The sequence below is a fragment of the Lysinibacillus fusiformis genome (genome assembly GCF_002845985.1).
In the GTDB taxonomy this organism is placed as follows: Bacteria; Bacillota; Bacilli; order Bacillales_A; family Planococcaceae; genus Lysinibacillus; species Lysinibacillus fusiformis_D.
In genome coordinates this window covers 57,672-108,705 of record NZ_PDFK01000010.1, presented here as the reverse complement: position 1 = coordinate 108,705, position 51,034 = coordinate 57,672, and the positions used below count along the sequence as shown (strand labels likewise).

At 36.0% G+C, this 51,034-nt stretch carries 45 protein-coding genes, 5 pseudogenes and 1 riboswitch (1 of these 51 running past the window's edge); of the genes and pseudogenes, 45 read left to right on the top strand and 5 right to left on the bottom strand.

Translation table 11 applies throughout. The features are described 5' to 3' along the window. The coding region (locus CRI88_RS23145; RefSeq protein ID WP_180957834.1) for an RHS repeat-associated core domain-containing protein at positions 1–724 on the top strand (724 nt) is incomplete at its 5' end. A 13-nt stretch (positions 725–737) separates the two neighbouring features. Beyond that, positions 738–1,412: a hypothetical protein gene (locus CRI88_RS21065; RefSeq protein WP_058844150.1), complete on the top strand. Its 675-nt coding sequence runs from the start codon at positions 738–740 to the stop codon at positions 1,410–1,412. 437 nt (positions 1,413–1,849) lie between these two features. Here the strand turns inward: CRI88_RS21065 and CRI88_RS23065 are convergent. After that, a pseudogene (locus tag CRI88_RS23065) lies at positions 1,850–2,067 on the bottom strand (IS3 family transposase); the annotation flags it as partial. 152 nt (positions 2,068–2,219) lie between these two features. Here CRI88_RS23065 and CRI88_RS21060 point away from each other — a divergent pair. The 6 genes and pseudogenes from CRI88_RS21060 to CRI88_RS21030 all read left to right on the top strand — a co-directional run bounded on the left by CRI88_RS21060 (position 2,220) and on the right by CRI88_RS21030 (position 6,700). Then, positions 2,220–2,645, top strand: coding sequence for a hypothetical protein (locus CRI88_RS21060; protein ID WP_058844151.1), 426 nt, complete (start codon positions 2,220–2,222; stop codon positions 2,643–2,645). Between the two features lie 643 nt (positions 2,646–3,288). After that, positions 3,289–3,867: an Imm43 family immunity protein gene (locus CRI88_RS21050; RefSeq protein WP_058844153.1), complete on the top strand. Its 579-nt coding sequence runs from the start codon at positions 3,289–3,291 to the stop codon at positions 3,865–3,867. A 235-nt stretch (positions 3,868–4,102) separates the two neighbouring features. Beyond that, positions 4,103–4,404: pseudogene (locus CRI88_RS21045) on the top strand (contact-dependent growth inhibition system immunity protein). 408 nt (positions 4,405–4,812) lie between these two features. Then, positions 4,813–5,163, top strand: coding sequence for a hypothetical protein (locus CRI88_RS21040; protein WP_058844001.1), 351 nt, complete (start codon positions 4,813–4,815; stop codon positions 5,161–5,163). Between the two features lie 468 nt (positions 5,164–5,631). Continuing rightward, positions 5,632–5,940 (top strand): hypothetical protein, encoded by a 309-nt coding sequence (locus CRI88_RS21035; protein WP_058844002.1) that lies wholly within the window; start codon positions 5,632–5,634, stop codon positions 5,938–5,940. Positions 5,941–6,292: 352 nt separating this feature from the next. Beyond that, entirely contained in the window at positions 6,293–6,700 is a 408-nt protein-coding gene (locus tag CRI88_RS21030; RefSeq protein ID WP_231745023.1) for an SMI1/KNR4 family protein, read from the top strand. A gap of 461 nt (positions 6,701–7,161) precedes the next feature. Here CRI88_RS21030 and CRI88_RS22615 read toward each other — a convergent pair whose 3' ends face one another. Beyond that, complete coding sequence (locus tag CRI88_RS22615; protein ID WP_180957833.1) at positions 7,162–7,320, bottom strand: hypothetical protein; 159 nt, start codon at positions 7,318–7,320, stop codon at positions 7,162–7,164. A gap of 74 nt (positions 7,321–7,394) precedes the next feature. Between CRI88_RS22615 and CRI88_RS21020 the strand changes: the two genes are divergently transcribed. The 13 genes from CRI88_RS21020 (at position 7,395) to CRI88_RS20955 (ending at position 26,586) form a co-directional block, all read left to right on the top strand. Then, entirely contained in the window at positions 7,395–8,201 is an 807-nt protein-coding gene (locus CRI88_RS21020; protein WP_058844005.1) for an SMI1/KNR4 family protein, read from the top strand. Positions 8,202–8,683: 482 nt separating this feature from the next. Continuing rightward, complete coding sequence (locus tag CRI88_RS21015; protein ID WP_058844006.1) at positions 8,684–9,169, top strand: CdiA family toxin C-terminal domain-containing protein; 486 nt, start codon at positions 8,684–8,686, stop codon at positions 9,167–9,169. A gap of 25 nt (positions 9,170–9,194) precedes the next feature. Further along, positions 9,195–9,587: a ribonuclease toxin immunity protein CdiI gene (gene cdiI, locus CRI88_RS21010; RefSeq protein WP_058844007.1), complete on the top strand. Its 393-nt coding sequence runs from the start codon at positions 9,195–9,197 to the stop codon at positions 9,585–9,587. A gap of 1,041 nt (positions 9,588–10,628) precedes the next feature. Beyond that, on the top strand, positions 10,629–11,570 hold the full coding sequence (locus CRI88_RS21000) for an ADP-ribosylglycohydrolase family protein (protein ID WP_058844009.1): 942 nt from the start codon (positions 10,629–10,631) through the stop codon (positions 11,568–11,570). Positions 11,571–11,605: 35 nt separating this feature from the next. Continuing rightward, positions 11,606–11,998 carry an SMI1/KNR4 family protein gene (locus CRI88_RS20995; RefSeq protein ID WP_058844010.1) on the top strand — a complete coding sequence of 131 codons (393 nt, stop codon included), beginning with the start codon at positions 11,606–11,608 and terminating at the stop codon, positions 11,996–11,998. Positions 11,999–12,276: 278 nt separating this feature from the next. Further along, positions 12,277–12,435: a competence pheromone ComX gene (gene comX / locus CRI88_RS20990; RefSeq protein WP_058844011.1), complete on the top strand. Its 159-nt coding sequence runs from the start codon at positions 12,277–12,279 to the stop codon at positions 12,433–12,435. Then, entirely contained in the window at positions 12,419–14,761 is a 2,343-nt protein-coding gene (locus CRI88_RS20985; protein ID WP_058844012.1) for an ATP-binding protein, read from the top strand. The genes comX and CRI88_RS20985 overlap by 17 nt, the downstream gene beginning before the upstream one ends. 216 nt (positions 14,762–14,977) lie before the next feature. Next, complete coding sequence (locus CRI88_RS20980; protein ID WP_058844013.1) at positions 14,978–18,037, top strand: hypothetical protein; 3,060 nt, start codon at positions 14,978–14,980, stop codon at positions 18,035–18,037. 180 nt (positions 18,038–18,217) lie between these two features. After that, entirely contained in the window at positions 18,218–21,085 is a 2,868-nt protein-coding gene (locus CRI88_RS20975) for a hypothetical protein (protein ID WP_058844014.1), read from the top strand. 162 nt (positions 21,086–21,247) lie between these two features. Continuing rightward, on the top strand, positions 21,248–22,549 hold the full coding sequence (locus CRI88_RS20970) for a hypothetical protein (protein ID WP_036122937.1): 1,302 nt from the start codon (positions 21,248–21,250) through the stop codon (positions 22,547–22,549). A gap of 333 nt (positions 22,550–22,882) precedes the next feature. Beyond that, entirely contained in the window at positions 22,883–24,103 is a 1,221-nt protein-coding gene (locus CRI88_RS20965) for an MFS transporter (RefSeq protein ID WP_058844015.1), read from the top strand. Positions 24,104–24,120: 17 nt separating this feature from the next. After that, on the top strand, positions 24,121–25,536 hold the full coding sequence (locus CRI88_RS20960; RefSeq protein ID WP_058844016.1) for a M20 family metallopeptidase: 1,416 nt from the start codon (positions 24,121–24,123) through the stop codon (positions 25,534–25,536). Between the two features lie 84 nt (positions 25,537–25,620). Next, a complete protein-coding gene (locus tag CRI88_RS20955) occupies positions 25,621–26,586 on the top strand; it encodes a glutaminase (RefSeq protein ID WP_058844017.1) in 966 nt (321 codons plus the stop codon). A 33-nt stretch (positions 26,587–26,619) separates the two neighbouring features. Here the strand turns inward: CRI88_RS20955 and CRI88_RS20950 are convergent, their stop codons facing one another. Both CRI88_RS20950 and CRI88_RS20945 read right to left on the bottom strand, forming a co-directional pair. Next, complete coding sequence (locus CRI88_RS20950) at positions 26,620–27,957, bottom strand: amino acid permease (protein WP_101967014.1); 1,338 nt, start codon at positions 27,955–27,957, stop codon at positions 26,620–26,622. A gap of 164 nt (positions 27,958–28,121) precedes the next feature. Further along, positions 28,122–28,198: riboswitch (glycine riboswitch) on the bottom strand. 544 nt (positions 28,199–28,742) lie between these two features. Then, on the bottom strand, positions 28,743–29,129 hold the full coding sequence (locus CRI88_RS20945; protein ID WP_036122960.1) for a rhodanese-like domain-containing protein: 387 nt from the start codon (positions 29,127–29,129) through the stop codon (positions 28,743–28,745). A 212-nt stretch (positions 29,130–29,341) separates the two neighbouring features. On the opposite strand from CRI88_RS20945, the gene CRI88_RS20940 reads away from it, so the two are divergent. From CRI88_RS20940 to CRI88_RS20890, 11 genes and pseudogenes are all read left to right on the top strand, one after another. Then, the gene (locus CRI88_RS20940; protein ID WP_036122964.1) at positions 29,342–30,172 is read left to right on the top strand and encodes a lipoate--protein ligase family protein; all 831 of its coding nucleotides are present in this window, start codon (positions 29,342–29,344) and stop codon (positions 30,170–30,172) included. 198 nt (positions 30,173–30,370) lie between these two features. Next, positions 30,371–31,168 (top strand): annotated as a pseudogene (locus CRI88_RS20935) (ribonucleotide reductase N-terminal alpha domain-containing protein); the annotation flags it as partial. A 93-nt stretch (positions 31,169–31,261) separates the two neighbouring features. Continuing rightward, the gene (locus CRI88_RS20930; RefSeq protein WP_101967013.1) at positions 31,262–32,143 is read left to right on the top strand and encodes an endonuclease domain-containing protein; all 882 of its coding nucleotides are present in this window, start codon (positions 31,262–31,264) and stop codon (positions 32,141–32,143) included. 207 nt (positions 32,144–32,350) lie between these two features. Further along, positions 32,351–33,025, top strand: a pseudogene (locus tag CRI88_RS20925) (ribonucleoside-diphosphate reductase); the annotation flags it as partial. Between the two features lie 359 nt (positions 33,026–33,384). Beyond that, positions 33,385–34,512 (top strand): annotated as a pseudogene (locus CRI88_RS20920) (vitamin B12-dependent ribonucleotide reductase); the annotation flags it as partial. A gap of 301 nt (positions 34,513–34,813) precedes the next feature. Beyond that, on the top strand, positions 34,814–35,155 hold the full coding sequence (locus tag CRI88_RS20915) for a hypothetical protein (protein ID WP_058844020.1): 342 nt from the start codon (positions 34,814–34,816) through the stop codon (positions 35,153–35,155). A gap of 303 nt (positions 35,156–35,458) precedes the next feature. Continuing rightward, on the top strand, positions 35,459–36,406 hold the full coding sequence (trhO, locus tag CRI88_RS20910) for an oxygen-dependent tRNA uridine(34) hydroxylase TrhO (RefSeq protein WP_101967011.1): 948 nt from the start codon (positions 35,459–35,461) through the stop codon (positions 36,404–36,406). Between the two features lie 664 nt (positions 36,407–37,070). After that, on the top strand, positions 37,071–38,627 hold the full coding sequence (locus CRI88_RS20905; RefSeq protein WP_231745024.1) for an esterase/lipase family protein: 1,557 nt from the start codon (positions 37,071–37,073) through the stop codon (positions 38,625–38,627). Positions 38,628–38,956: 329 nt separating this feature from the next. Beyond that, positions 38,957–39,895 (top strand): alpha/beta hydrolase fold domain-containing protein, encoded by a 939-nt coding sequence (locus tag CRI88_RS20900; RefSeq protein WP_058844022.1) that lies wholly within the window; start codon positions 38,957–38,959, stop codon positions 39,893–39,895. A gap of 361 nt (positions 39,896–40,256) precedes the next feature. After that, positions 40,257–40,463, top strand: coding sequence for a helix-turn-helix transcriptional regulator (locus tag CRI88_RS20895; protein WP_036116800.1), 207 nt, complete (start codon positions 40,257–40,259; stop codon positions 40,461–40,463). Then, entirely contained in the window at positions 40,463–40,933 is a 471-nt protein-coding gene (locus CRI88_RS20890) for a hypothetical protein (protein ID WP_036116802.1), read from the top strand. Before CRI88_RS20895 ends, CRI88_RS20890 begins: the two co-directional genes overlap by 1 nt. 61 nt (positions 40,934–40,994) lie before the next feature. Here the strand turns inward: CRI88_RS20890 and CRI88_RS20885 are convergent, their stop codons facing one another. After that, positions 40,995–41,966, bottom strand: coding sequence for a DUF1385 domain-containing protein (locus CRI88_RS20885; RefSeq protein ID WP_051891552.1), 972 nt, complete (start codon positions 41,964–41,966; stop codon positions 40,995–40,997). 108 nt (positions 41,967–42,074) lie between these two features. Here CRI88_RS20885 and CRI88_RS20880 point away from each other — a divergent pair, with 108 nt between their 5' ends. The 13 genes from CRI88_RS20880 to CRI88_RS20820 all read left to right on the top strand — a co-directional run. Further along, positions 42,075–42,503 carry a hypothetical protein gene (locus tag CRI88_RS20880; protein WP_230593729.1) on the top strand — a complete coding sequence of 143 codons (429 nt, stop codon included), beginning with the start codon at positions 42,075–42,077 and terminating at the stop codon, positions 42,501–42,503. Between the two features lie 122 nt (positions 42,504–42,625). Next, positions 42,626–43,060 carry a type II 3-dehydroquinate dehydratase gene (aroQ, locus tag CRI88_RS20875; RefSeq protein ID WP_036116808.1) on the top strand — a complete coding sequence of 145 codons (435 nt, stop codon included), beginning with the start codon at positions 42,626–42,628 and terminating at the stop codon, positions 43,058–43,060. A 2-nt stretch (positions 43,061–43,062) separates the two neighbouring features. Next, positions 43,063–44,124 (top strand): M24 family metallopeptidase, encoded by a 1,062-nt coding sequence (locus CRI88_RS20870; RefSeq protein ID WP_036116810.1) that lies wholly within the window; start codon positions 43,063–43,065, stop codon positions 44,122–44,124. A 17-nt stretch (positions 44,125–44,141) separates the two neighbouring features. Beyond that, complete coding sequence (gene efp / locus CRI88_RS20865) at positions 44,142–44,699, top strand: elongation factor P (protein WP_036116812.1); 558 nt, start codon at positions 44,142–44,144, stop codon at positions 44,697–44,699. A 203-nt stretch (positions 44,700–44,902) separates the two neighbouring features. Further along, complete coding sequence (locus CRI88_RS20860; protein ID WP_036116814.1) at positions 44,903–45,907, top strand: NAD(P)H-dependent flavin oxidoreductase; 1,005 nt, start codon at positions 44,903–44,905, stop codon at positions 45,905–45,907. Between the two features lie 89 nt (positions 45,908–45,996). Continuing rightward, positions 45,997–46,206 carry a hypothetical protein gene (locus CRI88_RS20855; RefSeq protein WP_012295089.1) on the top strand — a complete coding sequence of 70 codons (210 nt, stop codon included), beginning with the start codon at positions 45,997–45,999 and terminating at the stop codon, positions 46,204–46,206. 5 nt (positions 46,207–46,211) lie between these two features. Then, positions 46,212–46,589: a hypothetical protein gene (locus CRI88_RS20850; protein WP_036116820.1), complete on the top strand. Its 378-nt coding sequence runs from the start codon at positions 46,212–46,214 to the stop codon at positions 46,587–46,589. A 12-nt stretch (positions 46,590–46,601) separates the two neighbouring features. Further along, a complete protein-coding gene (locus tag CRI88_RS20845) occupies positions 46,602–47,513 on the top strand; it encodes a stage III sporulation protein AE (protein ID WP_036116822.1) in 912 nt (303 codons plus the stop codon). A gap of 240 nt (positions 47,514–47,753) precedes the next feature. After that, positions 47,754–48,140: a hypothetical protein gene (locus tag CRI88_RS20840; protein ID WP_231745026.1), complete on the top strand. Its 387-nt coding sequence runs from the start codon at positions 47,754–47,756 to the stop codon at positions 48,138–48,140. After that, entirely contained in the window at positions 48,141–48,695 is a 555-nt protein-coding gene (locus CRI88_RS20835; RefSeq protein ID WP_036116826.1) for a SpoIIIAH-like family protein, read from the top strand. 200 nt (positions 48,696–48,895) lie between these two features. Next, the gene (accB, locus tag CRI88_RS20830; protein ID WP_036116828.1) at positions 48,896–49,399 is read left to right on the top strand and encodes an acetyl-CoA carboxylase biotin carboxyl carrier protein; all 504 of its coding nucleotides are present in this window, start codon (positions 48,896–48,898) and stop codon (positions 49,397–49,399) included. 14 nt (positions 49,400–49,413) lie between these two features. Further along, positions 49,414–50,781 carry an acetyl-CoA carboxylase biotin carboxylase subunit gene (accC, locus tag CRI88_RS20825; RefSeq protein ID WP_089934541.1) on the top strand — a complete coding sequence of 456 codons (1,368 nt, stop codon included), beginning with the start codon at positions 49,414–49,416 and terminating at the stop codon, positions 50,779–50,781. A gap of 52 nt (positions 50,782–50,833) precedes the next feature. Beyond that, positions 50,834–51,034, top strand: the 5' portion of a protein-coding gene (locus CRI88_RS20820) for a hypothetical protein (protein ID WP_058844024.1). It continues 192 nt past the right edge of the window; the window shows 201 of its 393 coding nt (coding positions 1–201); the start codon lies at positions 50,834–50,836; its stop codon lies off the right edge, out of view.

The following is a 51,034-nucleotide window of genomic DNA, read 5'->3' as shown; positions in this document are numbered from 1 at the left end:
GGGTCATTACAGTATTATTAGTGATTATCTTGGAACACCTGTTGAAGCCTATGATGAGCAAGGTCATAAGGTTTGGTCGGCTGAGTTTGATGTTTATGGACGAATGAAAGAATTTACAGGTGAGAAAGATTTCATTCCATTCCGTTATCAAGGGCAGTATGAAGATGTAGAAATTGGATTGTATTATAATCGATTCCGATACTACGATCCGGTGCAAGGGAATTATACCCAAATTGACCCGATTGGACTTGCAGGTGGGAATCCTACCTTGTATGCGTATGTGAGTGATCCGAGTATATGGATAGACCCGCTAGGTTTAAGTTGTAAAAGACCAGGCGGATACAAAACTAATGACGTTGATGCACATAAAAATCTCTCTCCTCAGAAAAATAGAGCCCCAGGGCATGCTAACAAATCGGCTGATAGTTTGGTTCAATCACATCATTTTATCCAGCAGGAATGGGTAAGACAAAATTTAAAAGGTGCTAGTAAAATAAATAGAAATTCACCAGCAATATTAGTAAGGTCATCGAGTGGACAACCACACGCACAAATTAGTAGATTGCAAAATCTAAGGAGAGCTAATTCAGGGTATAATAATTCATTAAAATCAGAATTTAATATTGCTTATAGAGAAATGGTACAAGCGGGTGTATCCAAAAAGCATATTCAAAGGCTTGCAAAAGAAGCTTATAAATACTTTAATGGACTAGGTCACATTTAATTGGAGGAAATCAATGATTTTAAATTTTAAGTCGTTACCTTTAATCGTTAGAACAGAGAGAAACATTGATGCAAATGAAATCAATATCAGTTTTCAAACTAATATACCTTCGAGAATGATTGAATTTTGGAAATATTTCGAGGAAGTTACATTTGAAAACGGAATTAATATTTATGGTTTTGACATTGCAGTGGAAAGGAACAGGTTGTATGAAGTAAGTGTTTACGCACCTGATTATATTTTGATAGGGGATGACGGTGGGGGACAAGGAGTGTTTTTAAAAAAGAATAGCGACCAACTAAACGTATTCTATCAAGATTTGGGTGCATTGTCGTCGTCTTTTTATTCTTTAGATATTGAATTATTTAGTTGGCTTGAAAATAATCCAGTTATAGATGAAGAAGATTTTCCCTCAGACGAACTGGATTTGATAGATGAGGTAAAAGTGTATGTTGTCAGAATACCAAATGATGCAAACAAGTTTATTATGGAAATAAGAAAATGTTTTAATTTAAAACTTTCTATTATCGATATTAGAGAAAAGCTGAATAGTTTACCTTTTTTGGTTATACAAGATATCACACTTATGAAGTATGGCAAAGTAATTGAAAGTTTAAATCAAAAATACAATTGTTTAGAGGTTCTCAATTCAAAGAATGTAATTTTAATTAGTCCAGTAAAAAATTAGGTAAATATCTAAATACCCTTCCTAAAGTTTTTGAGTTATGTTCAGGGAGCCGACGTAATAAAAAGATTAAGAAGTAGTTAATCAAAAAATTATGTTATTAAAATTAATACTTTAATTTAGTAAATTTATTGCAAAATATATGTAAGGAACGAACGATAAGCCCCTTCCTTCAATAAAATATCCAGCTTGTAAACGATTGGGGCAATTTTATAAAATATTTTATGTTAGTCAATGATGGGCAAATTTCCCCGTCTATTTAGCAATGTTTTATTATTTCGATTCGAAAATTGAAATTATTGATGTAAACAAGCTTTAAAACGGTCTGTATTATATTGAATTAGTCGATAGTGGTTTTTAGTTGAGTAAGCAAAGCAAAAGAATAGTAAATAGCCTCTTGGTAATGAAGTGACCTCGAAATGTTAGACAGAGTTATTTCATTAGGCAGAGGTTTGGGCATGAGTTCGATATTGTATCGGACTCATGTCTTTTAACGTCGGCCTTAACTCGTTTTGTATTCTAATACGTTATGTATTTTTATAATTCAATTTTAAAATGCGTTATACTTTTAAAAGTATAGAAATTATAACTTTAAAATGCCGAAGAAATTCTCCATAAAGAAATTGTCGTAACAAATCCCTTTACGAGACATACTTTGTTAAATAACTCTCGATTGAAGCGGATGGGTGAATTCCATTTGGGCGACTAAAGAAAATTTAGGGAATATTAATTTAAATAAACGATTTAGCACTAAAACAGCCGGTAGGACAATTGAAATTCGTTGCCCTTAGGTAAAGAAATGGAGGCATTATGAAAACCAAATTTATAGATACAACAATTGGTGTAATAGATGCTAGAGATGCGTTGATTTTAAAAAAGTTCAATATGGATCGATTTCCAAGCCAAGTTGAAATTTCATTAAATTTAGCAACAGAGTTGGCATCAAATATTTCGACAGAAGAACGATACATTGATATTTCTTTCATTTTTAAAAATGTAGTCAAATTTGGACTTTGTGCTCTTGATTATTTTAATGAAAATATATTGGATACTTGTTTTTGTGAAGTGATTGATTCCGACTTTTTGAATCAGCAAGAGTCACTGGTTGAAAAGGGATATAAGCATTATTTTCTTGAATGTTATGATGAAGTTTTTGAAATTGTTGCTCAAGAATACAATCTTATTTTGCTAGATGGACTTAGAATAGCTGATGGAAAAATGAACAAAAGCAATTGAAGAGAGGTTGAATATAAGGATTTATAGGATTGTACTATAATCGATCCGATACTACGACCCAGAACAAGGGAATTATACTCAAGTTAATCCGATTGGAATTGCAGGTGGGAATCCGACTCTTTATGGGTATGTGCACGATTCAAATATGGAAATTGATTCATTCGGTTTAGCGAGAGCACCTAGTCAAGTCTTGCTGGAAACAGAAAAAGGGCAGGAGATAAACTATCAAGATTTCAAGCTCACCATGTTATTACAACTAATACATAGAAAACACATCAATCCTTCTTTGACTCTATCGGTATGGGGGGATTAAGAGATGAAGCATTTAATGGTATTATGATGCCTAGCAACCCTACCACATTAAAAGGAAGTTCTTTTAGTATGATTCATGATACTAGTCATCTTATGTATAGTGATTTTGTCATGAGTAGGGTGATAGATATTTCCAATAAATATTCTCTTGGTCTAATAAATGAAAAAGAGACTAGGACAGATATTCGCAAATTGCAAAGAATTAAAAAACAAAATACAGAAAGGACATTTTGATACTGTGCAATTTAGGAAAAATCCTAAGTGTCAAAGATTAGGGTGATATAATGAGTTACTATATGATTGTTAAGGATAATATAAAGTCTCCTATTTTTTGGAAGGTTTTATTCACGAATCTTTTGACGAAACAAAATATAATGAGGGAATGGGATACGAATGGAACAAGATTTTTTTCGTAAAACAAGATATGCCAAAAGATTTATGGTTAATTACTAATAATAAAATTGAATTCGACTATTATGAGAGTTTTAATGGTCACATCGTCAGTTGTGATTTTCTTACTTTGATGAATCAAGTAAATACTTTGCAAAAGTATGTTATATCGAATCTCCAAGTAGTTAGTTCTAAAGGGAAATCTAAGGTAAAAAAACCTTATTATTTTATTAAGTACTATAATAGAGAGGATTTTGTTGATTACGAGAAGTCGGAATTTACAAAAAGGAGAGTTCCTGAAAATAAGATTCCTGACTTAAATTATTTGGTTGAAAAATATCAAAAAATTGTATTAAAAGAAAATGATAGAGACGTGTTTTGTTTGAATTACTTAAAATTAGCAAGATATCTATTTTGTTCAGAAAGGTTTAAGCAACTTTGTGAGGAAAGGCATATGAAAGGAATTCGATTTATCGAATTGGAAGATATTCCACATTACTTTTCTTCATATGATCGTTAATATACGGCGTTCCTGATTTTTATTAGAAAATTTTTAAATAGCATGAGTCAAAACCTCCGTACAAATCCTACTTCCAAGGACAATACTAATTATGAGTTCAAAAGGATTTTGTATAGGTTCAGAAGTAATGAGCATTTGGAGTAGGGATAAAAGCGCTTTTTATACTAAAAAAAGATAAAGGAAGTAGTTTTATTCTTACAGGATACCCAGAAAAATAAGAAAGCAGGGAATTTAAATGGGTGAGAGTTATGATTTTATAGAGGAATTAGAAGATTTTTTAGGTGGGACATTCCACCAAGATATCAATTCTCCTGAACAAGCATTAAATGAGTTTATAAAAGAAGCTAGTAAAGTATGTTTGCTGTTTACAATAAAATATTGTGAAGATTTTTTAAATAGTCAATTAACACAACAAGAAAAGGAAAAAATCATTCAAAATAATGTAGAAATTTATTTGCTCTACTAATTGAACTAACGCCACTACAGTGGTTAATTCAATTAGTAGAGCAAATAAAAGAAGTGGTGAAAACAAAATAGAATTATGTGAATAGAAAACCTTGGTTGCCTTAATACGTTTGTATTGTAATCCATTACATACTTTTCTTATTCTTTTTTAATGCTCCACACTCTCAAATTCTTTTAAGATATAGAAACTCTGATTCTGTGATGCTAATTATTCAATTCAGGAGCATATTGATGATGAGAAATTGAATACCCAATATATATCAACTATGAAAAAGCAACATACTGCTGAGTTTTATGCATGGCCAAATCTTAAAAGAGGAAAGATGACTTCAAGTACACTAATTGCTATTATACTGATATGTTAGATTCTAAAAGGGCTTTGATGTATCTAATGGGATTGATCCTGTTTTAGAGATCCAGCGTATAAGTTTGCTACGAAAGATGCTGAGGTACTTATACTATAAAGGATGGTGTCTTTAAATGATGAAAATAGATTATCGAAGTGAAATTGACAAAATTAGAAGTTCTTTAAAGAACTACTACAATAAGCAATTCAAAAGTGAAGAGGAAGGTTACATTGAAAACAAAAAGATCAAAGAACAAATAAAAAAATTAATAATTCAAGTTTATAATGATCGTACTCTGTCTAAAACAGATAGAGGGTATTTAGTAAAAGAAGGGGTAGAACTTCTGGCAAACAATACAGGTTGTGCAGAAGACGTAGAGATTGCTGAAGATATTCTCGATAGTCTTTTTTATGATATGAAAATACTAAGTCAGGAAGATATTGATAATTTTTACGAGCAATATTTATGCAAAAGATGGGAGTAAGGACTGGATCATTCTCAAAAAAGTAGACACCAGTTTAGAAAAGTAAAAACGAGGCCTAGGTACAAAAAGAGAATAAACTCGTTATGATATGAAAAGTCATGGTGAGTCTTTCCTATAAAACAGCATGACAAATAGAAGGTTCGGACCAGCCCGCATTGGAACTAGAAATAATATGGCTCAGACCTCTTTCTCATAAAGCAACGAATTTCGCTCCGTGTATAGTTGATATTATTCACACGGATTTCTACCTAACAATACTTATTTTGAGAAATATGTTGATTGTTTTTGGTTTATAGACATGTAAGATATCTGCACCAAACTTGTGATCAATCTGGTCTTCTGTTATCTAGGAGTTATGATTAATCTACCACGGGTTATTATGTTCCGTATACTTTTTCAGCTAAGAATTTCTAGTGGAGGGCATGTTCCTTCTACAGCAATTAAGCCATGTCGTTAAAGGAGAACGTTATGAATAAGAATGAAGCTTTAAATTGTGTTTATGAAAATATTCTAGGAGAACATCCAATTTTAATACAATTAAGAAATGGTGAAGGATTGAACGAAGATAAATATAGTGAATTAATTACAGCAATGAAAAGATTAATAGTCGAATATAAAAGTTTAGAAGTCACTCCTAAAAAACTTGCATTATCTTTTGTTGATATTAGTAATTATTTCTATTTAAATGAAGATAAATATTCTTTAGATAAACAAAACAGAATTGAAGACGCAGTTCAAGAAATTTCTCAATTGGCTAATGAATTATTTGACTGTTAAAAGAAGTTTAAATAAAGAATTCAATAGAAATCGTTTAACTAGCACATGTTTCACTTATCATTACAATGTTTAGAGTCAGGAAACAGCACAGATTAAAACAAAAACACAGTATTATAGCCCTTTCTATGGGAACTAGTTTTAAATAGACAAACTTTAATTAATGGATTGTTTTATATCTACAACAAGTGCTTTTTAGGCAAGATGACATTTTACATACAGGAATGGATTAGTGACTAAATAATCGATAATGACACGCTTGTGGCGATAAACATATGATAGTACAAATAGTAGATGTAGGATAAGGAGGAGATTTTGTATAAACTATTTTAAAAGTAGTAATATAGAGGATTTCTTGACATCCTTAGAGCAGGACTCTTATCCAATGAAACCCTGCAGTAAGGATGATATATTAAAATTAGTAAAATTCTCTCCTACTCGAACACTTCCTAAAACTTATTTGGATTTTATGAATAAAGCTGGGAATGGAATTGAATTTTTAGGTGGTACGGATTATTCCATGAAGTATATTTTTGATTTAAAAGAGTGGGCTATTGAACTTTTGGAGGAAAACAACTACACAAAAAAGCTTACAGATAATCAGTTTATATTTATGATGCATCAAGGATATATGTTCTGGTTTTTTGATTTAAATGATGGGGACGAGCCAGCGGTATATTGTTATGATGAAAGTGTAGAATTAGATGATTTTAACAAGGTCAGTGATACTTTATCAGATTTTTTATTTTCCCTATATAATTGATAGAAGAGTCTAGATAACATAATGATTTTAACTTAACTTTTATATGATAATTTCAGAAAAGCTTATTTCTACTTGAATGCTAAAAAGGAATAAGCTTTTTGTATTTCTGTTATAACTGCTGCAGTTGATATGAAAATGGGAAAGAATCTATAATGGTGTCGGCTCAGAGTTTTGCTTTAATTCGAATAAATAACTCTTGTGATTTAGTTGAGAATATTATTTTCGGTAGGAATAACCTATTGATAAAATATATAGAAAAATTCAATTTACCTATTCAAAGAGTTTAAGCGCAATCAATTTTAGATTTATTTAAGAATTATTCACAATTTTAAATTTGAATTATAGAGCCTGGAGCTCCCGTCTTCATACCCATCAAGAGCTTTAGAGGTTGCTGCAAAAGCATGAAAGGTGATAGGTGAGCTTCATATTAGGGGATGGTAAAAAAGCCTAAAAACCAGTCGTTACTGTAATAACGTACAAAAATAGAATAGAACGGTTTCAGTTGGGTTTTTAGATGAAATAAGTTCTTGAGCAGAAGCAAAAGTGGTAAATGCTGTACATGATAATTCAAGTAAAATAACAGGTATCGATACTGTTTGGCGCTCAGCAAAAATATCCATATGTAGAAAATTCAAAGCAAATGAATCCATGTTTAACATGTAGTGATATAAAAATATAGAGGAGTACATGAAATATGAAAATGCCAATAAAAAGTAATCACATCCCATCTATGGGAGATTGTACAAATCTTTTGGAACGATTGTCAAAATATATATCTAAATTTGATGAGAAATGGGTAGCTGAAATAGAACCTGCAAAAACAGAGGACATAGATACGCTAAAAAATCTAACACAAATTAATAAATATAACTATCATTTTCCTAAAGAATATGAGATTTATTTAAATTATATGGGGCAGGATGATAAGGGTTTACTAAAAATTCAACTTCCGGGATATGCTTCCATTTCTGAGATAATTGATACTTATGAAGGGATACATGAAGAAGAACCAGACACTTTAAGTGATAAATATATACATTTTTTTCAAACTGAATTATTCTATGGTCAACTATCATTTGATTTTACTCAAACTGATAATCCTCAGATTGTTATGACTAATGAGGATAGCCAGTTTGTAAGTTATTTTGCAGATAACTTTGAAAAATTCTTATTTCAATGTGCCTTTAGTAAATACGAAAGATTAAATTATGATAAGAGTATAATCTTTGCTGGATCACCTAACATGCTTAAAGAAGCAATAAAGAGAAACAATGAATCGGATGTTTTTGACATAATTGAAAAATTTTCAAAAACATATGATTTCCAAAGAGCATGGTTTAGTGACCTGACCCATCACATAGGTTTTAAAGACGGCATTAGCTTTTACATTGAAAATAGAGATAATTCTTTGTGTGGGTTTGTAGCAGGTGATTTAGATAAACAAATCGACAATATTGGCGAAACTTTACTAGCTGAATTAAATGTTAATAAAAAGAATTAAAGTTTTCAACGAGCGTATCATGAAATACTACTATGCTTGAAGTAGACAACCGATCCGTTTAACAGTAAGCGGTATATGCAGAACAATGCGTTACTACAATATATTGAAACATGAACTGATTCATCACATTATACGGATGTTCTTCTCATTTATACAACCACGCCACAATGTGAATAACCGCTCGTGTGGTGGTTGCTCTTTTTTACCTACCCGTAATATCTCAAATAACATAAACCTATAAGCGGAGGCTGATTAAAAAGGCCCCACTCATTGCCGAATCAGTCATTTATTCAACCACTAACACATCTACCCATGTAATAACTTTGTGAAATGTTCTATTATAGGATATGTTGGTTTTTGGATTTTTGAAACAGTAGCCCAGTAAACTATCATAGAATAGCACCAATAGTAAACCTGTTGCGAATAAGGGTACGGTAAAAGATGTTACTTTTAAAAAGGGTTATGATACACATTTAACCGAAGTGGAGGGTTTTAAAGCAAAACCGAATATTGGAATAAAGGGTGGTCACAATCTTGAGAACTTTGAACAATTTATTTTAGATAACTTTGGTAATCAAGTTAAGGATATTAATCAAGCTGTTACTAAAACGTCTCATCCTGATATTTCAGGAATTTATGAGGTAAAATATAAGCTTCCTGTTTATGATGGATTGAGTAAAGAAAATGGTGGAAAAGGTAAATTTACTGGACAATGGAAAGAGTATAAGAATCCTAAGACAGTATATGACCCAAAGGTTTTTTCTGATGAACAGATATTAAAGTTGGGTAGGGAAGCAATGGAAGAAGGCATTCAAAATGGTAGAGTAAGAATTGACTCTCGGCCAAATGCTATTTCTGATGAGATTATTGGATATGCCGAAGTTGATGGTAAAAAATTGCAATTCATAGGTTATAAAAATAAAGTTACCGGGGAAATAAGTAATTTCTTCCCTGTAATTCCAAAATAATAAAAGAAAGGTATGTTTAATAAATATGGATGATGAAATTTATTATGTGAAAGATACACAAGAAAAAATTGAAAATATGGAGGCTTATTACAGGACTTTAGGTAATGGATATTTTTTAGAGGCACTTAATGAGTTTAAAAATGGCAAAGGATTTGGTATTGGTTATACTAGTTGTTATTTTGCAACTGAATGCACTCCTAATGATGAAGAGTACTTTGGAGATACTGGAGTGAATTTTACAACAACTCTTCCAGTAACTAGTACTGAAGTATATTCAATTGTGGATTATGAGATGTTTTTCGAGTATTTACTTAAAGTAGCTCAGGAATACCTATCCATATATCCTCAGAATAAATTAATTGTTGTGGAGAACTTAACTCAAATTCAAAAGAGATTCGGTATTGAAATAAAGAAGTAAACAAAGGTTAAACATTGAAAATAAGAAGTATAAATTAACTTTGATAAGAAGCTTTAGAATCAATGAAATCGACTCTAGGGTTACAGCTCATAACAGATGAGTAGAAAGAGAAATTAGAATTTGTTAATAAGATAAAACCATGCCCTACTCAAAATCAACATGTTATGAAGGCAGTGCCATCATGAGTGTTACCCAATAATAAAAAGCATGAGAAATAAGCGAGATGACATTTTACATGGTGAGGGTATATGGGGCTGGGAATAGTTAATAACGAATGATACTGACTAAGCTCGTGGCGATAAATACAAGGTATAATATGACAGAGTCATTTAAAACTTGTTTACGGTTAAAGATTCCTTGAATTTGAATTAATAACTCATGAAGGCTAGACCATCAAGGAGTGCTTTTTTGCATGTTTAGATACGTAAATTGAAAAGATTACGATTATTAATTAGTGTACTAAGTGTTAAATTTTATATAAGTACTAGCATACAAGGAGAAGAACATGCGATGGAAATAGAGGTTTCGATAGATAAGTTTGTTATAGATTATAAGGATGTACCACATTCGGCATTTTTACGTGTTTATATGGTCGGAGTGCAGAAATATAAAGTGAAAATGAAGATTTATAGGGGAACATATAGCTATGAATTGCACATGCATAAAAGTGACGATGTATACATTCATATATATTTCAAGCACTTTAGAGAAACCTACGTTCCATAACAATTGAAGCAAGGCCAGAGCATTACTCACATTTTAAAGAGATGATAGGTAGACGTGCAAGTCGAGTAGAATTTATGAGCTGTGGTGTAGCAGTGTCATAAGCACTTTTTTTCATATGTTTTTTTGTTAGGAGTGGGATTGTTTCGTATGATCTTTTTGAAAAATAGCAGTTTGAGGTATTAGTATAAACATAAATATTTATGAAAAAATATCAATAGAGTCCACTTTATAGGACAGACGATGGGGGAAGATTCACATCTTCAATTATCGTCTTTTTTGTATTATGTTTGACATAGAAAGGGGAAGTGACATCCGATGGTAGATACAAATTTAAAGGCACGAGTGTTTGCAACATTATATGGTGGGATTATCGGTGATCTAATGGGAGTACCTGTTGAGTTTAAGCAAAGAGGGACTTTCCATGTGCAGGATGTGACCGGGTACGGGACTTACAATCAGCCACCAGGTACTTGGTCTGATGATACTTCTTTAACGTTATGTTTAGTCGAAAATATCATTGAAAAAGGCGATACGAAAACCTTAATGAATAAGTTTGTACGATACATGGAGCAGGGCTATCTTACACCATTTGGAGAAATGTTTGATATAGGCATCACGACTGCTGAAGCCGTTACGAACTATAAAAATGGTGTTTTACCTGAGCATTGTGGGAAAACGGGCGAGTTTGATAATGGCAATGGCACCCTTATGAGGATAGCGCCTATCGTATTTGTGGTGATGAATGAGTTAGATTTTGATAAAAGAAAAGCATGGGTACAACAATATACAGAAATTACGCATGCCCATCCACGTTCAATCGTTGGGTCCATCATTTATATTGAATTGCTATTAAGCTTGTATCGAAATAATACGCTAGAAGCAGCCTTAAAGGAGGTATATTCATTGCTCCAAAGTCATTTACAGGATGATCTGCGAGCGGAGCTAAATGCATATGCAAGGATTTTTGAGGAAAACTTTTTAAAGATTCCAGAGCGTGAGATTAGCTCAAGCGGCTATATTGTCCATTCACTAGAGGCAGCAATCTGGTGTGTAGGTAATTCTACAACGTTTAAAGAGGCTATTCTAAGGGCTGTAAATCTGGGAGAAGATACAGATACCGTTGCAGCCATTACGGGCGCTATTGCGGGTATGTATAAGAATATGGATGAAATTCCACATGAATGGTTGGATAAAATGATTAAGAAAAAAGAGATTGACCACTTAATCATGGCATTTTACGAATTTTGTGCAGCTTAGGTGTAAGCTATTTCAAACGAAAGGATGGTGACGAAATGTACCCACTACATAATAGTGCGGCGGCCAATCTACCTGCTACAGAGCACGAAATTCTACATGTGGAGAAGGGCCTGACTTTCCATCTCCCTCAAGTTTATCGATATGTCTTAAAAGAGATGAATGGTTTATCGTTCACTAACGGCGTGTTAATTTACGGTACAGTAGAATTGCTAGAAAGAAACGAGACTTGGGAAGTAGCAGAATATGCGAAGGGCTATATAGCCATTGGTGATGATGGAGGTGGAATGGTTTTTCTAATGAATAGACAAGGAGAGGATGGTCACGTTTTTGCGGTGGATTGTGGTGATATGAATCCCCAACATGCTACGTTAATCACATCCGATTTAAACAAGTGGCTACAAGATGGCTGTCAGTTAGAAACAATATAGCTATGCAACTATTAGAAGCTTATTCCTACTATTGGGAATAGGCTTTTTATTTGATTTTATGTCTATTTTTGGAGAATTTGATTTGAGAAATATAGCAAAATTATTACATATCCTATTAATTTTTTGTATTTTTTAGAAAATTATGTTGAATTATTGGAGGGAGATAGTATAATGAAAATATAGTTACATATATGGTTAATAATTACTTTAATAAAGAACTTATTGGCAAATACTTGTAACTATAATCTTAAAAAAACTAATGAAATGAGGAGATTTTAATGATTAACGTTATTCAATATTTAGAGCAAAATCCGTCGTTGGTAACATTGTTAAAAGAAAAAAAAGCTTCTCTTATTGGTATTTCAGCACTTGAACAAAAGGCAATCTTGGATTCGTTTGATGAAGATGTTCGATTAGAAAATGGTCTTTGGTACTAAGTTAATAAAAAATAAATGGTTATGGTTTGCTATAAGTGCATATTTAATTTTGGGGATTTATTTACTTTATGTCACTTATAGCACACCTTTTTTGGGTATCAAATTACAAGAAAAAAATGATCAGTGGTTAATAATTGATCCATACTATAAAGAATGGGCAGACAAGCAAAAAATTGCTTCTGGTGACATTATTCTAGAAATTGATGGGCAAAAGATCGAGGAATTGGAGAATATTACTTATAATCCTGTCATTAGAGTTGCTAAAGAATTAACACTGTTGAAAAAAAACGGGGAAATTATACATTTACATATTGCCCCATTCGACATCCCAGAACAACTATTATATGTATTGGTAATACCAGGAAGCTTCTATTTATTAAGTTTACTTATCTCAATTTACCTATACTATAAACAAAAGAACACAAGCTTAATTAATTTACTTATTTTATTTATTCTAACTGTTTCTTTGGCTTATGTGAGTATTGGTGCATCAGGAAGGCTAAATAGTGTTGGTACAGTTGTTAATCGAAGTAGCATGTTACTTTGTCTTGTTATTTTAATACATTTTTTAAGAAATTATTTTTTATTTTTGAATTTAAAATGGGGTTTTATTCAAAAAATTAAAATATTATATTCAATACCTTTAACTATTGTTTTCCTTAGTATATTGAGTATTATTTACCCATCTACAAATCCATTATTCTCAAAAATTACTCTATTGTTATTTTTAATTTTACTAGTAGTAATTCTTTCTATACTAGGAAGAGGTTATATAATATATAAAACACCTCAGTTAAAGCTTTTTTTATTGAGCATTATTATCCCATTCTTACCATTTCTTTTTTTGTTTGCAATACCAGAAATTTTCTTTCATAAACATATACTCTCTGGTGACGTATGTTCACTTTTTTTAATGCTTATTCCATTTAGCTTCATATTCACACAGCTAACTGAACGTATTTTCGATATGGAGTATTTTATTTCTCGATTACGTTATTATTTTAATTTTTCCTTTGGCTTTACAATTTGGTTATTAGCCGGTTTATATTTATTGACCGATCTATCCATTACGCGCATGACGGAGATTTTCTTTTTTGCCTTTCTATCGTTAATGGCTTTGTTTTATATAAAAGAGCGGATTGATTATCGTAAGCGGAAAATTTTATTTTCTACAAAAGGGGATTACATCCACCGCTTGTATACAACCGTCGATAGTATTGGGAGAGTTGTAAAGATTGAGGATTTATTGGAGAAATTTGTGCAGGAGGTTGTGCTCCAGCTTGAAATGGAAAGGGTATATGTTTTAACCTATGATTTTCAAACACATCAAGTGACATTGACGAACAAATCCAAGGAATACACGCAGCATCAGATTGATGAGGTTCTAGTCGAACGATTAGGTTTAGGGGATATTAAAAAAACAGATCATTTCTATATCGCCTTTATTCATCAAGATGCAAATTATAAACGCATTCTTGTTGTGGATCATAATAAATCGATTTATCTGAAGGATGAGGAATTGTTATGGCTCGAATTGCTGCTGCTCTATTTAAATAATTTTATCGAAAATACAAAAATGGTCGAGGAGCTTTTAAATCAGTTAAAGCATATGAAAGAGGCTGATAATCGACAGCTGCCATGGCTCAACAAATTACTTTGGCTACGCTTCGAGGAAGAAAAATATCAGCTTGCTCAGGAACTTCATGATACGATTTTACAAGAACAGCTTCATATTGCGAGAGAAATGGGTGTTCTCATGCATACAAAGGAAAAAGAGGAGATCCCCACAAAACTTGTGAAGCTTCATGAACATATGCTTACCTCATTGAATGATTTAAGGGGCTATTGTGAAAATTTAAAGCCTCCACTCTTAGATACATTGGGTTTAAATGCAGCCCTTGAGAAGCTTATACAAAAAATCCATAAACGTGCTGATTTTGTTTTGATCTATACCATTGACCGTCTTTATTTAGAGGATGAGCGTTTGAATTTAATGATTTATCGACTGTTCCAAGAATTATTAAACAATGCTTTAAAGCATTCGTATGCCCATACAGTAGAAATTTATTTATTGGGTACCGAAGAGGGCTTTGAAATATTGTATACCGATGACGGGGTGGGTTGTCATATAGATGATATTTTACTTGCCGATTCTATGGGCATTCAAGGTATGCAAGAGCGAGTTCAGGCTTTTAATGGGAAATTCACCTTAGACAGCAAAGTAGGAGAAGGGATGACCATTCGAATTATCGTAAGTGAAACGAATCATACACACTCTTATACGTATAGTACCCTGAACCGTCCAACTTATATGATTCGTGGATAAGCAAATGAAGCAGAAGCACATAGGCATACTTTTTTCACCTTTTAATCTCTTCGTCGATGCTACGAATGTGGATTAGAAGGCTTTTGTTTTTTCATAACATTTTATACTAGTGAAACGCTCTCATTAGAGATCCCATTATTTGAAGTGTCATTGCTAGTAGGTGGAAAGTATTGCTATAATATGTGATATATACATAATGTAAGGAGCGGATTTTGAATGACTAAGGCAAAATTCTTATTAATGGCAGTAGCCCCAGCAGCTATTATTATGCCTATCGATGCACATGCTGCTTCAGAGCAGGTAACTATTGAAGGAAGTGGTATGGTAGGGACAGAATTAAAGGCTGATATCACCTCCTTACCAAAAGATGCTAATTATCAGTACGAATGGTATTTTGTGAAAGCGGGCGTAGAGGAGCTGCTTTCTTCACAAACTAGCAACGTCTATTTAATACCTTCAGATGCATTAGGAAAATCCATTATTGTTAAGGTTACAGATGACCGTGGGAAAATGTATGAAAGTAAAAAAATCGTTGTTAAAGGAACTCTTTCCACTGAAGGCAATGATTATGTGAATGGTAAGTTAGTCGCTAAAATTGAAGGTTTATCAAGTAACACAAATAAACCGACTGTATTTACAAATTTTCAATGGTATGTCCTAGAAGATAATAAGGCGAAACCCATTGCAAATGAAACGAAATTAGAGCTCGTTATACCACCTTTAGCTGCTGATAAACTGATCTTTGTGGAGGCCAAAACAGAAGATGGATTGGTATATGTAAGTCCGAATAAAAAGATTCAGAAGCTGAATTTAAGTATAGAAGCAATTGAATTTGAAGGCTTCACAGGTGGAGATTTTGTCGTGCCTGGAGATACGCTTAAAGTGAAAATCCCTGTTGTTACAACAGAAACGGATACTTCACAAAAAATCACGTTAGAGTCGAAACAAATTTCGTTTACCTATCAATGGCTATATAAGGTAGGAAGTAGTTATTCTATCATCCCCAATGCCTCCACTCCTTCCTATATGATTCCTAAAGATACACAGGATTCAGCAATGAAGGATATTGTGGTGAAGGTTACTGCAAAAGTGGGAGATCAAGTGATTTCTGGTATTGCCGTAACGCCAATCCGTATTTCAGACAATCACATAAAAGCTATTGAAAAACAAATTGCCACGTTGCTCACAATGGATACCCAAAAACGTGTTATCTATAGAGAAGATATAAAGTCAGTTCTATCTCAGATAGACAATCAATATCAAAAATTAACACCAGCAGCAAAGGCACAGGTGACAAACTACTCGATATTGCAGCGTGCTGTAGCTGATATTGCCAAAGTAGAGCGTCTTGCAGCGCAAATAAAAGCATTAGATGGAAAGAGTAGCCTCCAACAGCTTCAACAACTAAAGGCTGAATATGATCAACTGGATTATTTACAACGAAGCTTAGATGCTGGTAATATTTATCAGCAAATAGTAGATTTATTGCTGAAAAATCCAGATAGTCAAAAGGAGCTTGCAAAGCTTGGTGAAATCAATAGACTGATTACAGAGTTATTGGGAGACGGTATGGATCCGATCCCACAATACGCTTCAGAAACAACGAATGTCTTAGCGGAAAAAATAGCAGATATAGATGCTAAAATTAATGCCCTTTTACCGGAGTATAAAACGGTTGTGCAAAATCAAGCCATTTTAACAATGGCAAAAGCAGATTTAAAAAGTGCACAAAAATTTGAAAAGCTATTTGATAAATTGCAAGGACAGACGCCTAAACAAAAGGTAGCAACAGCTAAAAGCATTCGGTCAGCCTATTTGAAGCTGAACTTACGTCAGCAAGGATTGGTAGAATATAAGCTACCCCTTCTAGTGGAAGCTGAAAACGCAGAACGTACGACAATCGAAGAGCTGGAGCAATTGCTAGCCGAGGTGAAAGGGGCAGCAGGATTAGCGAATGAATGGGAAACACTTAAATCGAAAGTCAATACCATCATCTCACTGCAAAAAAGTTTAAAGTCCTATAATGATATGGCGACAAAAAACGAAATGCTTCAAATGCAAAAGGATTTAAAGGCAGCTGAAAAAGTCATTATCCAAATAGAAAAATATAAGGCGCTATTGAAACCTGAAACGAAATTTAACAAAATACAGTCGGCCTTTCATTCTGCATTAAAAGCGTATAATAAATTAACTATATCTCAGCAAAAGTATGTTTATAATGCTACTCTTTTGAATGAAATTCCTACGAATAATGAGATTCCTGGTGAGACAAGTAACGATGCAACTGCAGGTAAGAAATTCAGTGATGACATTAAAAATGCTCTTAACGATTCGTCTGACTTTGAAAGCTATGCTAGAGCTGTGGACGAATTAGTCAATAAATATAAAGAGTTGCCTAAAGGCGTAAAGAAATATGTGATAAATTATGCAGACTTAAAAGCTGCCGAAGCCAATGTGAGAGCGGTCCGATCCTTTGATAAGAAGGTCAATGAGGCATTATCTGTGGCAGATTCCACTAAACAATATTCGAAGCTACAGGCTGTTCAAAAAGCATACAGCAAATTAAATGCCATTCAGCAAGAATTAGCTCAACCTCTTTATGTAAAAATCAGCAATAAAATCGAAGAATATACAGAGAATTATAACGACTTAAATAAAGAACTTATGGATGCAAATGGCTATATTTTTTCGCTAAATGAAGTAAAGGATATGATTAACAAGTACAATGCTCTTTCCTCTACTGAGAAAAAACTAATTACCAATGCTCAGGATCTTAAACAAGCAATAAGTGACGTCAAAGCTGTTGAGTCCTTTATTAAGAAATTCCAGACGAATCTAGAAAAAAATCCATCGGCGATTATGAAAGATTTTCGAAAGCTCACAACGCTACAGATTAGTTTATTAGAGGGCTATGAGGCCGAGATGAATGGACAGTTAACGAGTTTATTGGAAGAGATTCAAAAAATGGAAACAAGTGAGCAAACAGCCAATGATGTCGTATTAAAGATCATTGATTCAATCAATGAATTGCAAGTAGATGGATATTATGTGTCCGACTTAGAAAATCGATTGATCGCTATAAAGGATAACTATAATAGCTTAACAGCTATGCAACAAAAACTTGTCAAAAATTATAGCAAGCTTACACAGGCTGAAAGTGATCTACAAAAAGTGAAAGAAGTAATATTACTTAAAGATGATGAGGAAGCATGGCAAAAGGCATATAATAAATTATCTAAGAAATTAGAACAGCTATATGAATCAATAAACTCATAATAAACAGCAATCTAGCAGTCAATCTCTGCTAGATTTTTTATTGTTTAATCAAAATATTATTATTGTCTTAATATTAATTCAGGAGAAAATACACTTTTTAGAATTCTTTCTGCAGAACAAAGGAAATTATGGCTTTATGGTCGATATAATTCATTAGATGGATAGAGGAGGTTAATCGATTTGAATAAGAAATTATTTTTAACAGCAGCAGCTATTCCTGTAGCACTTATTGTACCAACTGTAGCAAGTGCAGCAGAAACGGTTATCATTACTGGACAAAATATTGTCAATGAAACATTAACAGTTGATAAATTGCCAGAAAATACAGTAGTTAATGCTTATCAATGGTATTATTTAGAGAAAATTGATGGTGAAGATGGTTCAAAAAATACGACGAATAAGCCAATTTCAGGTGCTACATCGTCTACTTTAAAAGTACCGGTTGAAGCGGCTGGAAAATCAATTTTCGTGGAGGCTACTACAACTGATGGTAAAAAGTTTCAAAGTGAAACACGTAAGATTAATCAATTAGATCTTGAGATAACAGCTCCAACGCTGGAGGGCTATTCCGCTTCTGATTTTGTTGCACCTGGGGAAACCGTTAAAGTGGCAGGTGTTACTGTAACGGATAAAGCAGGCGCGAAATTACAGAGTGGCCAAATTACATATAGTTATCAATGGTTTTATAAACTTGGTGATAGTTCCTTTACCATTATTGAGGGAGCCGCTGGTGGCACATATACAATACCAAAGGATGCCATTGAAAAGGGCATCAAAGATATTATTGTCAAAGTAAAAGCACAGGTAGGTACTGCGTTTGTGGAGTCAGATTTTTCTACCGCTATTACTGTATCTAAAGAACCAACGGATACGTTAATGAATGATATTAAGGCCTTACTGGTGCATGATAATCAATATAATGTATCGAGCCTAGAGTCATTTAAGGGACAGCTAACAGCATTAGAAAGTAAATATCAAGCCTTATCAGTACCAGCTAAAGCAAATGTGTCCAATTATGAAGTCCTAAAGAGAGCACTTGCTGATGTGGAACTAGTCAGTAAATTAGAAGAAAAAGTCGATAAAATAAAGGACGTTAATGAAAAAGACAGACCTAAATATATTCAAGAAATTGAAGAGGCATATAATAAGCTCGATCAGTTACAACGTAGCTTAGATGTGAATGATACCCTATATACGAACATTAAAGATCTTTTAAATGAGCCAAATGACCTTGAGGAAATAACAGAAGTACGAAGACTAAATCAAGCAATTGTTCATTTACTATCCTATGAGAATTCTCTCGCGCAATATGTACCTTCAGATAAGGATGCCCTACAAACGCTAGTTACTAGCATTGAAGCGGATATCGCAAAGCTATCCCAAAATTACCGAGGCGCTATTCAAAATCAGACTATTTTAACGGAAGCTAAAGCGGATATTAAAAAGGTTGAGCAATTTATTAAGTCATTTGATAAATTATCACCAAACAATACGCCGAATAAGCAAGTTACGGCTGCCAAGTCCATTCGTTCTGCCTATGAAAAATTAACATATAAGCAATTAAAATTAGTATCAGATACGTATTTGCAGCGTTTAACAGTTGCAGAAAGTGCTGAAGAAAGTCAAATTGCTGCACTAAATCATGATATAGACAGCTATATTGGCGATGATATCTATCCAATCAATCCATCGGCTAGTTCATGGCAAAGTCATGTCAATAATGTTAATCGAATGATTAAAGAATATAAGAGCTTAACGAAAGCGTCAGCAGCACAAATTATTGGATATGATGATCTTGTCACGCTACAAAAGGATTTGAAAACGGCTGAAAAAGTAATAAAAGATATGGACGCTTATCAGAAGTTGATGGGCATAACAGGTGTTAAGGAAAGTAAATTGACTTCAAGTTATTCCAGTGCGTTAAAAGCTTATAATAAGCTGACGACATTACAACAGTCTCTTGTATATAATGCAGATGATTTTTTACTGAATACGCCAAAAGTTTCGATTGATGACAATGGTAAAGTGCCTGCTGATAAGGCAGCAGCTGAGGCTTTAAAGGCGAATATCGCGAAATTGGCAAATGTTACTACATTTACATTTAAACAATTGGAATCTGCTGTTGATACAGCATCAGAATCCTATAAAGCACTATCTTCTGGTGGAAGAAAATACGTGACGAATTATTACTTATTAACAGCGGCGAAGAAGGATATTTCAGGTGTAAAATCATTCCATAAAAAAGTACAGACAGCTAGAGAAGAAACAGATGCTGCGAAACAAGCTAAAAAAATTGAAACGGTGCAAAAGGCTTATGCAAAATTACCTGCAAATCAGCAGCATTTAGCAAAAGAACAGTATGAAGCTTTATTAAATAATCAAATTATCGATGAAAATGCACCGAATATCACACAGCTAAATAATGAAATTGCAACAATCGTTTCAAATGATCTCTATACCGTTTCAATGGAAAAAATTCAAAATCTTTCTACACAATATAGTAGCCTTAGCTCAAGTGATAAAAAGCTGATTACGAATTATGATATTTTAAAAGCTGCAATAGCTGATGTGAAAAAAGTAGAATCCTTTATGAAGACCTATGAAAAATCGTTTAGTAGTAATCTGAGCACAGTCATTAAGGCATTTGAAAAGCTAACGTCTAAACAAGTGAGTCTTATTGATGCGGCGACTAGACAATTAATTATGGAGAAGCAACAAGGTCAGCAACAAACGAATGAAAATGCTTTAATGTTAATTGAATCCATAAATTCTCTACTTGTAAAAGGCGAGTATGTGGATGGTTTAGAGGACAAAGTGAAAGAAATTCGTGCCAAGTATGATGAATTAAGTGCTACTGATAAGAAAATTGTTAAAAATTATTCGAAGCTAACTCAGGCTGAAAATGATTTGAAAAAGGTAGCAGAAGTCCATGCTTTATACAAAGCAGATGGCGATGATGCGGCTCGGAAGGCATGGCAAACTGCCTATGGTAAGCTTTCCAAAAAATTAGAATTACTTTATACAAAAATGTATCCAACTGAAAAATAATTTTTATTCAAAGATGGCCCCGAACTATTTTCGGGGCTTTTCTTTATACAGGAAGCCATTTTTATTTGTCTTGTCATTTAATTGTCCGCTATACTATGTACAACAGAGAAAGAAAATTTTTACATAACGATTGCAGTTGCACAAAGAAGGTAGGAACGAAAGATGTATAAAATAGGTGTTGTTGGTCCCGTTAAATCCGTTGAAAGAATTATTGCATTAGCACGGGAAATTGAACAGGATATGGAATTTATTCCGTATGTTTATGAAGTAGCAACTGAAACAAAGCATCTAGTAGAGAAACATAATCAGGACGTGGATTTCTGGCTATTTTCTGGCTATATCCCTTATAAGCTTGCTCGTCAAACGAATGTTTCTCAGGAGAAATTGGCTCATATTATTTTTTCAGAGGCTGCCATTTATCGTGGATTTTTAGAGCAGTCCTATCAACAAAAAAAGTTTATTGAAAATGTTAGTATCGATATCATCCCATCCCCTTCTCAAATGGCGTCAGAGAGTCTCGCGGAGATTCAGCACAATGTAAATCACATGTATTTAAAGGAATTCGATGTGGCCATTGATCCGCAGGAGTTATTTAATTTCCACTATAGTCTCTGGCAGGAAGGAAAGATTGATTTTGCCATTACTTGCTATCCTTCTGTTGATGAAGAGCTGAGGAAACAGGGTGTTCCATCTTATTGGGTTTCACCGACGAAAACGGAAATTTATCATACCGTTCAGCTTTTTACTGAAAAAATCAAAACATCCTACTATAAAGAAACACAAATTGGTGCAGTTATGCTTGAAATAAAGGACTTCGATTCATTGAAAGAGCGCATGAAGCAAGGTTATCGCATTCAATATTTAGAATTGCGCACGAAGGAATATTTGCTCCAGCTTTGTGAACAGATAGATGGCTCTCTTATTGAAGAGGGAAATGGAAAGTATACTATTTTTAGTACAAGGGGAGCCATCGAAGGACAAATAAAATTTTTACAAGAAAAAATGTACCAGCTGTCGATCGAAATGGAAGCAAAGGTGACAGCAGGCATTGGCTTTGCTCAAACGGTATTTAATGCCGAGTTACATGCACATCGAGGACTAAGACAGACAAAGGAAAATGAAGCGATTGATATTGTCATGATTCAGGATGATGGCACGATTATTGAATCGGTTGGGAATGTAGAAGAGCTTGCTTATTCCTATCGAGCAGAAGATCCTTATATTTTAGAAAAACTAAAAAAGGGTAATATTAGTATTAAAACGTATATGAAAATAAATGCACTCGTGCAGAAAATGCACTGGAAGCATTTCACAACAAAGGATTTAGCGACACAGCTTCAAATGAGCGAAAGAAATGCCCAACGGATCGTAGCTGATTTATGTAATGTAGATTTAGCGAGAATCTGTGGAGAAGAGTTACAGCATACACGTGGTAGACCAATAAAAATGTATCAGCTTGTTTAGAATCTTGCAAAAATGTCCCAAACCATTAAATGGTTTGGGGCATTTTTTTGCTATTTTTAGAATTAGGCATTTTTTGAGCAACCCAGCTACATCAACGAATTGTACACCTTTTTAGTAAATCAAAGACGATTATCTATTAGAAATTTTCAAAAAAATATTGTCATTTCATAGAACTTTGATTATTATACGAATATATAACGAAAATGTCGGTATATAAAAGGGGTGTTGATTTTACTAGTTATGGCAAGGGGGCAAAGATCATCAAGAACAATAAGAGCAATGAAGCAAACATTGCAATCAAGAAAATGTTTCTGATCAATGGGAGGGATATGAATGACAGCAAATGAAGTAACGAAAAAATCTAGAAATGTCATCCTTGCACTATTATTTTTAGGTTGGTCTTTAGGTAATTTAGATCGCTACATTATGAACTATGCAGTTGTATCGATTACGGGTGATTTGCAACTGGATGCATCTTCTACGGGTATCATTTTAAGCGCTTTCTTTTTAGGCTATGCCATTATGCAAATACCAGGTGGCTGGCTGGCAGATAAATTTGGCGCTAAAAGAATTTTATTGATGGCTGTTATTATGTGGTCTATTTTTACGGGTCTAACAGCGATTGCTTGGTCATTAACAGCGATGATTGTGATTCGATTTTTATTTGGGATTGGCGAGGGTGGATTTCAGCCAGCAAGCTCTAAAATTATTGCCACAATCTTCCCAAAAGAGGAAAGAGGCAGAGCGATGTCCATCATGCTTACTTCTGGTGGCATTGTTTCACTCATCGTGCCGCTGCTAGCAGCTTATTTATTAGGGACGATTGGCTGGCGCATGATGTTTATCATTATTGGAGCTATTGGCGCTATTATTGCCTTTTTATATTGGAAATATATTAAACTTCCACAAAACGAAGCAGAAGATGCTAGTACAGAAAATTCTGCACACAAAGTGAACTTTAAAGAACTATTGAAAACACCGTTGATGTGGAATTTAATTATTGCTTATTTCTGTATTTATGCCGTGAACTGGGGCTTGGTTTCCTGGATTCCGACTTATCTGCAAAAAAATCGCGGATTGGATCTAATGTCCATTGGCTGGGCACAAACAATTCCTGCCATTACAACGATTATTGGTGTGTATGGTAGTGGATATATCATTGATAAGCTACCAAAAGGAATGGAGAAAGTGTTAGGCTCCATCTCCTGTGCAGTTATTGGTCTTTTATTGTATTTAATGTTTACTGCAAAAACAGTGACGTTATTTATTGGTTATCAAACAGTTGTTTCTATCTTTATTGCGTTTGTCATTACATTACTACCTGTTATTGTACTGAAGAAATTACCCTCTTCTATTACAGGCTCGGCAATGGGGATTGCGAATACAGGGGGGCAATTAGCGGGCTTTGTCACGCCAATGGCGATTGGATTTATGGTCGATGCCTTTAATGGCTCCTTTGATGCAGCCTTTTGGATGTTAATTGGCTTTGCGCTTATCTGTATTGTGTCGCTTGTCACCCTAAATGACCAAAAAGGAATATTGTTGAAAGCATAAAAATTGGAGGGATAAAAATGAGTTTTCATGAAAAAATTTCTGCGTTAATTGAAGCCAAACAAGAGGCAAGTATAGCATTAAGTGATGCTATTTGGGCTGTGCCTGAGCTTCATTTTCAAGAGAAAAAATCCATGCAATATATGAAAGAGGCGTTAGAGAAAGAGGGCTTTCAAACAGAGGTTGGCGTTGCTGGACTTGAAACGGCGCTTGTTGGGACTTTTGGTTGTGGAAAGCCTGTCATTGCCTTTTTAGGTGAATATGATGCACTTCCCGGTTTGAGTCAAAAAGGTGGGGCGACACAACATGAACCTCTTGAGAATGGTGGAAGCGGACATGGCTGTGGTCATAATTTATTAGGAACAGGTGCATTTGCAGCTGCTGTTGCAGTGAAGGATTACTTAGAGCAAAATCATCAATCAGCAACAATCCGTTTTTATGGCTGTCCTGCAGAGGAAAATGGATCTGGTAAAGCTTATATGGCGAAAGCTGGTCTTTTTGACGATGTGGATATTGCAATCTCTTGGCATCCAGGTACATTTTCAACGGTTATGACTTGTAGCTCTCTAGCAAACTATGCCGCAACTTTTAAGTTTACAGGCAAAAGTGCACATGCAGCAGCCGCACCGCACCTTGGAAGAAGCGCTTTAGATGCTGTTGAGCTTATGAATGTTGGGGTAAATTATTTACGAGAGCATATCATTCCAGAAGCTCGTGTCCATTACGCTATTACGAATTCAGGTGGAACTTCACCAAATGTAGTCCAACCATATGCAGAGGTAACGTACCTGATTAGAGCACCTAAAAAGCAGCAAGTGCAGGAAATTTATCAGCGCGTTGAAAATATTGCTAAGGGTGCCACACTGATGACAGGCACATCAGTGGAAGTTGATTTTGAAGGTGCTGCTTCAAATCTGATTACAAATAAAACGCTTTATGATGTGATGTATCAACAAATACTTGAAATTGGCATGCCACACTATACAATAGAGGATGAGCAGTATGCGCAGGCTATTTTCAATACGTTTACTCCTGAAGTACAAGCCGCCTCATTAATAGGCTTGCGTAAAGAAGACGTCAAGCAATTACAGGGAAAAGTGATTGCTGATCACGTTCCAGGCATGCTACCCGAATTTATTATGGGTGGCTCAACAGATGTAGGAGATGTCAGCTGGAATGTACCAACTGTACAATGTACAACGGTATGTATGGCATTAGGAACACCACTACATACATGGCAGGTTGTCTCTCAAGGAGTTATGCCAATCGCGCATAAAGGGATGCTACAGGCGGCTAAAATCATGGCTTGTACGGCTATTGCGGTGCTTAATAATCCAGCCTATATCGAGGAAGCGAAAAAGGAATGGCAGGAACGTCTTGATGGAGAAACATATGTATCATTAATTCCAGAGGGAACACAGCCTCCTAAGCTATAAAAGGCTAGCGACATTGGATGGAGTCTTCATAGGAGAACTATGAAGGCTCTGTTTTTGCCTCATTTTTGAAAGGAGAACACAAACATGTCAATACAACCACATCAGCAGGATCACCTTATGACACAATGGGTATCGCAGTTTCGCACTGCTGCTAAAGAAGGTCAATGTGCTAGCTATATCCCTGCTTTAGCCAAAAAAGATCCGAACCAATTAGCGATTGCGATAATCGGTTCAAATGGCAGCGAAATCAAAGCAGGAGATACTACAGAACTATTTACACTTCAAAGTGTTTCTAAAGTGATCACATTTATATTAGCCTGTATGGATCGAGGTTTACCTTATGTACTAGAAAGAGTAGATGTGGAACCAACAGGGGATACGTTCAACTCTATTATTCGCTTAGAAAGCCATCAACCAGGGAAACCGTTTAATCCAATGATAAACGCTGGGGCCATTACGGTGTCCTCGATGCTGGCTGGTCATTCACCGCAAGAGAAGGTCATAAAAATTCTACAATTTTTAGAACAAATCATTGGCAAGCAATTAAGTATTAATGAAGAGGTATTTCAATCAGAATGGCAAACCGCCAATCGTAATCGAGCATTGGCCTACTATTTAATGGATTCAGGCTTCCTAGATTGTCCAGTAGAGGCGGCACTTGAGGTGTATTTGAAGCAATGTGCAATTGAAGTCAATGTATCAGATTTAGCGATGATTGGCTTAGTCATTGCCAATGATGGCTACCATCCATTGTTAAAGAAACAGCTATTTCCTAAACAAGTGGCGAAATTAGCAAAGGCCTTGATGGTGACATGCGGTATGTACAATGCTTCAGGGAAGTTTGCAGCCTTTATTGGCCTGCCTGCTAAAAGTGGTGTTTCCGGTGCGATTCTTACAGCTGTTCCAGGTCATGCAGGCTTGAATTCCCCATTTCCTACTGGCTGTGGTATCGGTATTTATGGGCCAGCAATCGATCCAATAGGAAACAGTGTGGCTGGTGTGCAGTTACTAAAGCATTTAGCGACAGAATGGGATATGACTATTTTTTAATGCGTGAAGATGACTTCAGCACTTAGGCTGAGGTCATCTTTTTTTCATATTATAAAGAATGAATAAGGCGATAAACCAAATTGGTGTTAATAGTAGAGCTGTACGTGTAGCCTCAGAAATAAACATTATAAGTAAGAGAAAGGCAAAGAATGCTAGAATTACATAGTTGATAAAAGGTGTCAGTGGTGCTTTAAATTTCGATGCTTCATGTAAGGCACGGTTTTTTCGTTGATAAATAATGTGAGAAATAACGATAATGCTCCACACCCAAATAAAACAAATCGCACTAATCGTCGTCACAATACTAAAGGCATTTTCTGGCATCAGCTTACTTAGCAATGCACCTACTGATACAACAATAGCAGAAATAACGAGTGCATTACTTGGCACGCTGTTTTTGTTGAGCTTGGCAAATGTAGGTGATGCTTGTTTATTTTTCCCAAGATTAAAGAGCATCCGACTTGTTGAAAATAAACCACTATTACCTGCTGAAGCGGCTGAAGTGAGTACAACAAAATTTATAATACCCGCAGCAATCGGAATACCAGCCAGTGTAAATACTTGTACAAAAGGACTGCTGGAGGCAGACATTTCATACCATGGATTGATACATAAAATCACAAACAATGCACCTACATAAAAGAGTAAAATACGAAATGGAATTTTATTAATGGCAGAGGGAATATTTTTTTGAGGATCTGCTGTCTCAGCTGCTGAAACCCCCACTAATTCCACGCCAACAAAAGCAAATACAACCATTTGGAAAGCCATTAAAAAGCCGTACATTCCATTTGGAAATAGACCACCGTGTGCCCAAAGATTTTCCACTGCTACCGTTCCTGAGCTAGTTTGAAAGCCTGTTACAATCATAATCAGTCCGATGATGATAAGAACCACAATCGTAATCACTTTAATGATGGCAAACCAAAATTCCAATTCACCAAAAAGTTTAACAGTTAATAAATTGAGTAGTAATAACAAGATTAAGCAACCAATGGCTGGCATCCATTGGGGGATATCAAACCAATATTGTGTATAAACCCCCACCGCGATAATGTCCGCCATAGCTGTCATAATCCAACAGAACCAATATGTCCAACCTGTCACATAACCTGCCCAAGGACCTATGTATTCGGATGCAAAATCCGTAAATGATGTATAGCCTGCATTGGATAATAGCAGCTCACCTAATGCACGCATCACAAAAAATAAGGCGGTACCGACAATTAAGTAGGCAAGGATGATAGAAGGGCCTGCAAGGGCAATGGCTTTGCCAGAGCCTAAAAATAAACCCGTCCCAATTGTTCCACCAATGGCAATAAGCTGCACATGGCGATTTTTTAAATCTCGTTTTAATTGTTGCTGTTCCACGTTAATCCCCCTCAAAGATACATAAAAAACTATGACTGGAAAAACAAAAAGAGACTAGTTGTGACACTAGTCTCGGAAAAACGTCAGAATAACAAATACCATTTAGTCACGAATGTTACACGAAATAGATGTACTATTCGTGTGACATCGCTAATAAAAGCGGATATTACTCCTCTGTCCTTTTGCCTGAGATAGTGAACCCTTCGGCGACGCACATGGCGCTCTCTCCAGAACTGCTCCTGCTATAGTTTAATCCATAGCATTCATAGCTTATTAACTTCATAATCAATTATTATTGTAAGATATTATACATCCTATCAGTGCTCGTCCCATTATTCAATAATAAATTCTGACTATTTTCAGAAAAATAGCAGAATAGGACGCAATATGCTAAATCTCTAACGAAAAATAGTATTTTTGAACATACAAAATATTTGATGGGATGCCATGTGGAAGATTTGCATAAAGATAGTGTTGGCGTGGTTGATTTTGTAGGGAGCTCACTCCTAACGTGTAGAAGGGGGGCTATGGGGGAACCGATTCCTAAGTGACATTAATTCGCTCAAAGAACGGATCATTTACAGTCAGGAATTGTTAGTAAGAATGAGCTATATATTTTGTCTGTCGTCGCTATCCTTTTTTCTGTCCAATGCATGATTAGAGACTTGGTGAACAAAAAGCTAGTACTTAATCATTTGCAATAGATATAATATAGTAGAAACTTTGAATTTTTAAAAAAAGAAGCCGTCTCATAGTTCTTTGAGACGGCTTTTGTCATGTAGACATTAATATTTTTTTGCTTTTATTTTACCTGTCCAAGTTTTGAATCCACCTTGAAGTTGGTAAATTTGGTTGTACCCACGTTTTTTAAGAAATAGTGCAGCACGTGAGCTACGGCCTGTATTTTGACAGTATAGATATACTGGTAAATCTGGGCGGATTTCTTTATAACGTTGACGTAGTGTTGTGGAAGGAACATTTCGTGCACCAAGAATATGACCAGCATCAAATTCTTTTTGTTCACGTACATCGATTAGCTGGGCTTTACGATAGCCTTCTATGAATTGCTCTTGTGTTAAGTTGGTTACGGCTTTTTTGAGTCGTAGTGCATTAATACCGATATATGCAATTATGACTACTAAAACGACACCGATTGTGATAAGTATGTCCAAGATTTTCTTACCCCTTTCTATCTTCTCTATTATTATAAAAGATGCGCTAGCGATAGTCCAATGAGTTTGATAAAATTAACTAGGTTGTGGCGAATTCGGCTATATCATTACGAAAGTACATCGTTAGCAACTTACACTGTAGCTAATTTTTGAGAGGTTTGAACCACAGGTGGGGCCTGAGGGATCATTTTATATTTGTAGGAGATGAACATATGACAACTTGGTATTTTCTAAATTCAGGGAAATGTAGTCCTTCTTTTAATATGGCACTAGATGAAGCATTACTTGACTGGCATAGTGAGGGGTTAATTCCACCAGTGATTCGTTTTTACGAGTGGGAGCCTGCGACACTATCGATTGGTTATTTTCAACAGGCTAAAAGAGATATTAATTTAGATGCTGTACGTGAGCAAGGCTTAGGCTTTGTGCGTCGTCCAACGGGTGGACGAGCTGTCTTGCATGAGCATGAACTCACATATAGTGTCATCGTTACGGAAAGCTATCCGGATATGCCAGAGTCTGTGACAGAGGCATACCGTGTATTAAGTGAGGGAATCTTGCAAGGTTTCCATAATCTTGGGATGGATGCTTATTTTAGTGTACCTGATACAGAGGAGAAAAGAGCTGACCTCAAGAGTCCGAAAAGTGCTGTTTGCTTTGATGCGCCAAGTTGGTATGAGCTGGTCGTTGAAGGAAAAAAAATAGCGGGAAGTGCTCAAACACGTCAAAAGGGTGTTATTTTACAGCACGGCGCCATTTTATTAGATTTAGACCAGGAGAAACTATTATCCGTATTTAATTTCTCAAGCGAAGAAGCGAAGAATCGTATGCGCAGAAAGTTACCGGAAAAGGCGGTTGCCATCAACAGTCTTGTTAAAGAACCAGTAACAGTTGAACAATGTGTAACAGCTTTTCGTGATGGGTTTGCAAAATCGTTGCAAATTGAATTAAAACCATTTACACTTTCTGAGGAGCAGTTAGAATATGTTCGTGCATTAGAAGAAAAAAAATATGCAAATGATGAATGGAACTTTAAAAAGTAAAAAATGGTATGAAAAAAATTTTTTAACGTTCGACCCTAGTAATAACAAGTAGTTCGGATTCTATTTAAAAAAGCAAGAGTTGAATTAAAAAACTATATATAGTATCTTTTTTAAAGACATGTACACAATATGTAGTGTTTAACGGCACATGATATTGTGTATTTATTTTGTAATGAAGATAACAAGGGAGGCAAAACGATGGTAATCACAAATCATCAACCCGAAGTAAACAATCAATTTGAACAGTTAAACAAAGATATCGAACAATTCCCACAAGTACACCCAGTAACGCCTGATATGCATATTACGCATAAAGGCGTATCTAGACTTGTTATGATCGATCGCTACTCGTTTAAAGACACAGAAAAGAAAACACTGAAAGCCGGTGACTTTGTTGTTTTAACAGTAAAAGCTGATCCAAAATTCCCTGCACGTGGTTTAGGGACAATTCAAAAGCTGGACATGTCTACAAAAACAGCAGATATTCTGATTGAGGAAGATTACCGCAGTGCATTAGACGATCCGCAAGAGCAAGAAACGGGTGTAATTACGCGTTCAATTGACGTGCTAGAAAAGCCTCTTGAAATTTTTTATGAACAAATCGCAAAACGAAATGCAACAGGCCTTGCCGCTGTTGAAAAAACTCCAGAGAAACGCCAAGAGTGGTTTGAGAAGTTTTATAAGCAATTAGTTTCATTGAAATTTATTCCAGCAGGACGTGTCATTTATGGAGCTGGATCTGAAACAGATGTAACCTTCTTTAACTGTTACGTAATGCCGTTTGTCGCAGATTCACGTGAAGGCATCAGTGATCACCGTAAGCAAGTAATGGAAATTATGAGTCGTGGTGGTGGTGTAGGAACAAATGGTTCAACATTACGTCCACGCAACACGTTAGCACGTGGTGTAAATGGTAAATCATCTGGTTCTGTCTCATGGTTAGATGATATTGCGAAGCTGACTCATCTTGTCGAACAAGGTGGTAGCCGCAGAGGTAAGCATAATCTAGGTGCTTCTGCGTAAACAAACCTCGTGAATTGCTGGGAACTCTTTAACGGAAATATTGTCACTTTAATCGAGGTGGGAAATATGGATGTTTATGATGCGATACAACCACAAACTTGTTTAATATGTGGCTTTACAATAAATCATAATAAACAAGGATGGTTTACGTCTCATTTGAAAAATGAGCATAACTTAACATTAGATAATTATTTAATATCTTATTTTTATCCAATAGAAATGGTGATCTGCCAATATATTTTATGTAATAAAAAGGTTAAACTGAGGCGAGGTATTCCAAATCAATTTTGTAGTAGAAGCTGTCGAGGAAAAGGTGGGCCTTTAACTTGTGTAATTTGTGGAAAACTATTCGATGAAAAACATCGGCAGACTAAAACTTGTAGTAAAGAGTATGCGAGTAGACTTCGATCACAAAATACAGGTAAGTGGCATAATGACATGCCAAATGAACAAAAAAAGTTTCATTTTAAAAATATCATTTCAAAAACAGCTGAAACTAGAAAAATAAATGGAACGCCTTCATGGAATAGCGGTAAGACAGGGGTTTATAGTAAAGAAACCATTGAAAAGATTCGACAAGCTGCATTAAAGCAAATAGAGAGGGAAACGTTTAGAAAAACTAGTATTGAAACAGCTTTAGAGAATTTCTTAGTTGAACAATCAATCACCTACAAATATTCCTTTATATTTGAAGGTGCACAATTTGATTTCTTACTAGTTGGGACAAATATTCTAATTGAATGTGATGGTGATTTTTGGCATGGGAATCCAAAATTTTATTCCTCTTTTTATGAGGTACAAAAGAGAATAAAAGCTAGGGATATCGAAAAAAATCAAATTGCAGCAGCTAATGGATACACTTTACTCCGTTTTTGGGAAGATGAGATAAAAAATGATTTTGAAAATGTTAAAAAACGCATTATAAATGCACTGCTAGCTACAACGTAATTGGAAACGGTAAACGTGAATGCTTGAAAATAGCAGTGGGATAAAGACAATCAGCAGCCAAGCTCCTTTTAAAGGGGAAGGTTCAACGACCATCGAAAGCACGCTAAGTTAGCGGAAGTGAGTAGAGTAGGAGTGAAGCCACTCCGAAGTGCGAGGGCATCTAATTGGATGTAAGATATGGTCTCAACTTCTATGGTGACATAGAGAGTGGGTGTAGCGAACCCGCGTAAGAAATCGGCACAAATGATTATGCTAGCAGATTGGCATCCAGATATTGTGGAATTTATTATTTCTAAAATGCAAAATCCACGTATTCTGCGTTACCTGATCGAAAATACAACGGATGAAACAATCATTCGTCTAGCAAAAGAAAAATTAAACTTCAAGCCACTTTCTATGCAAGAAGAAGCGATGTATCAAGGTATCGTGAACTACAAAAACATTGAAGGCTTAGGTGGATTCGATACAGCGATCATTCGTGAGGCTGAAAATAAATTACGTGATGGTGGCACATACACAGTTCATAACCCAGAGTTTTTAACAGGTGCCAACATTTCCGTGACATTAACGAAGGAATTTATGGAAGCAGTAGAAAAGGACGCTGACTTTGAGCTTCGTTTCCCAGCTGTGGAAGAATATACAAAAGAAGAAATGAACGTGTACAATACGAAATGGCATGAAGTGGGCGATGTTCGCGAATGGGGAAAAATGGGCTATAAAGTCCGCACATACCGTACAATGAAAGCAAAAGAATTATGGAATTTAATAAACGTATGTGCAACATACTCAGCAGAGCCAGGTATTTTCTTCATCGACAACGCGAATGATATGACAAATGCAAAGGCATATGGTCAAAGTGTTGTAGCGACAAATCCGTGTGGTGGACTTCGCCTCACGTTAAAAATTGCGGGATAAAGCGGGAAGGCTGAGATGCTAATCCGAACCGAAGGCTAATGGTAAAGCTTTAGTCAGGGGCAACGCATACCCGGTGATCCTACTTAGTAGACTATAACCCGGGCACGAGACCGCAACATTACACATTCATAAAAATTCAAAATTGCCTAATGTAAGAAAGGCTGTGATAGAAATGAATAGAGGTTATGCAGGCTTTTATAAATTACATTATTTAAGAAGCTTTTATGAGTATGCATACGCCATGTGTAATGAAAATGTATGCTGAACTTGCAGGAATTGAACTGTAAGAACTAAAGGATAAAAAGCCTTTAGGATAACAATTATTGGAACAACCACTTGCACCATACTCTGTGTGTAACTTAGCAGCTGTGAACCTTGCACAGTTTGCGAATAAAGAAAATCAATCAGTTGATTACGAAGCACTACGTGAAACAGTTCGTGTGGGTGTTCGCATGCAGGATAACGTTATTGATGCGACTCCTTACTTCCTAGAAGAGAACCGTGTACAAGCCCTTGGCGAGCGTCGTGTTGGTTTAGGGGTTATGGGCTTAGCAGACTTACTTATTTACTGTGAAAAGGAATACGGTTCAGAAGCAGGTAATGCTTTAGTCGATGAAATCTTTAAAACAATTGCGGAAACAGCCTATGAGGCGTCTACAGAGCTTGCAAAGGAACGTGGTAGCTTCCCATTCTTAGTAGGTGCTACTGACGAAGAAACAGCTCGTTTACGTAAAGCCTTTACAGAGACAGGCTTTATGCAAAAAATGCCTGCTCACATCAAAGAACAAATTCTAGCGACTGGTATTCGTAACTCGCATTTACTAACTGTTGCGCCAACGGGTTCGACAGGAACGATGGTAGGCGTAGCGACAGGTCTTGAACCATACTTCTCCTTCACGTACTACCGTTCTGGTCGTTTAGGTAAATTTATTGAGGTCAAGGCTGAAATTGTAAAAGAGTATTTAGATCGTCATCCTGAAGTAAATGAGCAAGAGCTTCCTGAATGGTTTGTCACAGCAATGGAGCTAAAACCAGAAGCACATGCCGATGTTCAATGTATTATTCAAAAATGGATTGATTCATCCATTTCTAAAACAGTGAATGCACCAAAAGGCTATACAGTACAGCAAGTAGAAAAAGTATACGAGCGACTATATAAAGGTGGCGCTAAAGGTGGCACGGTCTATGTGGATGGTAGCCGTGATTCACAAGTTCTTACACTAAAAGCGGAAGAAAATGATATGGATCAATTATCATTTGAAGAAGAATTAGTAGAAGAGCAGACAAAACGTCCAGTCGTATTAGTAGATACAATTCAAGCATTAGAGTCTACAACGGTCATCGGCTCAGACGTAGGGAATACATGCCCTGTTTGTCGTAAAGGAACTGTCGAAGAAATGGGCGGCTGTAATACATGTACAAACTGTGGTGCACAGTTAAAATGCGGTCTGTAGATTTGAATTAAAGTCACGATGTTTATCAAACAGATACAAAGTTTAAAATAAAGTCGCGACATTTATAAAAATGTTACGAAGCTACGCCCCTTTGGATATTCATATATCTAAAGGGGTGTTTTCATCGTGAAAAGGTTCTTCCGTTAAAGGGCCTTTCATTAGTATCAAGAAATGCTTGTGCATATTTTCTCTTTAGCATTTTCATCCCCAAAATTGAAAAGTAATTATCAAATTATAGCTGCCGAATTTTAATTGCTATAGAAAGAGTGGCTTAGTTTAAGTAGAAAAAGGCTTTACTACATTGCTTGAAGCAAAGCATCTAGATTGTGGAGGTGCAATTAAAAATTACTCTAAGAAAGGACAAACTTTGATGAAAGAATATTTAAAAGGCTATGCTTTAGGGGCTTTATTAGGTTTATTATTCTTTTTGCCTGTATTTAATCCTGCGTTAAGAGTTAATTTTCAGCAACATTGGCTGGCGATAGTCATCTTTACACCAGCCATTATCTATATGATATTAAGCTATGCCGAATACAGTGAAATTTCCTTCAAAAAGGAAAATATCATAAAATCGGGATTCTTTTTGCTTGGTATATTTTTGAGTATATACGCGATGTATTCTATTTGGGGATTCCCTGAATAAAAGCACGCATTACTCAATTTCTCAGTTTACTTAGTACTGAAGTTGGCTAACAATCCTCCGTTAACAGGTGCATTTCTTTCATAAGGAGTGTGTCTTTTTCCATTTAAGGACCAGATTGTGGAATAACACTTTTTTATAAAAAAAAGTCCACTCACCAATTCACAAATTCTTTAAAAATAATATTTATACCCATTTCAGTCTAATTACCGATAGCATATTCAATGATTATCCTTTATGGTTAATAGGTCGTAAAAGACACTATCAGGAATATCCTGCAAATATTGAAATGATAGGTGGAAAACAATGAATTATCAAGTTTTATTATATTACCATTACACGAAGATTGAAGATCCAGCTGCGTTTTCAGCAACGCACTTAGCCATGTGTAAAGAAATCGGTTTAAAAGGTCGTATTTTAGTAGCTAACGAGGGCATTAACGGTACTGTTTCAGGTACGATTGAGCAAACAGAGCAATACATGGCAAACATGCAAGCTGACTCATTATTTGAAGGTATAGTCTTCAAAATTGATGCAGTAGAAGAGCATACATTCAAAAAAATGCACGTACGCCCACGACCTGAGTTAGTAAACTTAGGCTTAGAAGAAGACGTGAACCCACATGAATTAACAGGTCGCTACCTGTCACCAGAACAATTTCTTGCTGAAATGCAAGATGACAATACAGTAGTATTAGATGTGCGTAACACGTATGAGTACGATGTCGGCCATTTTCGTGGTGCGATTCGACCAGATGTACAAAACTTCCGTGATACACCAGAATGGGTACGTGCAAATCGCGAGCTGTTCGAAGGGAAAAATGTTTTAACCTATTGTACGGGCGGGATTCGCTGTGAGAAGTTTTCGGGCTGGATGAAACGTGAAGGCTTTGGCGATGTTGGTCAATTACATGGCGGTGTTGCAACATACGGAAAAGACCCTGTTGCGAAAGGCCAATTATGGGACGGTCAAATGTATGTATTTGATGAGCGTTTAACGGTGCCAATCAATCAAGTAGAGCATGTGATTATCGGTCGTGATCACTATGACGGTGAACCTTGTGAACGTTACATTAACTGTGCAAACCCTGAATGTAACAAACAAATCATTGCATCTGAAGAAAATGAAGCAAAGCATTTAGGTGGCTGTACAATCGAATGTACAAAGCATGCGCGCAACCGCTACATCGTGCGTCACAATTTAACAGAAGAGCAAGTAGCTCAAGCAATTGAGGCGTTACAAGAATTAGCATGAAAAACTCTCTAAATTAAATAGCTTCCATAACCTCAACCAACTATTTAGAGGGACCTAAAGCACTCTATGTAAGTGTTCAAACTAGCCATTTCAAAATTGGACTAGTTTGCTTGCTTACATAGGGTGTTTATTCTTTGATGGAGGTTTATTATTAACTGGTACATATATGTTGAAATAATACAATCTAGTACCTTCTGACCCGTAAAAGCTAGACACAAAATCTAGCTTTTACGGGGTGTTTTGATGATCAATAAGAAAATAAAAACCGTACTACGTTATATAAATGGTCAAGAAAGCATCCATCATATTGCGCGAGAAGAGGGTGTTCATAAATGAGAATTAAGGACTTAGGTTTGTTTATATGAACATATGGTGTTGAATATTGGCCATTTCGCTCTATGCTATTTTATTTGCTAACACAATCTATCTCGCTGCTTCTCTAAGTGAGGCTTAACCGAAGTAAGATAATGATATTTTTTTGTCTAAATTAGAAGGAATTCTTTTCCTTTTTATAGAATATTAGTATAAAGGGAAGGTGGGGTTAGTTGGTTGCTGCTTGAAAATTAGCATTAATAGCTGTTATTCAACACCAGTTTTTTACAATTATAAATTGCTTTTCTACAGCTTTACGCACTTGATCTATAATGATTAGGAGGAAAACAATTTGAAAAAAATACTTTCTTTATTAGTAATGGTTACAATTATGCTTTTTTCTACTCCAGATGTTTTTGCCTCAAACACGATTGAACCTTATGGATTGAAGCCACCAGGTGAAAGCTTTACACCTGGAGAGTGGTTTCTAGGAAATACTCCACCTAATGTTGATTTGAATAAGCCACCTCTTGTTTTCGTTCAAGGGAAAAACGGTAACTCTACAAGTTGGTATGGCAATACAGAATATCACGGTCTTAATGATATGTATACAAAAGCTTATGAAGCAGGATATCAAACGGTATTTGTTCAATTATACGATTCGGCAGGTAAAGGTTCTTATAGTCAATACGATAATGGAAAATTATTAGCCTCTATGTTAAAAGAAATCAGTCAACATTTTCACGGAAAAAAATTAAATATAATTGCCCATAGCAAGGGTGGACCTGATACCCAAGCAGCATTAGTTCTTCATAATGCTCATCCGTACGTTGGGAGGGTGTTTACTTTAGGGTCCCCTCATTATGGATCAGAGTTAGCTGATCTTGCATATAGCTGGTGGGCAGGTTGGCTAGCTACATTACTCGGTGAAAAAGATGATGGAACTTATTCACTTCAAGTTGGGGAAATGGAATATTTTCGCTCACTAATAGACAATCACCCCAATGTTAGCAAGAACAACTATTATACAATGGCTGGTACTAATACAGGACCATTTCTATCTGCACTCTGGATGGGTGGTCTATATCTTTCCGATCCAAATGATGGATTAGTCAAAGAGGCAAGCACTAAATTATCTTACGGAACACATTTATTTACCGATCCCTCACTTGACCATGACAATATTCGAATGGGATCTGCGGTATTTTCAAGATTGGAACAGTATCTACAGTCTGCTTCTACAGATCGTATCATGATGAACAAAGAATACTTTTCTCAATCTGATATGTTTCAAGAGTTGGATGTTTCTCATTATTTTTACGGAGGGAAGTTACAATCGTCAAATGATGTGACACATTCTTTTTATGTGGATACTGCGCTCGATAATGTTAAATTATGGACAGGGTTAACTAGTGATAAGATAGAGTTAGTATCTCCTTCAGAAAAAAAATATACCAACCAAACAATCCAATCATTGGATGAAGCCTCCTTTTTTAATGGCGTAGTACCTCATACATTTACTGGGGTTATTTCTGAGATTGGGGAATGGAAGATAAATATAAGCACGCAGGCAGAAGATAATGCGTTTTTACTGGCAGTTCAACATGGGGGCCCATCTTTGATTAAGGTAAGTATTCCAACAGTATCATTAGAAACGAATAATATCGTGACAATGCAAGCTAATGACCAATTACAAAAACTTACCTTCGATGTACGAGTACTGGATCCAACAGGGAAAGATATTGCTTCTTCTCTACAGACGCAAAAGGTTAATCAGCAAAACTTTATGGTGAATTTTCCAGAAAATAAAAAGTCGGGTGTATATAATATAACTTTAAATATTTCAGGTGAAACATTACAAGGTGAGCCATACAAAAGGACCGTTGTTCGTTCTAAGTATATAAAATAAAAAACTTGAAAACATATCTTTAGCAACGGCTGGATGCCAAATTGATAATCAGACAGTTAAAAAATTATTAATGAGTTACTTGTTTAAATAAAGATGAAAATACCATGTTGGCAATCAGCATGGTATTTTTTATTTTCATTTAAATACGATGGATGTTGAAGGAGTATACGACATACTGTGGAATTAACATAGAGTACGAAAAAAATATTTTATTTAACGGATGCAGGTTTGTCTCTATGATACGGTATAGATTATAGTACGTGTGAAAGCTTCTGATACATGGCTCTTATCAATCTATGTGCGTGATGAAACTTAAAGGGGAGAAAAAAATGACTGTAGAAATTTTTAGCGGAGATCGTTCTGAAGAAAGTGTTCAATTTGAAAAATGGCTATTTGCGCAAAGTAATAAAAAGAGTTTTTCTAGTATTGAAAATGCTAAACAGTTTATTGAGCAGAGGGGAACTGAAAATAGTCAGCTTTATGTTATAGGGGAAGATGTTCAATTTATAAGTGATATGGAGGAGCAAACCTTTGAGGCTATGCAGGTCTTCACTTTAAATGACCAAAAGTCCTTGAAGCAAAAAGTTATTCTCTATATACATGGTGGTGCTTGGACGAATCAGCCTTTAAGTTTACATTGGTTATTCATGGATAAGATGGCACAATCGTTAAATGCAAAAGTTATTGCGCCCATTTATCCGAAAGTACCTCATTTTAACCATCATGACACCTTCCAAAAAATGCTCAATTTCTATAAAGAAATTTTAAAAACGGTTGAAAGTTCTAATCAATTGACCATTATCGGAGATTCGGCAGGTGGAAATATAGCACTTGGTCTGGTCCAACTTTTGAAGCAGAACCATCTACCTCAACCCCAAGATATTATTTTACTATCAGCATGTGTTGATATGAGTTTAGAAAATCCTCAGATACTTGAATATGAAGAAAAGGACCCAATGTTAGCTAGTGAAGGAATGGAAGTCATTACAAAGATATGGGCTGCTGATAAAGATCTAAAGGACCCATTGATTAGTCCTATTTACGGTGATTTTCAAGGACTTGGGAAGATTACTCATTTTATTGGAACACATGAAAGTTTATATCCAGATGCCATAAAATTTGATGAACAACTAACCGAACAAGGCATTGACATCACTACCTTTGTTTATCCTCAAATGAATCATGTGTTTGCTGTGATGCCTATCCCTGAAGCTCTAGATGCTCAACAGAAAATTATGAATATAATTCATAGTAGAGTGTTGAAATAGGCGGGTTAACGCTAAAGGAAAAGGTGCGGAAAAATCCTATAAAAAAGCGTGTTTTGATTATCATTCAAAACACGCTTTTTATATTCCTTATTTTGGAATTTAACTTTATTTTACAGTGTAGATAGGTACGATGGAGGTGGATGCTTTTCTTCACAAACTGATTACATTTTTCAAAATTAGCGTGTGGTGTCTTTTCTAATTATAGCCCTCACTATGTCTCCTGATCGTTCTTCATAAGAATTCCTGTATTGTTTAAACGAAAACTAAATTGTAAAGTCAACTTGACATATGAAATGGTGTAAAGTAAACTTTACTTATCAAAAAAATGTACAGTTTACTTTACATTTAACGAGGAGGCTTTATGAAAAATAGAATTCGTGAATTGCGGAAATCGAAAAAGATTACGCAGGAGGAGTTGTCTAAAGTAGTTGGCGTCTCGCGACAATCAATCATTGCAATTGAATCGGAGAAATTCAATCCATCTTTAGAACTCGCCTACAATATTTCAAAAGCTTTCAATTGCACAATTGAAGAAGTGTTTATATTCGAAGAGGAGGGGACGGAGTGATGGAGATTTCTATCGGGGGAATTATCGGATTGTATGGGGGAATGACTTGTGGAATTTTAGGCTGGTGGTTAGGACGGAGTAAGGCGAAGAAAAATAGAGGTTTAGATGAGCTACACGACTATATTTGGCAAAAAGCGAAATCCTATTCGTGGTATGTGACATTAGCGGCGATTTATATTTTCTTTACACTCATTGTATTTGGCATTGAATTGAATGCAGCAATGGTTTTAGGTAGTATTCTTTTAGTGCACTTAGGGAGTTGGGGGATAATTGGGGGAGTTTTGACCATCAACATGTTTAGTCCCATCCCGTTCCAGCTTTCTCGAGTGAAGCTGGGCATAGGTATTATTGCTGCGTCCATTCTTATTTTTACAAGCATCTCCATCATGACGAATAATTGGCTGTTTTTAGTTTTCAGTATCTTACCAAATTTAATAGGGCTGTTTACTGCACTTATTTATACTAAATAGAGCAATAATAGCAATAATATAAAACAGGCAGCCTCAACACTTGTTGGGACTGCCTGTTCTATTATTCATGGTTCAATGTTGCAGCAATTTCAGGTTGCTGCTCTACTTGACGTAGCATATTAAAGGAAGCAATTGCTACTTCTACTTGATCGTCCTTTGGTTCACGAGTTGTCAGTAATTGAAGCCATAAGCCAGGGTAGCCAAGGAAACGCAACACTGGGATATTGCGGCAAGCATTTGTCGCTTGTAATACTTCAAATGAAATACCGAGTACAACAGGAATTAATAGAATCCGATCTAAAATACGAAGCCACAGTGGGTCAGTTGGTACAAAGAAATATAAAAACATGCCGACAAACACTGTGAACAGAATGAAGCTACTGCCACAACGATAGTGCAGACGTGATTGAGCTTGAACGTTTTTTACTGTGATGTCTAAGCCAGCCTCATAACAGTTAATGACTTTATGCTCGGCACCATGATACTGAAATACTCGCTTAATCAGAGGGGTTAATGAGATAAAGTATAAGTAGGCTAGCAGTAAAAGGAGTTTAATACCACTCTCTAGTAGAATTTGTCCCGTTTTCCCTTCAATCCATTTTGAGAAAAAATCTGCTATAAAAACAGGAATTAATGTAAAGGCAAATTTTCCGAATAAAAAGGAAAGAATACCTACTACAGCAACTCCAAGTATCATCTGAAGTTTAGAACCTTCTTCTTTATGATCTTCTTCTTCGCCAGGTGTCACATCATAACGATCCCCTGCAAATTGCATGTGACGAGAGCCTAAGCCAGCCGACTCAATGAGCGCTACAACGCCTCGTACAAATGGAATTTTTTTGAGCTTTTGTAAAATAGGCTTTTGAACTTTTTTAAAATGATAATAATCAATGGAATCATCGTTACGACGAATGGCTGTAACAGTATGTTCCTTTCCTCCGAACATCACACCTTCTAATTGTGCTTGTCCCCCGTATACAGGTGAATTGCTCAAGGCTAACACCACTCTCTTTATATATTTCAACTGTACCATTGTACTAAATTTAGTGAAAAACCTCTACAGTTACGCATAGTAAATTTTCTATATGGCTACACTAATCGTACATTTCAGGAAAACATTAGTGTGCAAAAGGGAGGTTAGATGATGAAAGTAGCGACGATTACCGCACTTGTAAATGCGCTTGTTTTAGCGCTGTGCTTAAAGGGTTTACATTATTTCCATCTTATTAAATGGCATCCGATTGGGTTTTATAAAAAGTGGAATTGGTTTGAAGATAGCTCTAAATTATTTCAATGGACCTTCTTTATCTTTCTGCTGTTTATCATCGGCTTATTTTTATATATGACCATGCGCTATGTCTATATCATTCCAGCTTTCTTTTCGTCACTGCTGCTAGGTCTTCTTGTGACTATTACATTGGAGTGGATTGCTTTAGATCTACCATTACAACTGACGTCCTTTAAAAAACTGTCCATTCCATTTATAGTGATTGTTGTCTGTCTATTACGTTTCTTGTTGGAAACGGCCAATTTTCATCAGAAGGAGCATACAGCACAAAAAGGCAGTTAATGGTACAAAATATCCCCTTTGTTTGAGGGGATATTTATGAAACCATCAATTGAAATTAGTTGCTGAATGCACGGTGTATGATAAAATAAATGGCAAGTACATAGAAAGAGGCGAATAGAAGCGTGAAGTTATTATGTTTGAATGGACCGAACTTAAATCGACTTGGCAAACGAGAGCCACATATTTATGGATATGAAACATTGGATGATGTTAGAGAAAATGTTCGAAATCTTGCGGCTTCTTTAGGTGCTACGGTTGAATTTCGTCAATCCAATCACGAAGGGGTACTAGTAGATTGGGTGCATGAAGCAGAGGACGAAAAATATGATGGTATTATCTTTAATCCCGGTGCGTATACCCATACGAGCATCGCGTTACATGATGCGATTGCAGGAATTTCTGTGCCGGTTATCGAAGTACATATTTCCAATATCCACAAACGTGAGGCTTTCCGTCATCATTCTTATCTTGCTCCGGCCTGCCTTGGTCAAATTTGTGGACTAGGTACGAAAGGCTATGAACTGGCACTACGTACATTTATCGAGAGGGAGAATTGATTATGTTGAAATTACAAAAGCTACGTAAAGCACTTCAAGAACAAAGCATCGATGGCATTTTAATCACAAATGGGTATAACCGACGTTATATGACTGGTTTTACAGGGACAGCAGGCGTAGCAATTGTGTCTCAAAATGATGCTGTGTTTATTACAGATTTCCGTTATACAGAGCAGGCTGCTGCACAAATTCAGGACTTCCGCATTGTCAAACATGAAGCAACAATCATTGAAGAAATTGCTACACAAGTAAGCAATATGGGCATCAAATTATTGGGCTTTGAGAAAGATACTGTAAGTTATGGCACATATGAACTGTATAAATCAAACATTCAAGCAGATTTAGTGCCGATTTCTGGGCTAATTGAAAAAATTCGCTTGATTAAGACGGAACAAGAGATTAATATTATTAAGGCTGCGTGTGAAATTGCAGATCACGCATTTACACATATTTTAGGCTTCATCAAGCCTGGTAAAACAGAGCTTGAGGTTTCGAATGAATTAGAATTTTTCATGCGTAAACAAGGAGCAACTCAGTCTTCATTTGACATAATTGTTGCGTCTGGTCTTCGTTCAGCATTACCACATGGCGTTGCAACGAATAAAGTGATTGAAAAAGGCGACTTTGTTACTTTAGACTTTGGTGCGCTATATAATGGCTATATTTCGGATATCACACGTACTGTGGCTGTTGGAGAACCATCTGAAAAATTAGTAGATATGTACAATGCAGTCCTTGCTTCTCAACTGTTAGCACTTGAAAAAGTGGGTCCTGGATTAACAGGTATTCAAGCGGATGCGATTGCACGTGACTACTTAAAAGAAAAAGGATATGGCGACGCATTTGGTCATTCTTTAGGACATGGTATTGGTCTTGAAGTACATGAAGGCCCTGGCTTATCGATGCGTTCAGAGACAGTGCTAGAGCCAGGTATGGCCGTGACGATTGAACCTGGTGTTTACTTACCAGGAATCGGTGGTGTCCGTATCGAGGATGATATTTTAATCACTGAAACGGGTAATGAACTACTAACACATTCGTCAAAAGAACTCATTATTTTATAAACTTTGGAGGAACACAAATGATTTCAGTAAACGATTTCCGTACAGGTCTAACAATTATTGTTGATGGCCAATTATACCGCGTGTTAGATTTCCAACACGTTAAACCAGGTAAAGGTGCTGCGTTCGTGCGTTCTAAATTACGTAACCTACGTAACGGCTCAGTGAATGAAAAAACATTCCGTGCTGGTGAAAAAGTAGAGAAAGCACAAATTGATAACCGTAAAATGCAATACCTATATGCACAAGGCGACGAGCATGTATTCATGGACTTAGAATCTTACGAGCAAACTGAACTTGCTTCAGCTGCTATTGAATATGAATTAAAATTCCTAAAAGAAAATATGGAAGTGCATATTCAATCTTACCAAGGTGAAATGTTAGGTATTGAATTACCAAATACTGTTCAATTAGAAGTTACAGAAACAGAACCAGGGATCAAAGGAGATACAGCTTCAGGCGGTACAAAACCTGCTACACTTGAAACAGGTCTAATCGTACAAGTACCTTTCTTCGTTAACCAAGGTGATGTTTTAATCGTTAACACAGAAGAAGGCTCTTACGTTTCTCGTGCTTAATAATTAATAATAGCCAACCTACTCTTTAAAAAAAGGGTAGGTTTTTATTTTTTTCTTATACATATCCTGCCAAACATTTCATTTAATGTGATAATAGATAGAAGCACGTACTCTTTTTTACTAAGAGTCCATCAAGATTCTATCATCAGATAGATGGTCATTGCTGGGAGAATTGTTTACAATAATCGTAAGGAGTGAAAGGTATGCTACAAACATTTGATATGACATATCCCATTATTCAAGCACCAATGGCAGGCGTGACATCCCCAAAATTTGTGGCGGCTTGCGCTGAGGCTGGGCTATTAGGCTCAATAGGAGCGGGCTACTTAGATGGTGCACAAACAAAGCAATTTATTCAGGAAGTAAAGAAGTTAACAGCAAAGCCCTTTGCGGTCAATCTGTTTGTTCAAGAAGAACCAAAAATTGATATCGAGGTTTTACAACAAGCCCGTATGGCACTACAACCTTTTTACGATGAACTAGGATTATCACCTGTACAAAGTGTTGTTTCGAAGGAAGTGTTTGCAGGTCAAATTCAGGCGGTGATCGAGGAACAGGTAGCAATTTGTTCATTTACATTTGGGTTGCCCTCTCCAGAGGTTCTGCAGCAATTAAAAGACAATGGTATTTATACGGTTGGTACCGCTACGACAGTAGAGGAAGCTATACTAGTAGAACAAGCAGGAATGGATGCAGTTGTACTACAAGGAGGAGAGGCTGGCGGTCATCGAGGCTCCTTTTCGGCCCCACTGCAATTAATACCGTTATATGATTTACTACAACAAGTAGCTGGACAAATTGCGATTCCTATTATCGCAGCAGGTGGACTTGTGACGAAAGAGGATATTCAAAGGGCGTTAAAGGGCGGGGCACAGGCTGTTCAAATTGGTACAGCGTTACTAGTGGCAGATGAATGCGAAATTTCGCCACTTTATAAAAATGCTGTGTTAGCTTCGAAAGAACAGCAAACAACGATTACGCTCGCCTTTACGGGTAAACCAGCAAGAGGCTTAATGAATGATTTTACAAAACGTATGAAAGATGCGATAGTAGCTCCTTATCCATTACAAAACTATTTAACGACTACCATTCGTAAAGAAAGTGCCGAGCAAGGTAATGCGGAATATTTATCGATGTGGATGGGCGAAAAGAGTTATCTCGTACAGCAAACTGGCACTGTCAGAAGCATTGTAGAAAAGCTTCTATAAATTTTATCAATAAAGATCTCTATACATATGTATAGAGGTCTTTTTTTTGGTAGAGCGACATATATTGCTGTACACGAGGGGGCGTAGGAATGGAATTACAAGACGTATTAAGAGTTGCTGGAGTGGGACTAGTCGTTGCGCTTCTTCATGTTTTCTTTGATCAAACAGGGAAGAAGGAGTTTTCATTTTTCCTCTTTTTCATTGCCTACTTATATATGACAGCAGAATTACTTCGATTTTTACGTCTATTTTTTAATGAGATTTTAACATTCTTCCAATGGCTTACATCTTCCGGGTAATGTAAATGGAAATTGTGATTGTTGCTGTTGTCATGCTGCTTTTATTATTGCTGATAAAAGAAGTTATACAGCCACTCCATGCGCTAATAAGTGTGATGTTTTCGTTCTTGCTTTTTGGCATGTTGTTCTCGACACTTTTAATGCCTTTCGTCAAACAGCTGTTAGAAACACTTGCCTTTTTACCTTATGCGAAAGCTATTTTAATCAGTGCAAGTATGTTCTATGTCGGGCAGTGGATGTCTTTACTGCTGGCAGAACATAATTATAAGGTGCTCGGGAACATCGTTTTTGCTGCAGTAAAAATCGTGATTTTGTTGTATTGGTTCAAAGAATTTTTGGCTGTTTTACAGGAGGTGTCGGCCATTTTAAAAAGGCTAAACTAAGGAGCGAAGCCATTGCAGGAGCAAATACTATCGTTTTTAATCGACCCATTCTTTCTCTTGCTAAAGATGACGCTCATGCTTTGCAGCTACGTCATCATTGTTTTGATTGTGAACATGGTATTACCAGAATTTGAAAAAGGGACAAGGATACTCTTTTTTCTGATTGTTTTAGCAACGATTGGTCCAGTTGTAGTTAAGTCTTTTACATTAATTGATGAAATTGCACAAGGACTAGCCCATCTATTTACAGCATTTTATCCCATTTTAACTTCAAGCTTTCTTCTATCAAGTAGTATTACAGCGATTGCTTCCTGGCAGCCTTTTTTACTGTTTTTTGTACAAGTCCTGACCATTATTAGTAGTAAGTGGCTTATTCCAGGTGTGCTTTTAGCCATTGTCTTTGATGTGTGCAGTGTCATAGTCAAGGAAATTTCTTTTACACGAATCGCTGAGTTGATTCGTTTTACGATTATGAGTATCGTTTCTGCCTCCGTTATTTGCTATATTCTGTTGATGACTGCAGGCGGTGTGGCAGCATTTAGTGTCAATGCTGCTGTAGCGGAACCCGTCAAAAAATTAATTGAGGAAAATATTCCAGTTGTTGGGTCTTTTATTGTAGACAGCTTTTCAATGTTTCAGCATATGACACAATTTACATCTTCACTTACTAGTATTAGTGCCTTTATCGCCGTCATTACAGTGTCCTTTATCCCAACTGTACAGCTCGTTGTCAGTGCTTATTCATTAAAATTGTTGGCGGCTATTTTAGAACCAATCGCCTTTGATGATATTTGTAGACTACTAGAACAAATTAGTAAATCGCTATTTACATTATGTGCTGTATCATTTCTCATTGCTTTTTCATTTATGTTTTCTTGTTTTTTCCTCATTGTATTCGTACAAGTGATGGCAGGGGGGAGATAGATTGATTCTTTTATTGGCATTGCTCTTTGTATGTCAGATATTTGTGTTTCTAACGGATGATAAGGAAATAATTTCACTAACAAAATTGGTCATCACGTTAGTATTTTTGCAATTGCTATTAAAGATTCCATTTATCAATTCATAGGAAGAAACAAGCGTACATACACTTGAAAAAGAGAAGATGAAGGGAGGCAATGTACAAGTGATGTGGAAAAGACACGAAAAAAAACAACGTCATTGATGGTTTTAATTTTGATAGCTGCCTCCATGGGAATATTCATCATTTTACCTATGTATCAGACGAATTCAACAAGCGACAAAGGTTCACCACTCACCAATGAAGAAAAACTTGAACAAACTTTGAAGTCAATGCAAGGTGTTGGGGAGGTTAAAGTCTATTTTTATTATGGAGAGATGACAAATGACCAAGAGGCCAATAAACTATTCAGCCAATATTTTCGAGGGACTGAGCAAAGCGCGAAAAACGTAACAGGAATGCTAGTTGTTTCAGAAGGTGCATCCGATATCTTTGTGAAAAATGAAATTCGTGCAGTCGTCAGTCAAGTGATGCAGTTACCGATTCATCGAATCATAATCGTTCCGATGGAAAATAAGGAGGAAAAGTAAATGCGCGTACGTAGAAGAACAGTTTGGTTTATGACATTATTAAGTTTAGTAGCAGTCATTTCAGTGTATTATTTGGTTGATCCAGCAAAACAGTTCAATGGTCTAACTATTTTTACAGATGATACACTACAACAGACAGCTGTCACAGGCGTTACTGATAAAGAAGCGACAAATGATATCACACAAGAAGTATCTTCACCGAGTCACTTATTTGAAGAAATGCGTATGCAGGTAAGTGATGAGAGAAGTCAGCTACGTGAACAGTTAACGCAAAAAATTGCTGCAGAGGAATCCTCTGCTGAAGAAAAAAATGAGGCATTTAATGAAATGGATGGTCTGATTAAACGTGAATCAGCCGAAGCAATGCTTGAAATGCTTGTTAAATCATTAGGTTATTCAGATGCGTTTGTTCGCGCTGAAGGGGAAAAAGTTTCTGTTACAGTGATGGCTGAAGAATTGTCAAAAGCACAAGCAAACGAAATTATTTACTTGGTGAAAACAGAGATGGAAGGCGCAAATGATGTGCAAGTAAAGTTTAGTGCAAATAATTATTAAAAAATATAGAAAAAAATAAATATTTAGTTAATTTGAAAATAGTTGTTATATATCAGCGTTATGAAAAGGCTTTCGTTTAGTAAAGGAAAGCCTTTTATTTTGTTCATATTTACTTAATTTTCATTTAACTATTTCAAATTGATACGAAAAAATATAGAATAGTTATTGTAGTAGATTTTATTTCATAAGGAGAGTTAGAAATGTTCAAAATTCAAGAAATTCGTGAAATTATTAAATTAGTAGATTCTTCTTCAATTGACGAGTTTGTGTACGAAGTAGATGGCGCAAAAGTAAAACTAAAAAAGAATAATGTTATTGTTACAGAAACTGTAGCACCTAAAAAAGAAGTAGTAGCCCCTGTTGTACAACAATCTGCACCAGCAGAAGCTCCAGCAGTAACACCTGCACCAGCTAAAGTGGAAGAAGCTCCAGCTGCAGCTACATCAGCAACTAACGACCCTTCGTTACATAAAATTGTATCTCCGATGGTCGGTACTTTCTATCAAGCACCAAACCCAGATTCACCAGTTTACGTAAAACCAGGTGATAAAGTAGGAAATGAAACAATCGTATGTATCGTAGAAGCAATGAAATTATTCAACGAAATCGAAGCAGAAGTGCAAGGGGAAATCGTTGAAGTTCTTGTGAAAGATGGCGACTTAGTAGAATATGGCCAACCACTATTCCTTGTAAAAGCTGAGTAAGGAGTGCAAAACAAATGAAAAAAGTTTTAATTGCAAACCGCGGCGAAATCGCTGTGCGTATTATTCGTGCTTGTAAAGAGTTAGGCATTCAATCGGTTGCTGTCTACTCTGAAGCAGATGCGGACGCATTACATGTGAAATTAGCAGATGAAGCTTATTGCATCGGACCAAAGCTATCAAAAGATTCTTATCTTAGCTTCCCAGCGCTGCTTAGTGTAGCTGAAAAAACAGGTGCAGATGGTATCCATCCAGGATATGGCTTCGTATCGGAAAATGCTGATTTTGCTGAAGCTTGTGAAAACGCTGGCATTAAATTTATCGGTCCATCCTCTGATTCAATTAAAATTATGGGTATCAAGGACGTTGCACGTACAACAATGGAAGCAGCAGGCGTTCCACTTGTTCCTGGTACTGGTATTGTGCCAGATATCGAAACAGGTAAAGAATGGGCTGCTCAAATTGGTTATCCTGTCATCATTAAAGCAACTGCTGGTGGTGGTGGTAAAGGAATCCGTGTAGCTCGTACAGAAGAAGACCTTGTAAAAGGTATTGATATTACGCAAAAAGAGGCAGCTGCTGCATTCGGCAACCCTGGCGTATATTTAGAGAAATTCATCGAGTATTTCCGTCACTGTGAAATCCAAGTTTTAGCAGATGGCTATGGCAATGTAGTGCATTTAGGCGAACGTGACTGTACAGTTCAACGTCGTATGCAGAAACTAGTCGAGGAAGCTCCATCTCCAGCACTATCTTCTGAGCGTCGTGCTGAAATGGGTGCTGCGGCAGTAAAAGCGGCACAAGCATGTAACTACGAAGGTGCCGGTACAATCGAATTCATTTATGATTATCAAGAAGACAAGTTCTACTTCATGGAAATGAATACTCGTATTCAAGTGGAGCACCCAGTTACAGAAATGATTTCTGGTGTAGATCTTGTACAACAACAATTAAAAATCGCATCTGGTGAGAAGCTTCCATTCACACAAGATGATATTCAATTAAATGGTTGGGCTATTGAATGCCGTATTAACGCAGAAAATGCCTATAAAAACTTCATGCCATCAGCAGGAACGGTAGATACGTATGTAACGCCAGGCGGCTATGGTGTACGTATTGATTCTGCTGTCTATGCAGGCTATACAATCCCACCATATTATGATTCAATGGTAGCAAAACTCATTGTTCATGCGGATACACGTGAAGAAGCGATTGCGAAAATGAACCGCGCGCTAAGTGAATTCGAAGTATCTGGTCCTGGGATCAATACAACCATCCCATTCCACCAAGCACTGATGAACAATGACGTTTTCAAATCAGCACAATTCAATACGAAGTTCCTTGAAGAGAATGATGTATTGGGTGTAGCAGAAAAAGCAAAGTAAGCGTTCGCAATTTTAAAACCTTCTAACTTTTATTAGTTAGGAGGTTTTTTATTTGGCTAAAAAAGGTCAGCGTACAGGGATTTTTGATTTAGAAGATGTAACAGAAGCTATACAGCTACCAAGTTTTGAGGGTACGTTTAAAGAGAAAGATACGATACTGATTACTCCACCAAAGCTAATGATTGATGTAGCCGAATTACACGAGGGTAAGAAAGGTGTGGAAATTAATAATGCTTTGTTAATTGTGAAAGAG

Excerpts from the sequence above, each read along its gene's own strand:
- CRI88_RS20980 (WP_058844013.1), top strand. The coding sequence starts at position 14,978 with ATGACTAAGGCAAAATTCTTATTAATGGCAGTAGCCCCAGCAGCTATT.
- CRI88_RS20850 (WP_036116820.1), top strand. The coding sequence starts at position 46,212 with ATGGAAATTGTGATTGTTGCTGTTGTCATGCTGCTTTTATTATTGCTG.
- CRI88_RS21040 (WP_058844001.1), top strand. The coding sequence starts at position 4,813 with ATGATGAAAATAGATTATCGAAGTGAAATTGACAAAATTAGAAGTTCT.
- CRI88_RS20840 (WP_231745026.1), top strand. The coding sequence starts at position 47,754 with ATGGTTTTAATTTTGATAGCTGCCTCCATGGGAATATTCATCATTTTA.
- efp (WP_036116812.1), top strand. The coding sequence starts at position 44,142 with ATGATTTCAGTAAACGATTTCCGTACAGGTCTAACAATTATTGTTGAT.
- CRI88_RS20900 (WP_058844022.1), top strand. The coding sequence starts at position 38,957 with ATGACTGTAGAAATTTTTAGCGGAGATCGTTCTGAAGAAAGTGTTCAA.
- accC (WP_089934541.1), top strand. The coding sequence starts at position 49,414 with ATGAAAAAAGTTTTAATTGCAAACCGCGGCGAAATCGCTGTGCGTATT.
- CRI88_RS20940 (WP_036122964.1), top strand. The coding sequence starts at position 29,342 with ATGACAACTTGGTATTTTCTAAATTCAGGGAAATGTAGTCCTTCTTTT.
- CRI88_RS20955 (WP_058844017.1), top strand. The coding sequence starts at position 25,621 with ATGTCAATACAACCACATCAGCAGGATCACCTTATGACACAATGGGTA.
- CRI88_RS20930 (WP_101967013.1), top strand. The coding sequence starts at position 31,262 with ATGGATGTTTATGATGCGATACAACCACAAACTTGTTTAATATGTGGC.
- CRI88_RS20855 (WP_012295089.1), top strand. The coding sequence starts at position 45,997 with ATGGAATTACAAGACGTATTAAGAGTTGCTGGAGTGGGACTAGTCGTT.
- comX (WP_058844011.1), top strand. The coding sequence starts at position 12,277 with ATGATTAACGTTATTCAATATTTAGAGCAAAATCCGTCGTTGGTAACA.
- CRI88_RS20870 (WP_036116810.1), top strand. The coding sequence starts at position 43,063 with ATGTTGAAATTACAAAAGCTACGTAAAGCACTTCAAGAACAAAGCATC.
- CRI88_RS21035 (WP_058844002.1), top strand. The coding sequence starts at position 5,632 with ATGAATAAGAATGAAGCTTTAAATTGTGTTTATGAAAATATTCTAGGA.
- CRI88_RS20970 (WP_036122937.1), top strand. The coding sequence starts at position 21,248 with ATGTATAAAATAGGTGTTGTTGGTCCCGTTAAATCCGTTGAAAGAATT.
- CRI88_RS20995 (WP_058844010.1), top strand. The coding sequence starts at position 11,606 with ATGTACCCACTACATAATAGTGCGGCGGCCAATCTACCTGCTACAGAG.
- CRI88_RS21060 (WP_058844151.1), top strand. The coding sequence starts at position 2,220 with ATGAAAACCAAATTTATAGATACAACAATTGGTGTAATAGATGCTAGA.
- CRI88_RS20985 (WP_058844012.1), top strand. The coding sequence starts at position 12,419 with ATGGTCTTTGGTACTAAGTTAATAAAAAATAAATGGTTATGGTTTGCT.
- CRI88_RS21065 (WP_058844150.1), top strand. The coding sequence starts at position 738 with ATGATTTTAAATTTTAAGTCGTTACCTTTAATCGTTAGAACAGAGAGA.
- CRI88_RS21000 (WP_058844009.1), top strand. The coding sequence starts at position 10,629 with ATGGTAGATACAAATTTAAAGGCACGAGTGTTTGCAACATTATATGGT.
- CRI88_RS20860 (WP_036116814.1), top strand. The coding sequence starts at position 44,903 with ATGCTACAAACATTTGATATGACATATCCCATTATTCAAGCACCAATG.
- CRI88_RS20895 (WP_036116800.1), top strand. The coding sequence starts at position 40,257 with ATGAAAAATAGAATTCGTGAATTGCGGAAATCGAAAAAGATTACGCAG.
- CRI88_RS22615 (WP_180957833.1), bottom strand. The coding sequence starts at position 7,320 with ATGGATATTTTTGCTGAGCGCCAAACAGTATCGATACCTGTTATTTTA.
- CRI88_RS20880 (WP_230593729.1), top strand. The coding sequence starts at position 42,075 with ATGATGAAAGTAGCGACGATTACCGCACTTGTAAATGCGCTTGTTTTA.
- cdiI (WP_058844007.1), top strand. The coding sequence starts at position 9,195 with ATGGATGATGAAATTTATTATGTGAAAGATACACAAGAAAAAATTGAA.
- trhO (WP_101967011.1), top strand. The coding sequence starts at position 35,459 with ATGAATTATCAAGTTTTATTATATTACCATTACACGAAGATTGAAGAT.
- CRI88_RS20885 (WP_051891552.1), bottom strand. The coding sequence starts at position 41,966 with ATGGTACAGTTGAAATATATAAAGAGAGTGGTGTTAGCCTTGAGCAAT.
- accB (WP_036116828.1), top strand. The coding sequence starts at position 48,896 with ATGTTCAAAATTCAAGAAATTCGTGAAATTATTAAATTAGTAGATTCT.
- CRI88_RS20965 (WP_058844015.1), top strand. The coding sequence starts at position 22,883 with ATGACAGCAAATGAAGTAACGAAAAAATCTAGAAATGTCATCCTTGCA.
- CRI88_RS20835 (WP_036116826.1), top strand. The coding sequence starts at position 48,141 with ATGCGCGTACGTAGAAGAACAGTTTGGTTTATGACATTATTAAGTTTA.
- CRI88_RS21020 (WP_058844005.1), top strand. The coding sequence starts at position 7,395 with ATGAAAATGCCAATAAAAAGTAATCACATCCCATCTATGGGAGATTGT.
- CRI88_RS20960 (WP_058844016.1), top strand. The coding sequence starts at position 24,121 with ATGAGTTTTCATGAAAAAATTTCTGCGTTAATTGAAGCCAAACAAGAG.
- CRI88_RS20890 (WP_036116802.1), top strand. The coding sequence starts at position 40,463 with ATGGAGATTTCTATCGGGGGAATTATCGGATTGTATGGGGGAATGACT.